This window comes from Falsiroseomonas sp. (genome assembly GCF_030695085.1).
Taxonomy (GTDB): domain Bacteria; phylum Pseudomonadota; class Alphaproteobacteria; order Acetobacterales; family Acetobacteraceae; genus Falsiroseomonas.
The window spans coordinates 1-46,460 of the sequence record NZ_JAUYTS010000011.1 but is presented as its reverse complement, the minus strand read 5'-3'; the positions used below and the strand labels follow the sequence as shown (position 1 = coordinate 46,460).

Genomic DNA, 46,460 nt, shown 5'->3' with positions numbered 1-46,460 from the left:
CTCCGACGCGGCACTCGCGCAGCGCCTGGCCACGGCGCTCGGCCCCGGCTGGCGGCTGCATGACCTGACGCGCTTCACCCCGCAGCCCAGCCCCGGCACGCTGGAGGTCTGGCTGCCGGCGGAGGAGTGATCAGGCGGCGACGAAATCCCTGAGCAGCGCAGCCACGCGCGCCGGCTGTTCCTGCTGCACCCAGTGCCCGGCGCCGGGGATCAGGTGCAGGCCGCGAAAATCGGTGCAGGATTCGGTCTGCATCTTCGCCAATGCGCCGGGGAACTGATGGATGCCCCAGTCGCTGGCGCCGGCGATGAAGGTGGCGGGGACCGTGATGCGGCAGCCGCGGAACAGGGCGAGTTCCGCCGCATTCGCACCGCCGGTGCCGCAGCGGTAGGATTGCAGGCCGCCGGCAAAGCCGGTGCGCGCATATTCGCCGGCATAGATGGCGAGTTCCGCATCGGTCAGCCAGGGCGCCTCGCCCGCCGGCATGAAGGGGGCGACGGCCTCGGGCATCGTCGCGTGCAGCGGCATCACATAGTAGTCGGGCAGCCTGGCCAATTCCTCCGCCGTCCAGCCAGTGAGTGCGAAGGGGTTGTTGCCGGGCCAGTCGGCGCTCTTGTGGTGGTAGTAGGCGCGCAGGAAGGCGTGCAGGCCCTGCGGCGGGTGGTCCATGTCGGCGGCGGCGCGGCGTTCCGCATAGTACCACTGGTAGTGCTTGCGCGGCGGGTCCAGCGCGGCCAAAGCGGCATGCACATCGGGCGCGGACGTCCGCGCGGGTGGGCCGGCGAAGGGCGAGCTCATCAGCGCGACGCGCGTGAACACATCCGGGCGGATCAGCGCGCACCAGGCGGCGACCGGTGATCCGTAATCGTGGCCGACCACGGCGCGCACGGAGGCAATGCCCAGCGCCTCCAGCAGCGCGAGCTGGTCGCGCACCATGTTGGTCAGCAGGAAGGGCGCCAGCGGCTCGTCATAACCCGCTGACCAGCCGGTGGTACGGCCATAGCCGCGCAGATCGGGCGCGATGACGTGGTAGCCCGCGGCGGCCAGCGCCGGCATCACCTTGCGCCAGGAGAAGGCGAGTTCCGGAAAGCCGTGCAGCAGCAGGATGGCCGGCTGCCCCACCTGCCCCGCTTCCAGCACATGCACGGCGAGGCCGTTGACGTTGGGGATGATGCGGGTGCGCAGGCCCTCGGGCAGCAGCATCGGGTCGAGCGGCGTCATCGGGTTCCTCACTGTCTTGTCGGTGGAGATCGGGCCGCGCACACTCGCCGGAACGTCGCGAGGGAACACGCTGCATGTGGCACGCCCACACCATCATCCACAACGGCCAGGCGATACCCTTCGCGGAGGCGCGGATCCATCCGCTGGCGGTCGGCGTCGCCTATGGCGTGGCGGTGTTCGAGGGGCTGCGCGCCTATCGCAACCCGGCGGATGGCAGCTTCAGCGTGTTCCGGCTGGATGAGCATCTGGCGCGGCTGCAACAGGGCATGAAGGTGATGCGCTTCGACGCGCCGCCAAGCACGGCGACGCTGCGCGACGCGGTGCTGGAAGTGGTGCGGCTGAACGCGCCGGATGAGGATGCCTATATCCGCCTGCAGGCGCAGATCGAGACAATCGGCACGCTGGCCACAACCGGCCCGGTGGGCTGGGTGGTGGCGGCGCTGCCGCGGGAGCGTTCGGCGAAATTCGCCAGCGGGCTGGCCGCCACCGTGTCGTCCTGGACCCGCCTTTCCGACAATGCGATGCCGCCGCGCATCAAGGCCTCCGCCAATTATCACGCGAGCCGGCTGGCGAACCTCCAGGCGCGTGCGGATGGCTATGACAGCGCGCTGTTGCTGACCCAGCGTGGCAAACTCTCGGAGGCCGCGGCCGCCTGCATCTTCCTGTTGCGCGACGGCGTGCTGGTGACACCGGGCAAGTCGAGCGACATCCTGGAAAGCGTGACACGCGACACGGTGCTGGTGCTGGCGGCCGAGGCCGGCATTCCGGTGGAGCAGCGCGATGTGGACCGGACGGAGCTGTATGTGGCGGATGAGGTGTTCCTCTGCGGCACGGGGCAGGAGCTGGTGGCGGTGACCAGCGTGGACCGGCTGCCGGTGGGTGATGGCAAGCCGGGCGCCGTCACGCAGCGCTTGCAGGCCGCCTATGAGGCGGTGGTGCGCGGCACCACCAGCGCGCATCCGGAATGGCGCACGGCCGTCAGTTGAACTCCACGATCAGGTTCAGCGCCGCATCGACGGTGGCGCGGGACCCGGGCGGCAGCACCAGGGTGCTCTCGCGTTCCTCCACCAGCGCCGGGCCGGCGAGCGTATCGCCCGGGCGCAAGGCGGTGCGGTCATGCACCGCGGCCTCGACGAAGCCGGTGCCGAACCAGGCCGGGCGCGAGCCCTTCAGGGATTGCGCGGCGCCTTCACGCGGGCGGGCCAGTTCCAGCTTCGGCGTCGGGCCGGCGACGATGACGCGCCAGCCGACCGTCTCCACCGGCAGGCCCGGTTCCGTGCGGCCATAAAGCCGGCGATACTCGGCCTCGAAGGCCTGGCGCAGCGCATCGCGATCCAGTGACGCGACCTCCGCCTCCACCTGGTAGCCCTGGCCGGCGTAGCGCATGGCAGCGATGCGGCGGATGGAAATATCCGTGACGCCGGCCTGCGCCACCATGGCGCGGCCTTCCGCCTCCATCTCCGCCAGCAGGACGCGCAGCCGGTCGAGATCCAGCGTCGCCAGCGGTGCGACCATGGCGCGCAGATGCGCGAAGGAGATCGGCGCGGCGAGGAACCCGAAGGCAGAGGCGACGCCCGCGCCAGGCGGCGAGACCAGCTTCGGCAGGCCGAGCTTCATGGCGATGGCGCAGGCATGCACCGGCCCGGCGCCGCCGATCGACACCATGGTATAGCCCTCGATCCGCCGCGCCTTTTCCAGCGCATGCACCGCGGCGGCCTGCGCCATGGATTGGTTCACCGTCTCATGCACCGCCCAGGCCGCCTCCAGCGCGGACAGGCCGAGCGGGGCGCCGATATGCGTGGCGATGGCGCGTTCGGCGGCGGCCACATCCAGCGTCATGTCGCCACCGAGGAAGCTGCCGGGCGCCAGGTAGCCGAGCAGCAGGTCGGCATCGGTCACCGTGGGCAGCGTACCGCCAAGACCGTAGCAGGCGGGGCCGGGGTCGCTGCTGGCGCTGTCGGGGCCGACGCGGATCAGGCCGAGGCGATCGACGCGGGCGATGGAGCCGCCGCCAGCGCCGATCTCGATCATCTCGATCACCGGCACCTTCAGCGGAAAGCCGCTGCCCTTGCGGAAGCGATCGACGCGGGACACTTCGAAATCGAGGCTGCGCTGCGGCTCGCCATTGTCGATCAGCGCGGCCTTGGCCGTGGTGCCGCCCATGTCGAAGCAGAGGATATCTCCGGCACCGGCGGATTCACCGATCACGCGCGCCGCCTGCACGCCGCCGGCTGGGCCGGATTGCACCAGGCGGATCGGGTGCCGCGCCGCCACATCCTCCCGCACCGTGCCGCCATCGGACAGCATCAGGAACAGCGGGCCGGTCAGGCCGGCGCCGCGCAGACCGTCGCCGAGGCGGGCGAGGTAGCGTTCGAAGACCGGCTGCACATAGGCGTTGCAGATGGTGGTGGTGCCGCGTTCGTATTCGCCGATTTCGGGGACCAGGTCCGAGGACAGGCACAGCGTCAGCTCCGGCGCTTCCTGCCGTGCGATTTCTGCCAGGCGGCGTTCATGCCCGGGGTTGAGGAAGGCGTGCAGCAGGCAGATGGCCAGCGCCTGCGCGCCGCCGTCGCGCAGCGCACGGATCGCCGTGCGCGCGGCGTCCTCATCCAACGCCGTCAGCACCGCGCCATCCGCGCGCAGCCGCTCCGGCACGCCAAGGCGGAGGCGCCGCGGTACCAGCGGGTCGGGGCGGCGCATGAACAGGTCGTAGGTGTCGTGGCGCAGTTCGGTGCCGATTTCCGGCACGTCGCGGAACCCCTCGGTGGTGAGGAAACCGGTTGGCACGCCGCGGCGCTCGATCAGCGCATTGGCGACCAGGGTGGTGCCGTGGATCACATGGCGTACCTCGGCAGGTGCCACGCCATGCTGCGCGAGCAGGGCCGCGATGCCCGCCAGAACGGCCTGTTCCGGCGCATGTGGCGTGGTCAGCACCTTGCCGTTCAGCAGGCGACCATCGCGCGTGTCGAGCAGCACGAAATCGGTGAAGGTGCCGCCGATATCGACGCCGATCTGCCAGGGCTGCATCACAGGTAGCCCTCGTCTGCGTCGTGGTCTCGCGCTGTGGCGCTGCGCTCCGCGGGCGAGCCGAAGCCGCCGCCGCCGGGGGTTTCGAAGACCAGCGTGTCGCCGGGTTGCAGGACCAGCCGGGCCTTGGCGGCGACCTGCGTGCCGTTCAGCAGATCGCGACCGCCGCGCCCCGCCTCGCCGCCCAGCAGCCCGCGCGGTGGGTGCTGCACGCGTTCGTGGCGGTAGGTGGCGGTGACGGGCTTGTCGCCGATCACCCGAAAACCCAGGCGCTGGCCCAGCCCGCCGCGCATCGCGCCATCGCCGCCGCTGCCGGGGATCAGCGATTTCTCCGTGATCAGCATCGGCGCCGCATTCTCGAACTGCTCCACCGGCTGCGTCGCAACATTGGAGGGGAAGGACAGGCAGGCGGCGCCGTCATGGCTGGCGGCGGCGCCATGGCCGCCATTCATGAAGAACATGCGGACATAGCGGCGACCATCCGCGTGTTCCCCGGTGAAATACACGTTCCACAAGGGGCTTCCGGATTCGGCGACGACGCGATCCGGGATGAGCTGGCCGAGCGCCGACAGCACCAGCATGGGCAGGTAATGCCCCGTCAGATGCCGGCCCCAGACCGGAGCCGGGCGGCGCGGGTTCACGATGCTGCCCTCGGGCGCGATCAGCGTGATCGGCCGGAAGCAGCCATCATTGTTCGGTGTGGTCGGATCGAAGGCGCATTTCACCGCGTAGTTGGAATAGGCGCGGGAGAAATTCAGCGGCGAATTCACCGGGCGCGCGATCTGTGCATCCGTGCCGGTGAAATCCAGCGTGAGCTGGTCGCCCTTCACCTCCAGCCGAAGCCGGATGGTGACAGGGTGCTCGAAGCCATCCGCGGTGACCTCATCGAACACCTCGCCATCCGGCACCGCCGCGATCGCCTCGCGCATCGCGCGTTCGGATCTCGCGAAGATTTCGGCGGAAAGTGTATCGGCATCCGCGATGCCTTCTTCGGCCAGGATGCGCAGCAGGCGCGGCGCGGCCTGGTCGTACATGGCGAATTGCGCGCGAAGGTCGCCCAGCACTTCCTCCGGCAGGCGCAGATTGGCTTCGAGGAAGGCGATGACATCCTCATTCTCCACGCCGCCGCGCAGGATGCGGGCGACGGGGATGGTGAGGCCTTCTTCCCAGGAATCGCGCGCCTCCACGCTGGGCGCGCCGCCGATATCGGTGGCATGGAAGGTGCTGCCGATCCAGGCGGTGATGCGGCCGGCGTGGAACACCGGCTTGACCATGGTGATGTCGTTCAGATGGCCGGTGCCGAGATAGCCGTCATTCGAGATCAGCACATCGCCATCCACCAGCCGCTCCGCCGGAATCTTGCGCAGCATCGCCGCCAGCGTCACCGGCATGGTGCCGACAAAGCTGGGGACGGATCGTGAGGATTGCGCGAACTGCCGGCCGGCACTGTCCATCAGCCCGACCGCCATGTCCCAATTGTCACGCACGACAGACGAAAAACTGGTGCGGACGAAGGCCTCGGCGGCCTCGTCCATCAGGCCGGCGATGCGCGCCCAGGCGGTGCCTAGGCGGAGTGCGGAAAGGCTCATCAGCCGCGCATCGCCTGCAATTGCGCGGGGTAGCCGGCGGGGTTGACCTGCACGTCGATCAGGCTCGGCCCATCCACCGCGAAGGCGGCACGGAGCGCCTCGCGGTAGCCCCCGGGCGTATCGGCATGGAAGCCGCGCACGCCGAAACCCTCCGCCACCTGGGCGAAGTTCGTCGGCGTGAAAGCAACGCCGGCAGGGGCCAGTTGGCGCTGCTGCTGCTTGATGTCGATCAGCGACAAGGCGCTGTCATTGAACACCACCGTCACCAGTCTCGCCCCGGTCTGTGCGGCGGCTGCCAATTCGCCGATGCACATCATCAGCCCGCCATCGCCGGTGAAGGCCACCGCGCCCCGCGCCGGGTCATGCAGCGCCGCGGCCAGCGCCGCCGGCAGCGCGAAGCCCATGGAGGCGAGCCCGTTCGAGATCAGCAGGTCGCGCGGCGCCTCGCATTGCCAGAAGGCGGTGGCGGAGAACATATGGGCCCCCGCATCCACCGCGACGCGCGGGCTGTGCCCGGCCGCCCGCGCTTCCTGCTGCGCCAGCCGCACGATATCCGGCGGGGAAACACCGCCCTGCCCGCGCCATTCCAGCGCCGCCAGCGCCTCGGCACGCAGCTTTGCAATCTCAGCGCGCGACCAATCAGAGGGCGTGGCGCGCAGCTTGGCCAGGCTGCTCGCAAGATCGCCATGCAGTGCCGCCTTCGGCTGCGCGTAGCGCACCGGATGCGGCCGCAATGCCACGTCGAGGATCGGCGCGGTGTAGCGCCAGGGCTGCAGGATCAACTCCACCGGGTCCAGGCCGACCTGGATGATCAGATCCGCCGCGCCGACGCAGGGCGCTTCCAGCGATCCGCCGGTGAACAGCCCGGCATAAAGCGGGTGCGCATCCGGCAGCACGCCCTTCGCCTTGTAGGTGACCAGCACGGGGCAGCCCAGCGCCTCCGCCAATGCGCGCAGCGCCGCGGTGGCCTCGGGTTCGGCCGCTTCCACCCCGGCCAGGATCACCGGCCGCCGCGCCTGCGCCAGCAGCGCGGCCGCATCGCCGAAGGATGGCGCTGGCGCTGGTTCTGCAACGCGCGGCGCGGCCGGCAGCGCCATGCGGCGCGCGGCCTGGCCGGTCAGGTCCAGGTGCACGGCGCCGCGCGGGGCGGCCAGCGCCAGGTCCAGCAGCGCGCCAATTTCGTCGGCCGCCGCATCCCCTTCCGCCCGCGCATAGCCCTTGGAGATGGCCGCCGTCGCCGCCTGCTGGTCGAAGACCTGGTGCGTCACATAGGCGAGCTGCGCGGGCGTAAACCCATCGGACAGCAGCAGCAGCGGCGCGCGTTCCAGCATGGCGCAGGCCAGGCCATTGGCGGCGTTGGACACGCCAGGGCCCTTGGTGGTCATCACCACCCCCGGCGCGCCGGTCAGCTCCGCATCCGCCAGCGCCATCATCGCGGCATTGGCTTCCTGCCTTGCCAGGATGAAGTCGATGCCGAAGCGCGGCGCCGCCGCGATCACATCCAGCGACGACCCGCCGCCGGGCACGCCCCAGATTCGCCTGGTGCCACGCTGGGCCAGCGCGGCCAGCAGCGCCTCCGCCACGGTCTGATTTGCCGCCTGGGCTTCCGGCATGACTTGGATACTCCCACCATACGGCATCACTTGCACCGGCCGGGGCGGCTTGCCAAGCCATGCGGGGATGGCCTCTGCTGGGGGCCGGATGCATCGGGGGAACAGGGTCATGGCGGATTTCAAGGGCAAGCGCGTACTGGTGGCGGGCGGGTCGCGCGGCATCGGGCGGTCCATCGCGCTGGGCTTCGCCCAGGCTGGGGCTTCCGTTTCCATCTGCGCGCGCGACGCCAAGGCGCTGGAGGCGACGCAGGCGGAGATTGCGGCGCTCGGCGTCCCCGCACATGCGATCTCCGCCGATCTCGGCGTGGCGGATCAGGTGACGGGCTGGGTGGACCAGGCGGCGCAGGCGCTGGGCGGGGTGGATGTGCTGGTGAACAATGCCAGCGGCTTCGGCGCCAAGGACACCGAGGAGGATTGGGCGCGCGGGCTGAATGTGGACGTGATGGCGACCGTGCGCGCCAGCCGGGCGGCCGCGGCGCATCTGAAGGCGGCGCGCGGGTCCATCATCAACGTCTCCTCCATCTCCGGCTTTCGGCCTTCGCTGCGCACGCCGGCCTATGCGGCGGTGAAGGCGCTGCTGGTGAACTACACCTCCAGCCAGGCGGCGGCCTTCGGGGCGGATGGGGTGCGGGTGAATGCGGTGGCGCCGGGTTCCATCGAGTTTCCGGGCGGGTCCTGGGAGCAGCGGCGGAGCAGCGACCCGGCGCTGTACAACCGCATCCTCGGCCAGATCCCCTTCGGCCGCCTCGGCTCGCCGGAGGAGGTGGCGGAGGTGGTGCTGTTCCTGGCCAGCCCGGCAGCGCGCTGGGTGACCGGGCAGACCATCATCGTGGATGGCGGGCAGATGCTGGCCTGACCCCGCCACGGGGCGGCGGAGGCTGACAGGCGGCGCGGAACATGGTGGATTGGGGAAAACGGAGACGCCCCCATGATCGACCTCAAAGCCAAGCGCCTGAACGGCCCCGTCATCCGCCTGCACCCGGACGACAATGTGGTGGTGGCGCGTATCGATATCGAACCGGGCACCTCCATCCCCGGCGAGAACATGCTGGCCCGCAACAAGGTGCCGGCCGGCTACAAGATCGCCACCACGCAGCTGCGCAAGGGTGACCCGGTGCTGAAGTACCAGGTCACCATCGGCTTCGCGGCGGAGGATATTCCCGCCGGCACCATGGTGCACGCCCACAACATTGATTTCCGCGAATTCGACCGCGACTACGCGATCGGCCGCGACTACCGCCCGGTGGAGATGTTCCCCGAGGATCAGCGCAAGACCTTCGAGGGCTATGTCCGCGCCGATGGCCGCGTCGGCACGCGCAACTTCATCGCCATCGTCTCCTCGGTGAATTGTTCCGCCACCGTGTCGCACGCCGTGGCGGATTGGTTCACGGCGGACCGCATGGCGGAGTGGCCGAATGTGGATGGCGTCGCCGCCTTCACCCATTCCACCGGCTGCGGCATGGAATTGTCCGGTGAGCCGATGCAGCTTCTGCGCCGCACCCTCGGCGGCTACATGCGCCACCCCAACGTCGCCGCCGTGGTGGTGATCGGGCTCGGGTGTGAGCGCAACCAGATCGCCGGGCTGCTGGCCGAGCAGGGGCTGACGCCGGGGCCGATGCTGCGGTCGCTGGTGATGCAGGAAGTCGGCGGCACGCGCAAAAGCATCGAGGCCGGCGTCGCCGTGGTGAAGGAGATGATGGCGGAGGCCAACAAGGCCACCCGCGAAACCGTCTCCGCCGCGCATCTGTCCGTCGGCCTGCAATGCGGTGGCTCCGACGGGTTTTCGTCGATCACGGCGAACCCTGCGCTCGGCGCCGCGATGGATCTGCTGGTGCGCCATGGCGGCACCGCCATCCTGTCCGAGACGCCGGAGATCTACGGCGTGGAACACACGCTGACGCGCCGCGCCGTCAGCCAGGAAGTCGGCGAGAAGCTGATCGAGCGTATCCGCTGGTGGAAGGATGTCTATACGCCGGGCCGCGATACGCAGATCAACGGCGTGGTCAGCCCGGGCAACCAGGCCGGCGGCCTCGCCAACATCCTGGAAAAATCGCTGGGCTCCTCCATGAAGGGCGGCACCGGGCCGCTGATGGATGTATTCCGCTACGCCGAGCCCATCACCACCAAGGGCTTCGTCTTCATGGACACGCCCGGCTTCGACCCGGTCTCCGCCACCGGCCAGGTCGCTGGCGGCGCCAACATGATCGCCTTCACCACCGGTCGCGGGTCCATGTATGGCGCGAAGCCGGTGCCTTCCGTGAAGCTCGCCACCAACACGCCGATGTTCCGCCGGCTGGAGGAGGATATGGACATCAATTGCGGCGAGATCCTGGACGGCACGGCGAGCCTGTCCGAAATGGGCGAGCGCATCCTGGATCTGCTGCTGCGCACAGCCTCCGGCGAGCCGACGAAAAGCGAGCAGCTCGGCCTCGGCAAGCATGAATTCGCGCCATGGCAGATCGGCATCACCGGCTGATCGCTTGACGGGTAAGGCGGGCGGGCCGATGCAGGTCCTTCCGCCCCGGAGTGCCCCGCGATGTCCAGCAACCTGCCGCCTTCCGGCCCCTCACGCGACGCCGTCAATGGCCCCTCGCGCGACGCCGTCGCGATGATGCAATATGACTCGGCCAAGAAATCGGCGCTGCTGGCCTATCTGCTGTGGTTCTTCCTCGGCTATTTCGGTGCGCACCGCTTCTATCTCGGCCGCATCGGCTCCGGCATCGCGATGCTGGTGATCTTCCTGGTGTCCTTCCCGCTGGCCTATGTGCTGATCGGCATGCTGGGCTTCCTGGTGATCTTCATCTGGTGGCTGGTTGATGCCCTGCTGATCCCCGGCATCGTCGCGCAGCACAATGCCGACCTGATCGCGCGACTGCAGCGCTGATCGACCAGGCCCGATTCAGCCCGGCCCAAATCAACCAGGCAAGGTCAGCAGGCGGCGCGGCGTCTCCACCAGGATCGCATCCAGCTCCGCCTGCGAGAAACCGCGTTCCCGCATGAAGGGCACGATGTTGCGGAAGATGTGGCCGTAGCCATGCCCGCCGAAACTGCGCAGCCGGGTCAGGCGGCAGATATCCTGGCTGATCACCAACTGCGCGCCATGGCCACGCTCCACCAGCCGGCGCATCATATCGATGCGCGTGCCGTCATTCGGCATGTTGATCGGGGCGAAGGACCAGTAGGCATGTTCATAGCCGAACAGGTCGAATTCCAGCACGCAGCCGGTATCAGCCAGCGCGAACAGCCGGTCATCGTCGAAGATGGTGCGATCGACATGGTCGATGATGGTGCGGGGAATGTCGCCGCCATGGGCACGCAGGAAGCCGATGATCTCCGCCGGCTGGTCCGGATGCACGCCGGGGTGGATGGTGAGCGCTGCGCCGGTTTCCTGCTGCGCCAGCGCCGCACCCGCCATCACGCGGCGCTCCAGTGGCGTCCAGGGGGCGGAACAGCCGATCTCGCCGATGAGGCCGGCGCGCACATCCGTGCCCCAGGCGCCATGGCGCAGCGCTGTCACCATCTCCGCGGCGAAATCCTCCACGCTGCGGGCGTGGTTGGCGGGGTCCTGGAAATCCTCGACATACTGGCCGCAGCCCATGACGAGCTGCACGCCGGTCCGGCGCGAGACCTCCACCAGCCCCTCCGGGTCCGGCGCCAGGCCGCCAATGGTCATTTCCACCATGCTGGCGCCGCCCTCGGCACGGAACATCTCCAGCTCCGTCACCGCCAGTTCGCGGTCCAGCATCACCGTCTTGCCGGCGTGCGGATGGCGGCCGTAGTCGATGTCGTAGCGACTGGCGAGCGTGATGGGCTGAACCAGTTCGGGCCGGCTGGCGGTGGCCTGGCGCAGGCTGGGCGGGGTGATGTCGCACAGCACATGTTCGTGCATCAGTGTCGGCCCCAGGCTTTCGGGCGGCACCGCGCCCAGTACCGTCTGCACATAGCCCGCCATCCGCCCTGCCCCCGAAACCGCTGGCCACCAACCTGCGGCGCCGCGTGATGCCGCGCAAGCTGGCGCACCGGGCCTCGGCGTTGGGTTGCGGATCTGACACCGGCAGGGGCGTGATTCCGCCCTGGCTCCGCGCGTGCCGCGCCCTGCGCTTCGCGCTGCTCGCCCTGGCCCTTCTCGCCTTGCCTGGCACCGCGATGGCGCAGGCCAGCCAGGCCTGCCAGCGCCAATGCGAATCGCAGATCCGCGGTGGCACGCCACGGGACATGCAGGTCTGCCTGATCCGCTGCAGCGCGGGCGAGGATTACCTGGCCCGCCAACGCCAGCCCGGCACGCCGGAGGCCAGCGGCCGCGGCGCGGCACCCGGCAGCGAGGCCAGCCCGCAGGAGCGCGGCACGCTCAGCCTGGTGGCCTATGTCGGGCCGCTGCCCGCCACCGGCCTCGGCCTGTCACGCCGGGTGGACCGGAATACCGCGCATCGCGCGGCGCAATGGGACTGCTACCGGCGCAGCGGCCAGCGCGCCTGCCGGCTGCTGCTGGAAACGCAGCAGCGCTGCATCGCGGTGGCGCGCAGCCTCCGCGCGCTGGCCCTCGTCATCACCGATGATCCGACCACCTACCAGGTCCTGAGCTACGGCGCCGGCGATGGTCCGGATCTGGCCACGGCGCGGCGCGGCGCGATGCGGGATTGCGCGGCGCGGCAGGAACCCGGGACCACCTGCCGGATGACCATCAGCCGCTGCGGCTGAAGCGCCTTCAGGGAATTTGCGCCGGAAAGCCGTGCAGTCCATCCGCGCCCAGCGGCAACCTGGTGGCCGAGAGCACCGCGGCCAGCGGCAGCTTCGCATAGAGATGCGGGAACAGGCCGGGCCGGCTGCCGCCCGCCGCCGGCTCCCACCGCAGCGCATCACCCAGCCGGGTGGCATCCACCTCGATCAGCCACAGATCCGCCACGCCGGCACGGTGCTTGGCCGCGCTGGCGCGCAGCTGGGCGGCGGTGGAGAAATGCAGGAAGCCATCGCGCGCATCATCGGCGCTGCCGGCATAGGCGCCCGCCGCCTCCGCCGCGCGCCAATCGGCCTCCCGGACCATGGTGTAGATGCGGTCTTCCATGCGGCGCCCCTGCCCTTGCGCGGCTGGTTTCAGCCGAGCAGCCGGTAGAATACAAGCCCGCCGGCCTCCGCCGTCGGCACCTGGCCGATCGCCCAGCGCGGCAGCGCATCCGCCGGGTGGTAGTGTGTCGCGCCCCGGGTCGCATCCGGCAGCGCGCCGGCCAGGGCGCGGGCGGCGATGCGGCGGCAGATGGCGAAGGCGGGGTCCTCCACCACGCCTGCCGCCTGCATGGCGGCGCGGCGCGGATGCTGCGGGTGCCAGCAGGCGAACTGGAAGGGCGCGCGGCAGATGGCGGCGACGTCGCCACCCAGATGCTGCGGCCCGCCGGGCGCACGGGCCAGGCGCAGGCGGTTCATCACCACCGCCGCCACACCCTCGATCCCGCGCACCGGGCGGTGCCCGGCCTCCCCCCACAGGGTCCGCTCCAGCACGCCGGCGGCGCTCGGCCGAGGCGGGTGGTTCAGCGCGGCGCTCATTGGCCAGCCTCCGTCTCGGCGCGCGGGCTGAAGCCCATCTTGCGGTTCGCCATGGAGTGGCCGGCGATGGCGGTGGCGGTGGTGGCGGCGCGGCTCACCTCATCCAGCTTTTCCTCGATCCGCAGCAATTGCAGTGACAGGCGCGAATCGAGGTCGCGGATCAGCGACAGCGGCACATAGGTGCGCGCCACCTCCAGCTTGAAATCCACCAGCTCATCACGCGAAGGCCCGGGCAGCGGGGCGGCCGGGGGGGCGGCCGGGGGCGCAGCCGGGGGGGCGGCCGCTGGCTCGGGCCGAGCCTGCAACTCACGCCGCAGCAAATACACCATCCAGAGCATCAGCGCGGCCAGCGGCGCATCCGCCAGCGCGGCCATCAGCTGGGGCGGGATCTCAGGGATCATGGGGGAAACTCCTTGAAGGGGGGCGGCTGGGGGGCCACCCTGGGGGCGCCGCGGATTCAGGAATGCGGCGCCCAACCCCGGCCGCGCGCGGCCGACAGGAAGAAGCGACCGCTCAGCGAACGATGTGGAACCAGCCTTATCTCGAGACCTGTTGCCGGTCCGCGCTGCACCGGCTGACCCTGGTGGGTTGGCCGGGCCGCCCGGATGGGCTGAAGGACGGCCCCTGCCTGAACCGCCTGGCCGGCATGGGCCTGGCCCGGCTGCGCCCAGATGGGCGGTACGAGGCGACGGAGGCGGGCCTCGATCGCCACGCGACGGAGATCGCGCCGCGGGCCAGGCCGGTCTCCGCTCGCATCGGCTCAAGGCAACCGGTCTAGCCGTTGTTCTGGCGCATGTTCCGAGTCGTCAGGCGACCTCGCCTGACTTGAAAATTTGCTAGGCCCCGCGCCAGGGCAGCGTCGCCGGCCTGAGCGCCGGCGCGCCGGGCAGCCGCACCGGTTCCGCCAGCAGGCAGCCGGCCACCGCATCCAGCGCATCATCGTGCTGGCCAGGCCGGTCCGGTCGCCAATCCGCCATCTCCCGCGCGAAGCGGGTGCGGAACACATCCTCATGCGCCAGCAGGCGCCGGCCGGCGAGCACCGGGTCCAGCGCCGCCAGGATGCGTTCCGCCTTGGCGCGGCGGCTGGTGGCTTCCAGCACGCTGCAATGGATGCCGATGCGGGTCATCTCCCGCTTCAGCAGGCCGGGCAGGAACTTGCCGATGCCGTTGGTCTCGACGCGCAGCACCGGCAGCAGCAGGTCGCGCGCAATCTCCGCCACCGCGCGGCATTGCTGGGTTGCCGCGTCATCCTCGCCATCCGGGTCGTGCAGCAGATAGGCCAGGCGGTGCAGGTAGTGCCGCCCCTCGGCATCGGCGTAGGTGCAGGCCAGCACGCTGGCATCCCCCACGCCGGGCCGCCCGAAGGCCGGGTCCCACCAGCCGCCGCCGGAGACCATCTGCCGGCCCAGCAGCGTCAGCACGCCGCGGCCCCGTGCCTCGCGGTAATCGGTATCCTCCGCGTAGCGCAGGATCAGCGCGGGATCGAGCCGCGCCGCTTCCTCCGCCACCGCCTCCAGCAGCATCTGGCGGCGAAAGGCGAGCGGGCCGACGCGCTGGCGGAGTGCCGCGATGCCCGCCGCCGTGAAGCGTTCCGGCCAGGCGCTGGCGCCGTTCTCATCCAGCAGCGGCAGCACCAGGCGGCGGTAGCCGGACAGGAAGGCGTCCGGCCCCTCCGCGTAAAGGCTTTCGGCGCAATGCGGCGTGCCGACGAACAGCACGCGGCCGCCCGGCACCAGCACGAATTCCGTCTCCGTCAGGCGCTCGCGCAATTCGGCGCGCTGCCCGGCGGAGCCGCAATTGCCCGCGACCTCCACATCGTCGCAGACAATCAGGTCGGCGCGTGCCCCGGTGATGTTGCCGCCGATGCCCGCCGCCAGCATCGAGGCATCGCGCAGCACCGCATCCCGCGCCACGGTGAAGCGGTCCGACGCCCAGGACCCTTCGCCATGATCCGGCAGCAGCGCGCCACATAGCGGATGCCGGCCGAGGACACGACGCACCGTGGCCACCATGCGCGTGGCCAGGGCATGGTCCGCGGCGACCACCAGGATGCGCGTCTCCGGCGCGCGGTAAAGCTGCCAAGCGCAATACAGCCCAACCAGCGTGGATTTGCCGCAGCCGCGAAAGGCCATCAGCAGCAGCCGCAGATCACCCTGCTCACCCCGGTCCGCCAGCCAGCGCAACATGCGGCGATGCACCGCTGGTGTGCCGAGGCCGGCGATGCGGTTCCAGATCCAGGCGAATTCCAGCAGGTCGGCAGGCCGTTCGGTCATGCATCGCCTTCCTTCGCCATCTGCGCCCGCATCGCCGCAAGCACGTGGTCCTCATCCGGCGCATCCGCGGGCTTTGTCGTATCGCCCGAGGTCATCGCGGCAAGTTCTGCCATATGCGCCAGCGCCGCACGGGCTGCGGCCTGATGCGCGGCGAAGGCCTTGGGGTCCGGCGGCACGTCGCCCCGCGGCCAGGAGGCGACGAAATCGGCGTAGTCACCGGCGACACGCTGCATCGCCGCCGCCAACGTCTCCCGCGGCAGTGGCGAGGCGGTAGGCTTGCCCCGAGCGGGACGCTTCATGCCTTCACCACGCGCACGCGCACCGTGCCGGCATTCAGATCCAGCGCCGCGCCCGTGCGGTTCCAGGCGGTGACGGTCACCACATCCTGCGCGCCGATCTGTGCCAGGAACACCGCGCCGGAGGTGGAGAGCGAGAACGCCGCCTGCGCGAAATCCCCAGGCCTGGCGCCCGGGACCGCCACGTTGATCTGCGCGCTGGCCCCGGCGGCAATGGAGGCCGGGTCCCATGGCAGTTCCGCCACAAGGTCCCGCACGCCGATCGGCAGATCCGGCAGCCCGTACAGCACCGCAGGCGCGTGCCGCGGGTCGCAGTTCAGGCGCAGCGCGCGCAGCTCGTAATCCGTGCCGATGCGCGCCACACCGATCACCGCCGTGGCCACCAGCGGCGAAAGCCGCACCGCCTGAAGCCGGGACAGTCCGGCATCCGTCATATCGGCCGCACCCTGAAACCATCGCGCTGTCGGGTTCCACACCATGGATTGGCCGGAGGCACGCACCAGCGGGCCGAGGCTGTCGGTCAGCAGGGCGTTGGCGGCATCGAAGCACATGACGAAAAGCCGTGGCGCATCGGCATCGACGCTCAGCGCGAAATCGCGGCAGGCGCGCGCATCCACCACGAACCCCACCGCACGCCCACCGGTCAGGACCACGCCGCGATTGGTCAGCGAAAAGGACTCCAGTGCAGGAAATACGAAGTCCTGCAACACCGCCGGACTGCCGGAGACGTTGGAGGACAGGCAGGCCAGCTTCTCGAAGCCCGTCTGCGTCGCGTTCCAGCGGATCGCCGCCGCACGGAGCGAAGGCACGCTCGCCAGTTCCCGCGTCGCCGCGCGATGCGGCGCGGCCTGGTGCAGCGCCTCCACCACGCCGCCAAGGCGGGTGGAGGAGGCCGCATGGTCGATCTCCACCATGTAGCCCTGGCTCGCCCAGGTCACCTCATAGACATGGTCCTGCGCCGCGCCGGTATGGCGGGCTACGAAGCCGGTGCAGCCTTCCATTCGCAGGCCACGCGCGATGATGGCGCGGCTGTTCACCTCGCACAGGAAGGGAATGCCGGTGATCGGCCGGCCGAGTGCGTTCAGTTCGAAATTCTGGCCGTTGAACAGGTGCCTGTTATGCGCGACATAGGCGCCCGGCGCGGCCGACAGGCGAATGCCGAAGCGATCCTTGTCCACATGCACGGTCGATCCCACGGCGAAGTGGCCGCCATGATAGCGGATGGAGGTGTTCCAGCCCGCCGCCGTCGCCGTATGGACATCCAGCCCGATCTTGTTGTTGACGATACGGCCGAGTTCCAGCGTGGAATCCTCGAACCCCCGGCCATCGCCCAGCGTGCGGACGCCGATGGTGAAGCCCTCGACGCGCCGCACCTCGATGATGGAGGCATCGTGGTTGCGGAGCAGGATGCCGATCTCGCCCTCATCCTCCCACGCACCGATCGTCGCGCGCAGCACCGAAAGGCCGGTGTGCCACTTGCTGGCATTGCGCGCGGTGCCGCCATCGCCAATGGTCAGCGCCGGGCCAGCCGGCCCGGCATAGACGATGGTGCCGCGCATGGTCAGCCCGGCCGCCGCACCCGGCAGAGTCAGCGGCTGGGTGGTGCGGTAGGTGCCCTCCCCGATCAGCAGCCGCTTGCCGGAGGCACCGGCCGCATTCATCGCCGCCTGCAGGGCCGGGCCATCTTCCGTCACGCCGTCGCCGGTGGCGCCGAAATCACGCGCGCTGAGCTGCTCGGCCAGCTTGTCTTCCACCGTATAGGGCACCGCGCCCGGAAACGGCGCGCTGATCAGGCCGGAATCGCGCGGCAGCACCACCAGGTTGCCGGTGCCGTCGAAGCCCAGCATGCGGTTGGCGCGCGCCGTACGCAGCGGCAGGGTGAAGCTGCCGCCCACCTCGGCCGGATCCTGGCGGATCGCGGCGGTAATCTCCTCCCGCTGCTCCTGCATGGTGGCGACGATGCGGTCCAGCTCATCGTTCAGCGTGCGGGCACGGAGCACGCCATTGTCCTGGAAGTCCGTGCTGCGCTCCACGCGGATGCGCCGGCGCAGCGTGACCGTGCTGCCGGGTGCGGGCGGCGTGGCGAGAATGACGCTGCCACCCTCGCTGTTGCCGGCGCCGGAGACGGTGAAGCCGCCGGCCACCGGCACGCCATCAAGCCGCAGCTCCATGTCGGAGGGGTGGAAGATCGGGAAGGGATAGGTGAACGCAACGCGGCTGCCGTCGCCCAGATACTGGACGCGCGGCGCGACGTCGCCGATGCGGATATGCTCGGCCATCATGGGCTCCGATGCTGTGGGGTGCGTGCGTCAATCGAGCAGGTTGCGAAGCGTGCTGCCGAAGGTGGTACCGGCGCGCAGGAAGCTGGTGAGCGACCCGTCCGTGTTCAGAAGGCTGCGTCGCCCAGCCGAAAGCCGGGCCGCGAAGATCTGGTCGCTGTCGGCCTGTGCCGCGGCGGCATCGCGTTCCATCCCCGCGGTCAGCGCGGCGGCGGAGCCTTCATCGGGCGAGATGCCGCCGGCGGCCAGCCTGGCGCGGGTGGAGGCCAGCGTGCCCGCCAGCCGCGCCTCCCGCGCCCGGGCGTCGGAGGATTGCTGCAACGTGACCTGCTCGGCGCGCACGCGTTCCTGTTCCCGCGCCGCACTGGCCTGCGCCTTCGCATTCGCGGATTGCGCCTGGCCCTGCTGCACGCTGTTGAAGATGGAAACGCCCGCGCCGATGGCGGTCGCGATGGGTGCGAGTTGCGCCATCAGTTCGAGATCCTCATATCGGTGGTGACGGAAAGCAGTGTCAGCGGCAGCGGCGTCGCGCCCTCGATCCGCCACAGCGGCGCCATCGCATCGCGCCGCCAGCCGAGTGCGCGCAACGCGATGTCCCCGGTGAAGGGCGCGGGCGGTGCGTCCAGCAGCGCCGTATCCAGCCGGCGGAACGGCACCGGCTGCACGCCGCGGCCGAGATCCACCTCCAGCGCCGGCGTCGCCAGCACCCGGAAGGTGGCGGAGACCAGGCGCAGCGGCGCGGCGGCCGCGGCCGTGGCATTGCCGAGTGCGGGTGGCAGCGGCTCGATCACATGCCGGAAGGGCAGGCCCGCCTGCACGGTGGCCGCAGGTGGGTCCAGCGTGATGGCGCCGTCCTGCACCCGTTCCGCCGCGCGCGGCGCGCCATCGGCCAGCACGCCGACCTCGCGCATCTCCAGATGCCCCAGGCCGGTCCAGCGATCCTGCGAAGCGAAGCTGCTGCCGGCGAGTGCGGCATCGAGGCCCATCGTCGTGTCGAAGCGTTCCAGCCGGAAACTGCCGAAGCGTTCCACCAGTGCGAAGACGCGCCCCTCGGTCTCGGCCACCGCACGAAACGCCCCTTCGGTCTCCAGCCGCGTCCAGGCAATGACCTGCTCGGCCCGATACAGCGTCAGCGTCGCGATCGAGCCATCCGCCATCACCACATGCAGCAGCCGCGCCGTCTGGTCATAGGCCATCGAGACCGGGTCACGCACGAGATGCCGCGCGACCAGCGCCAGGTCATTCGCCTGATAGGCATCCGCCACGTCCGTGTAGGCGAATTCATGCACGCCGCGGCCGGACCGCGCGACGAACAAGGTCGCGCCATCCACATCCACCGGCGGCACCTGGCGATCCACCGCGGTGCCGATGCGCGTCTGGCGATTCAACTGGATGGAAGACGGCGTCAGCGGATCACCGGTCACCATCCACTCGGCGCCCGAGGTGAAGACCTGCAGATGCCGCCCCGAGAACACGGCGCGAATCGCATTCACCTGGTCGGAGACCAGCGCGAAGTCGATCGCCTCGTCATCCAGGCCGGTTCCGGCGTCGAAGTCGCCAAGATCACCGGTGCGCGACAGCCAAAGGCGGTTCGGCGCATCGCGCGACCCGCCCAACACCAGGCGGTTCTGGTGGAAGCAGGCACAGACCGGCCAGCCGCGCACCGGGCTGAAGGCGGCCTCCTGCCAATCCTCGGTCGGCAGCGTATCCTCCAGCGGATCCTCCACCACGGCGGTCGCGTTCTGCGGCCCCTCGACGGAGGCGATCACCACGCGCTGCCCCTTCAGGCGAAAGCGGCGGGAAATGTGGCCCACGCCGAACACCGGCGCGGAGCTGACCAGCGCCACGGTGCCCGTGGTGGCGGATGCCGCCATCGTCACGTCGCGGGTGAAGTTGTGGAAGACCTCCCGCCCGAAGGCGAAGGGCGTGATGCTCCAGGCGATGTGGCTGCTGCGCGTCAGGCGTTGCGGCGGCATCTCCGGATGGAACAGCAGCAGCGTATCGGCGCTTTGGGTGAAGGCAAGCTGCGGCAGCATGGCGGTGGACCAGGGCGCCGGCAGGCTGGCAACCTCCGCATCACCGAGGAACACCTGCAGGCGGCCCTGGGTCAGCACCAGCAGGTAGGTCTGCTCCGTGTTGAACTCGAAGGGCACCAGTCGGGCCTCGCCCGGCAGGGTCGCGACATGCACCAAGCCGGGCCGGCGGGCGACGCCGCCCGTCGGTTGGATCACGACATTCCGCAAGCGCCGCGCGCCATTCTCGAAGGCGCGCAGATCCGCGCGGCCATACAATTCGGGCGCAAGCTCGCCAGCGGTGAAGGAGGATTTGATGCGGCGCGTGGCGATCGTCATGCGCTCAGCCCCTCACATCGATCAGCGGGAAATGCTCGATCGCGCGCGGCGTGTCCTGCTGACTGTCGATCAGCCTGGCGCTGCGCATCTCGTTCTCCGCCAGGCGGAACAGCATCTCGGCGCGGGAGGCGCTTTCGGTCAGCGGCAGGCAGAACTCCGCCGCCAGACGGGCCACCAGCGCCTGGGCGAAAAAGGGCGGGAAGGCGCTTTCGTCGGGGCGGAAGATGTAGGTCAGCGTCACGCTGATGGAATCGGCCTGCAGCTTGTCCTCATGCAGCCGGTACGGCATGCCGCCGCCGCGCGCGCCGCTACCGGCGGACAGCGCCCGCAGGAAGCCGGTGGGAAGCTGGAAGGCATGCGCCATATCGGCCGGCGGCGCGGCGGAAAGCCGCGGCAGGCTGGTCTGGCCGGTGGCGAAGGACCAGGGATGCGCGGACAGCAACGCATCGCGCGTCGGCGCATAGAGATTCGCCGCCACCTCCGCTTCCGCGGTGCCCTCATCGAGCGAGGCGACGGGCTGCGCGCCGAGGCGCAGCAGGGCGCGCGAGCAGAGCGCGACAGCGGTCAATGCCATGTGTCTGGTCCGATCCGGGATGTTAAGTGTGGCGGGTCCCTCTCCCCCGGGTGGGGGAGAGGGTTGGCCGGGCTATTCCGCCGCGCGCATCCGTACGACACCAAAGTCGTCCACCAGCGCCGCGCCCTGGCTCATCATGTTCGAGACGAAATGCGCCGCGCGGTCGCCATGCCAGGTGATGTCGGTCTCGACCTCCGCCGCCGCGGCGTGGCCGATGGCGGTGCGGTGGTAGAAGTAGCAATGCCGCAGCCCGCCCGAGAGCGTGAGGCCGGAATGCGGCATCCACATCGCACCCAGCCAGCGCTTCGCCTGGCTGCCCTTCCACGGCAGCGCATCCTCGCCGATGTATTCGGAGGAGGCGAATTCCTGGATCTCCAGCAGCTGCGACCACTGCTTCCAACCGACCACGGCGTAGCGGCCGCCATCATCCGGCACCTCGGCCGCGCCCATCATCTCGAAGGCCAGCAGCACCTTCGCCTTGGTCAGGCCATCGGCATCCGTGGTGCCGGCCGCCGTGCCGATGGCTTCGCGCGTCGAGGCATCGAGCGCCGCGATGATCAGCTCATCCGTCTTGCGGCCCAGCGCATAGGCGCCGGCATTGGCCACGACGGTGCGTTCATCCACATTGGTCTTCAGCTCGTCCAGCCGGTCGATCCAATCGCCGGCGTAGTAGTCCTGCAGCACGCATTCGACCTGCGCGTGTTCCAGGTTCATCACCGGCACGGAGCCATGGCGCGTCTTCGCCGCGGCAATGCCCTTGCCGACCTTCGGGAAGAAGGTGCTGGTGCCGGTCACGCCGGTCTTGGAGCGCACGGTGGAGCGCAGCTTGCTGCCCTGGCGCTGATAGGCCTCATGCACCTCGGCCTGGAACTGGCGGGTGAAGACGGCGTCGATCTGGGTGGAAGCGGACATGCGATTTCCCTGTCAGGAGAGGAGGTTTTGCGAAGCGGCCGCGCGCGCCGGTTCCCCGCGATGGGCCGGTGGCACGGCTGAAGCCCGCAGCCCGCCAGCGGCGGGTTGCCTGCGGGAAAGGGGGGACGCTACTCGCCGACCAGGCGCCGGAAGCCGTCCGTCACGCGCTTGACGAAATCCGGCTCCCGCGTGCGCCAGTAGCGTGGGTCGCGCATCATCTTGCGCAGCTCTGCCTCATCCGGCCCGGCCTCGGCCTGCGCGTCGCGGGACAGGGAAGGCTCCTTGCCCTCCATCATCCGGTGCAACGCCACCACGCCATCGGCGGTGAGGACAGCGCGGTAAACACCGCCTCCGGCAGATGCGCGCGGCCCCAGGCATTGATCTGCGTGGCGATGCGGCGGAAGCGGTCCTCGCCACCGAAATGCGCGCGCAGCTTCTCCACCTGCCGGCCAGCCTCGAACTCGGCGGCGGCTTCCGCGATCAGCGGCAGCAGGCGTTCGGCCGCCAGGTCATAGACCAGCTGCACCTGGCGCGGATTGAAGCCGGCCTCGTGCAGGCGCTGATTCACCGTGGAATCCGGAGTCAGCAGCTCATTTGGCGGCGTCACCTGGTATTCATCCGCGCTGTCCGGAATGCCCAGCGCACGGCGCCAGCGCATGCGGTCCTCCTCCGGCGCGTCATCGCCCGGCGGGGCGAAGCGCTGGGACAGGCGGCGCTCCAGCTCGATGTAGGATTTCAGCAGCGCATCCACGCGCAGCGCGCCCTTCGCCTCGTCCCAGAATTTCTCCGGCACCTCCGGCGGGCGGGTCGCGCTGTTGCGGGGGTTTTCCGTCGCGGCGTCGAGAAGGTTGTCGGACATGCCGAGGCTCACTCCTGGTTCTGGGGGATGGGTGCCGTCACCGGCCGGATGATTTCCGCCGGCGCGCCGAGGGTGCGGGCCAGCCAGCGGGCGGCGGCCGGCGCGTCCAGCACCGCCGCCGCCTCCGCGCCCAAGCCTGCCGCCGCTTGCAGGAACAGCAGCGTGTCGGAGGCATCGGCCCGCGCCTGCACACGGGCGAGCGGCGAGGCGTAGACCAGCCGCGCCTCCTGCCCATCGGCCCGCAGCGCCGGCACTTCGCCGCGCCGGCGCAGCACGGAAAGGCAGCGCGCCACCAGCGGCGACAGCAGTTCCGCCTGCAGGCGGCCATAGATCGCGCCGAGCAGGCGGACCGAGATGGCGCTGCGTTCCGTCACCTCCGTCGCCGTCATGCCGGCCTTGTCGGAAGCTGCGATCCGGTCGGCCAGCAGCGCGCCGCGGATGCGCGCCCGCAGATCCTGCAGGATGAGCTGCGAGACATCGAAATTGCCCGGCGCCGCCAGCGGCGTGAGGCCAGCGGAGCCCTGCGCCTTCGGGATGATGGCGCCCGGCACCAGCCGCACGGTGGCCGGGTTCAGCACGCCGTCATCCTCCGCCTGCCAGATGCCGGTGGCGGCGATGGAGGCGTTCTTCAGGATCAGCTCCACCACCTTGTTGGCGGTGCGGATATCCGGCAGCGCCTTGGCCACGGGGCCGCGGCCATAGGTCTCGCCCGGCACCTTCAGCCAGCGGAACGCGATGAAGGGGTTTTCCGAAAAGCGCCCCTCGGCAAGCAATTCCGGCGACCCCTCCCCGCCATCCAGCACCACGGCGAAGCGGTGGCCGGCGCGGGCATCGGGCCACACGGCTTCCACCACGCGCAGCAGCGGCGGCTCGGCGTGGACATCCTGCTTCGGCAGCGCGACCAGCGCCGCCGGCCAGCGGGCGCGGATTTCGGCCGCGGTCAGGCGGCTGGCGCGGAACACCGTGTCCAGCCGGCCGGAGGCGCCTTCCTCCAGCACCGCCTCCCGCAACGGCACGGCGGTGAAGCGCAGCGCGGAGGTCTCGCCGGGCGGCGCTTCCTCCACCAGCAGCACGGCGGTGCCGGTGACCACCAGTTCGAGAAACGCCTGGTGCAGTTCCAGCCCGAAATTGGAACGGTCGAGATGGCCCTGCAGCGTCTCCGCCGTATCCTCCAGCAGCCGCGCCGCTTCCTGCGCCGCCGGGCCTTCCGCCATGCGACGGGCCGGAGCCAGGCCGAACCAGCGCGACCAGGGCGGCGCCAATTCCGCCAGCAGGGACGCCGCGAGCTGTTCCGCCGCATCGGCTGCCGTCGCATCGAACAGCGGCGCGGCGTTGGCGGACGGCAGGGCGTGGTCGTAGCAATCCTGCCACCGCCCCTCCAGCGGCCGGCGCCGTGCGGCGGCGCGGGCGTGGCGGGCGAGGATCTGTTCGGGTGTCATCATGTCGCTCACTCGCCCAGCAGGCTTTTGCGCACGGCATTGCTGGGCGCGGGGGCCAGCACGCCGCGGGCGGAGGTGGCGATGGTGCCGGCCAGGCCGCGGCGGGCGCGGCCCAGCGCCCGCTGGCGGGCCTGGCGCGCGGCATCCTCGGCCGAGGCCTCGGTAGCGACGGCTTTCTCAGTGGCGGCCTGGACCGCATTGTTGGTGTCCGTCGCGGTCACGACCGGCTTCGGCGCCTGGAACAGGCCACCCATGCGCGCTTCCTTCGGATCGGGTTGGCTCCCGCGGCCCGGGCAAAAAAAGACCCGCCCGGCGAGGCCGGACGGGTCTGAGTTTGGGGGACCGGGAGAGGAGGGTGCCGTGGGACGCAAATCGCCCCGTGGCAGGGGTTTGATAGGCCGGGTTTTCCAGCCTGTCAATATTTATTCCTATTTATCCTGAATATTTTCCTTCTCCACGCCGCCGAGCGCCCGGAACAACTGGAACGGCGTCCAGGCCCTCGGCCCATCATGGCCGAGCAGCGCCTGGCACAACGCCACGCAGGTGAAGGGGGCGAGGCTCGGCAGGCGCTGCGGCCGCGGCGCGCCAGGCGTGAAGGGGCCGAGCACCCGCAGGCCGGCGCGGCGGTAGAAGCCCGGCAGGTCGAAGCTGCCCTCCACCGGCAGGCGCGCCACCAGCAAGCGCCCCGAAAGCGGCTCCAGCACCGTCCAGCCGGCCTCATCGCCCAGCGCGGCGAAGCAATGCCGGAAGCCGGGGCGCAGCGGGTGCAGCCAGGGCTGGTCGGCCACGCCGCCGAAGGCGATCCAGACCTTCTGGCCAGCCTCCTCCGCCGCCCGGCGATGCGCCAGGCGGCGGGTGGAGAGGGACTCGGCGGTCCCGGTCATGCCACGCGCGCCCGGAACGGCACCACCTCGGCCTCCTGCATCCCGCGCGGCGGGCCGCTGACGATGCCCTTGGCCCGCAATGGGAAATCAAGCCGGTCCATCGCCTCCCGCCACAGCCGCAGATCGCCGGCTTCCTGCGGGATGCGCGGGCTTGGGGATTCATGCCTTTCTCCCCAGATACGCATGATGCGGGCATGGGCGAGATCGATGCGGCGCTGGCGGTACAGCCGGTCGAGGCATTTCACCACATCATCCGGCTCACAGGGCCGCACCACCAGGCCACGGCCGGCGCCGATACGCGCGCCGTCGCGCCGGGCGGTCAGCGCGGCCATGGTCCAGAACCAGGCATCCTCGGCGGAAGCGAAGGGTTGCGCGCGGTCCATGCTGGCAAGGACGGGGGCGCGGCAGGGGGCGATGGACATGGAGCGGGGGGTCCTCTGCGGGTCTGTGCCTGAACAAAACAGGAACAAAGACCGCTTAACCTGTTCCACCCGAGGTTGCAAGGATATCGTTCCTATTGCATCGCGACTCGAAACCTAGGATGTGCCACCCAGGACGCGGCGCTATGCCCGCCGCCTTCCGATTCGAGGATTGCCTTGGCGATGCGGCATGAGGATATCTGGCGGGCGATCGATGCGCTTGCCGCCGAACACGGCCTCTCCGCCTCCGGCCTCGCGCGCCGGGCGGGGCTGGATGCCACAGCCTTCAACCCCTCCAAACGGACCGGGGTGGATGGCCGCGCGCGCTGGCCCTCCACCGAAAGCGTCGCCAAGGTGCTGTCCGCCACCGGCACGGGGTTCGAGGCCTTCGCCTCCCTCGTCACCGGCGCCCCGGCCCTGTCGCGCAGCGGCCGCGCCGCCATCGCCCGGCGCATCCCGCTGATCGGCCTGGCGCAGGCGGGTGGTGATGGCTTCTTCGACGATGGCGGCTACCCGGTGGGCGGCGGCTGGGACGAGATCTCGGTGCCCGACGTGCCGGACCCCAACGCCTACGCCCTGGAGATCAGCGGCGAGAGCATGGAGCCGGTGTTCCGCGACGGCGACGTGGTCATCGTCTCCCCCGGCGCGCCGGTCCGCCGCGGCGACCGCGTGGTGGTCCGCACCAGGCAGGGGGAGGTGATGGCCAAGGAATTGCTGCGCCAGTCTGCGCGGCGGGTGGAACTCGCCAGCCTGAACCCGGCGCATCCGAACTACAGCTTCGATCTGGCGGAGCTGGCCTGGATGCACCGTATCATCTGGGCGACGCAGTAAGTGGCCGCTTGAGACGCCGGCGGCGGAGGACCCGCGGGCGTTCCCGAACCGCCACCAAGGCTCAGCGCGAAGGCAGCAGCGGCGCCAGCGTCTCCAGATCCGTCTCCGCGCGGCAGGCCAGGTAGCGCAGGCCATCGCCCGGCTTCGGCGCGCCGATCGGCAGGGCGGTCAGCCCGATATCGCCATAGACCCGCAGCAGCCCCGGCCCGACGCGCCAGAAGGCGGCGGCCACGCCGGCCCGTTCGCACATATCGCGGAAGCGCCAGATGGCGGAAACGCGGTCCCCCTCCTCCCCGGCCGGATCGCCCAGCGCCATCCAGATGCCGTCGCGCTTGACGAAGGCGAAGCCGGCGCGGCCGGACTCGCCGAAGACCGCGCCATCGGCGATCTCCGGCGCCTCGGCCCCCAGCGCCTTCAGCCGTGCCCGCACCTCCGGCCCCCAGGGTTCCGGGTTGATGCGGGCCGGGCGCAGCAGGCGCACCGCCGCCACCAGCAGCAGCACCGCCGCGAGGCCGACCGAGAAGCGCAGGCTGTCCGGCGACAAGGGGGAGGCAACGACACCCCACCAGCTATCGCCCGCCACCTTGCCGCCATAGCTGACCAGCGCCAGCATCAGCGCGCAAAGTCCCACCACCACCAGCGGCAGCAGCGTGGAGCCGGCCAGCGGTTCCTTCATCAGCCGCGCGGTGCGGTAGAAGGCACTGCGCATCGCCGCCAGCAGGCCGGCCACCAGCAGGAAGGCGCCCCACAGCCACCAGCCATCCTCGCGCAGCCAGCAGATCAGCGCGCCGGTCAGCAGCAGGAAAATGCCGGTGCCCCAGGCCAGGGTCAGCCGCCGCAGCAGCCCATAGCCCATCACCAGCAGCAGCGACCCGATCAGCGAGGCGGCGAAGTGCGATGCCACCGCCGCCTCATACCCCGCCCAGGCCGCCACCGCCGTGTCCCGCGCCGGCAGCGCGCCGACGAAGATCAGCAGCGCGCCGCCGAGGCCGACCAGCCCGGCAATCGCCGGTACCTCCAGCGTATCCGTCACGCCCTGTTCCACGGCGAAGCGCTTCAGCGCGTGGCGGCGCTGCGCGATCTCGAAGCCGGCGAACAGGATGCCGGCCAGGAACAGCGGCACGATGTAGTAGTACAGGCGGAACAGCAGCAGCGCGCCCACCACCTGCGCGGGGGACAGCCAGGGCGCGAGCCCGATCAGGATGGCGCCGTCGAACACGCCGATGCCGCCCGGCAGGCTGGCGGCGATGCCGGCGGTATAGGCCGCGACATAGATGCCGAGGAACCGCAGGAAGGTCAGCCCCTCCGCCGGCGGCAGCAGCGCGTAGAAGATCATCGCCGTCACCGCGACATCGACACTGGCCAGCGCGGTCTGCGCCACCGCCATGCGGAAGCCGGGCAGGTCGATCTTGTGCTTGAAGATCGTCACATGGCTGCGGATGCGCGACAGCGTGACATAGGCGATCACCAGCGCCCACATCGCCAGGCCCACGATCCGCATGGCCCAGTGCGGCACATGGTCACCGAGGCCCGGCACCACCTCCGGCTCCACCAGCAGCACCAGCCCGCCAAGCGCGAAGCCGCCGAGGCCGAAGGTCAGGCTGGTGAAGGCCACCACCTTGGCGATCGCCAGCGGTGGCAGCCCCCAGGCGGCATAAAAGCGGTAGCGCACCGCGGCACCGGAGACCGCGGCAAAGCCCAGGTTATGCGCCAGCGTATAGGCGCAGAAGGACGCCAGGGAGGTGCGCGCATAGCTCACCGGATAGCCGGCATAGACGCTGCCGAGCCGGTCGTAGATGGTCAGCACCGCATAGGCGAGCACCGTCCAGCCGGCGGCAATCCACAGCGTGGCGGGCGAGATCGCGGCCAGAGAGGCGCGGATTTCCGCTACCGAGAGGTTGCGGAATTCCTTCTGCACCACCCAGATGGCGGCAATCAGCAGCAGCACGCCAAAGGCCGCCACGCCATGGCGGCGAAGCAGCCCGCCGAGCTTCTTCACGTGGCGGCGTCGCCGGCGGTGGCGAGGGTGGCGGCTGGGCGGGCCAGCGCCGTCTCGATCAGCCCGATGGTGCCGGCAATGCCGTACAGCGCGACGAAGCCGCCGAAGCGCGGCCCTTCCGGCTGGCCGAGCAGCACCTGATACAGGGCGTTGAACCAGGCGCGGGACACGCCCGGGCGGCCATCCTTGGTCATCTCGATGAAAGGCTCCCGACGGCCCGCATCATAGACCACATCCTGGATCGCGCGGGCCTGTTCATCGGGCGCCAGCAGGTCCAGTTCCGGCTGCCGGGCGCGCAGGGCGGCGACCAGCGCCTCGAAGGCCGGGCGCTCGGCCTCCGTCGCCGGACGGTGCTGCTTGTTGGGCGCGACGCGGTCCCGGTAGTAGGACACCGCATGTTCCACCAGCCGGGCCAGCAGCGGGTGGGTTTCCCCGCTCGCCTCCGGGGCATAGCGGCGCAGGAACCCCCACAGCATCTCCGGCGCATCGGCGTTGATCACGCTGGCCAGGTTCATCAGCATGGTGAAGGACACCGGCGTGCCGGGATCATTCGTCGGCCCGCCCTGGATGTGCCAGGCCGGATTATCCGGCCCCGGCGCCGCGCGCAGCCGGTCCAGGTTCTGGACGTATTCATCGACGGCGCGCGGGATCACGTCGAAATGCAGCCGCTTGGCACGGCCGGGCTGGTTGTACATGAACTGGGCGAGGCTCTCGGGCGGGGCGTAGTGCAGCCACTCGTCGATGGTCAGGCCATTGCCCTTCGACTTGCTGATCTTGCCGCCGGCCTCATCCAGGAACAGCTCATAGGTGAAGCCGATCGGCGGCGCCCCGCCGAGCACCTTGCAGATGGCGCCGGAGAGCTTGACGCTGTCGATCAGATCCTTGCCCGACATCTCGTAATCCACGCCCAGCGCGTACCAGCGCAGCGCCCAATCCGCCTTCCATTGCGCCTTGCAATGGCCGCCGGTGATGCGCGTGCCGTGGCGTTCGCCGGTCTCCGGGTCCACCCACACCAGCAGATCCTGGTCCGGCCGCACTTCCTCCATCGGCACCTGCATCACCACCCCGGTCTTCGGGTGCAGCGGCAGGAAGGGCGAATAGGTGGCGCGGCGTTCCGGGCCGAGCGTCGGCAGGATCACTGCCCGCACCTCCTCATGCCGTTCCGCCATGCGCAGCAAGGCCGCATCGAACCGCCCCGACCGGTAGTAGTCAGAGGATGAGGCGAATTCGTATTCGAAGCCAAAGCGGTCCAGGAAGGCGCGCAGCCGGGCGTTGTTGTGGTGCCCGAAGCTCTCATGCGTGCCGAAGGGGTCCGGGATGGCGGTGACCGGCCGGCCGAGGTGCTGCAGCAGCATCTCCCGGTTCGGCACATTGTCGGGCGCCTTGCGCAGCCCGTCCATGTCGTCGCTGAAGGCGATGAGCCTGGTGTCCAGCCCGGTCAGCTTCTCGAAGGCGCGGCGCACCCAGGTGGTGCGCGCGACCTCTCCGAAGGTGCCGATATGCGGCAGGCCGGAAGGGCCGTAGCCGGTCTCGAACAGCGCCTGGCCCTTGCCCGCGGCTTTGACCCGCGCCTCGACCTTGCGCGCTTCCTCGAAGGGCCAGGCCTTGGCGGCGGCGTATTCGGCGGACATGGCGGATCGGCACCTCATGCAGGTCTGTGCCGCCTTATAGGTGCCGCGTGCGGTCCAGGCGAGGCCGTCTCAACGCCGCCCAAAATTCAGACTCCCGAAGCTATTTCCGCTTAGGTTGAACATGGTCTAGCTTCCTGCCGATTGTTGACACTACGAACTGGCTTCGTCCGGCCGCCGAAGGAACCTGCCATGCCGCCCTGCGCCTGCTGCGCCCCCTTCGCCCACCGCGCCACCCCTTCCGCCGGGCGCGGCCGCCGAAGCTTCGTCGCCGCCCTGGCCGGGCTGGCGGCCGGCGCCGCCCTTGTGCGGCCGGCACGCGCGACCAGCGCCATGCCACCCACCAGCCTGACCCCGGACCAGGCGCTGGAACGGCTGATGCAGGGCAACCAGCGCTTCCTGGCCCAGATGGCGCAGCCCGGCCCCAGCAATCTGGAACGCCGCGCCATCCTCGCCACCGGCCAGGCGCCCTTCGCCGCCGTGCTCGGCTGCGCAGACAGCCGCGCCGCGCCGGAGGTGCTGTTCCAGGCCGGGCTCGGTGACATCTTCGTGGCCCGCAACGCCGGCAACCTGGCCGATACCGGCGCCATCGGCAGCCTGGAATATGCCGTGAGCAATCTGGGCGTGCCGCTGATCATGGTGCTCGGCCACGCCCATTGCGGCGCCGCCGGCGCGGCCGTGGCCCTGGCGCAGCAGCCCTTGGCCCTGCCCGCGCATCTGCGCGACATGCTGCTGCCCATGCTGCCCGCCGCCCTGGCCGCGCTGCGTGCCGGCGGCGACCCGGTGGAGGGCACGGTGCGCGCCAATGTGGCGCTGAACGTCACCCGCCTGCTGACCGAAAGCCCGGTGCTCGCCGCCGCTGCCACGGCCGAGCGCCTGAAGATCGTCGGCGCCTACTATGACCTGGACACGCAGCAGGTCATGCCCATCGCGTGATTGGCCGCGGCCGCGCTTTGCGCTATGCGATCTGCCCCTTTGGGAACAGGAGCAGCGTGTGATGCGTGTGGGTGTGATCGGCGCCACCGGAGCGGTGGGGCGGGAATTGGTGGAGGTCCTCGGGCGGCGTCGCTTCCCCGTGACGAAACTCCGCCTCTTCGCCTCGGGTCGCAGTGCCGGCACGATTATGCCCACGCCCTTCGGCGATACGGTGATCGAGGAATTCAGCCAGGAGGCCGCGCGCGACCTGGACCTCGCCTTGCTCGCCGTCTCCGGCGATTTTGCCAAGAAGCACGCCCCCGGCCTGGTCGCCGCCGGCGTCACCGTGGTGGATAATTCCTCCGCCTTCCGGCTGGAGGAGGGCGTGCCGCTGGTGGTGCCGGAGGTGAATGCGGCGGCCATCGGCGATGCCAGGCTGATCGCCAACCCGAACTGCACCACCGCCATCCTGGTGGTGGCGCTGGCCCCGCTGCACGCCGCCTTCGGCATCAAGCGCGTCATCGTCTCCACCTACCAGGCCGCCTCCGGCGCCGGGGCGGAGGGCATGGTGGAGCTGGAGCGGGAGACGCGGCGCGTGCTGGTCGATGGCGAGAAGGCCCGGAACGAGGTCTTCGCCCATCCCCTCGCCTTCAACGTCATCCCGCACATCGATAGCTTCCAGCCGAACGCCTATACGCGGGAGGAGATGAAGGTCGCCTGGGAATCCCGGAAGATCATGGGCCTGCCCGATCTTCTGATCTCCTGCACCGCCGTCCGCATCCCGACCATGCGCGTGCACGGCGAAAGCGTGACGATCGAGACCGAGCGGCCTGTCACCGCCGAGGCCGCCCGCGCCGCACTCCGCCAGGCCGCCGGCGTGAAGGTGCTGGATGACCCGGCCGCCCTGCTCTACCCGATGCCGCTGACGGCGACCGGCCAGGACGATGTCGAGGCCGGCCGCATCCGCGCCAACCCCGTCTTCGGCGATTGCGGCCTCGATTTCTTCCTCTGCGGCGACCAGTTGCTGAAGGGCGCGGCACTGAACGCCGTGCAGATCGCGGAGCGTATCCCCGCGCTGCGCGTACCGGCCTGAGCGGAAACCTGCCCTTTTGGGCGTGATTATGATGGTTTCGCTCTTTGTTCTTTCGGGTGATGCCGCCACATTGGCGGCATGACCATGCCTCGCCCCACAGCCGAGCTCCGGCAGCCGCGCCTGCTGCTGCCGGACAGCCCGGCGCTGATCGCCGGTTTCGGGCGCGGCACCCTCCTCACCCCGGATGGCGAACTGTTTTCCGGCCCCGCCATCGAGATCGGCCGCCGGCTGCGGGACATGCCGCCGCCCATGGTGGTGCATGCGCCGGCCACGGCGCGCCGCCTGGGCCTCGGCAGCTTCCCGGCCTGTGACCTGCTGGAACTTTTCGCCTTCTGCCAGCCCGCCCGCCCCGCCGCCCCCACGCCGCGCGGCCTGGCCCTGGCGCTGGACCGCGACCCGCCGGCCGATGAGGAAGGCCTCGCCGCGCTGTTGCCGGAACTCGCCACGGCGATGCTCCGCCACCTCGCCGCCGGCCGCAACGCGCCGCTGAACCGCGACGCCGCCGCGCTGGCCGCCAAGCTGGGCGCGGAGACGCATTGGCCCTGGGCCGATTCGGTGCTCGCTGCCCTCGGCCAGCAGGCCCGCCCCTCGCTCGATCCGCTGAAGGTATGGCGCCGCCTGCCGGAATGGGAGGAGGTGGCCCCGCCCCCGCCCCCGGCGCACCACCCCGTCTCCGCCACCGATGCCCGCCGCCGCCTGGCCGAGATTCTCGGCGAGGGCGCGGAGCAGCGCCCACAGCAGGCCGACTATGCCTCCGCCGCCGCCGGCGCCTTCCAGGCGCGGGAGGTGCGCGGCGCGCCGAACCTGGTGCTGGCGGAAGCGGGCACCGGCACCGGCAAGACCCTGGGCTACGTGGCGCCTGCCAGCCTCTGGGCGGAACGCAATGGCGCGCCGGTCTGGATCTCCACCTTCACCCGCAACCTGCAACGCCAGATCGACCAGGAAGCCGCGCGCCTCTACCCCGAGCCCGCCGAGCGCCGCCGCCGCATCGTCGTCCGCAAGGGGCGGGAGAACTACCTTTGCCTGCTGAACATGGAGGAGGCGGTCGGCGCCGCCTCCATGGCCGGGGTGCTGCTGCCGCTGGCGCTGGTCTCCCGCTGGGCGCTGGCGACGCGGGATGGCGATCTGCAGGGCGGCGACTTTCCCGGCTGGCTGACCGAGCTGTTCGGCCCGCACCATGTCTGGCCGCTGGCCGACCGGCGCGGTGAGTGCATCCACTCCGCCTGCGGCCACTACAAGCAATGCTTCGTCGAACACTCCATCCGCCGCGCCCGCGGCGCCACCCTGGTCATCGCCAACCATGCGCTGGTGATGGTGCAGGCGGCGCTGGGCGGCGGCGAGGATGGCAAGCCGCAGCGCCTGATCTTCGATGAGGGGCACCACCTGTTCGACGCGGCCGATGCCGCCTTTTCCGCCGACCTGACGGGCGGTGAAGCGGCCGAACTGCGCCGCTGGCTGCTGGGTGCCGAGGGCGGAAGGTCCCGCGCCCGCGGCCTGTCCCGGCGGCTGGAGGAGCTGATCGGCGACCGCCCGGACCTGCTGCTGCCGCTGGAGGAGGCCCTCCAGGCCGCGCGCGCCCTGCCCGCCCCGGGCTGGCCCACGCGGCTGGCCGATCTCGATGAACCGCGCGGTACGGCGGAGGGGTTCCTCCAATCCGTCCGCCGCCAGGTGCTGGCCCGCGCGAAGGATGAGGAAGCCGGCTACGGCGTGGAATGCGACCTGCACCCGCTGCCGGAGCCCGTGTCCGAGGCCGGCGCCGCGCTGGCCGAGAGCCTGACCCGCCTGAAGAACCCCCTCCAGGCGCTGCATGACCGCCTGGCCGCACGGCTGGAAGATGAGGCGGAGGAGCTGGAGGTCGGCGACCGCATCCGCATCGAGGCCGCCTGCCGCGGCTTGGAACGCCGCGCCCTGATGCCGCTGACCGCCTGGTGCGCCATGCTCGGCACCCTCTCCAGCCCGCCAAAGCCGCCCGGCACGCGCCCCGAATACGTCGACTGGTTCGCGCTGGATCGCCGCGAGGGCCGCGAGGTCGATTGCGGCATGCACCGCCACCACCTCGACCCGACCCAGCCCTTCGCCATGGCCGTCGCCGCGCCCGCGCATGGCGTGCTCATCACCTCCGCCACGCTCCGCGACCATGCCGGCGCCACGGAAGGCGAGGAGGACCGGGAATCCGCCTGGCGCGCGGCGGAGGCCCGCACCGGCGCGGCGCATCTGCCCAATCCCGCGATCCGCGCCGCCGTCGCATCCCCCTTCGACTACGCCACCCGCACCCGCGCCCTGGTGGTGGAGGATGTCAGCAAGGGCGATCCGGCGCAGGTCGCTTCCGCCTATCGCGCGCTGTTCACGGCATCCGGCGGCGGCGCGCTCGGCCTGTTCACCGCGGTGCGGCGGCTGCGCGACGTGCAATCACGCATCGCCCAGCCCTTGGCCGAGCGCGGCATTCCCCTCTACGCCCAGCATGTCGATGCGATGGACAATGCGACCCTGGTCGATGTCTTCCGCGCCGAGGAACATGCCTGCCTGCTCGGCACGGATGCGATGCGGGATGGCGTGGATGTGCCCGGAAGGTCGCTGCGCCTGCTGGTCTTCGACCGGGTGCCCTGGCCGCGCCCTTCGATCCTGCACCGGGAACGCCGCACCCATCTCTCGGAAGGCCAGCCGAAATCCTATGACGACGCCATCGCCCGCCACCGGCTGCGCCAGGCCTTCGGCCGGCTGATCCGGCGCGGCGATGACAAGGGCGTTTTCATCCTGCTGGACAAATCCTGCCCGTCCCGGTTGTTGGCCGGGCTGCCGCCAGGGGTGGTGGTGAAGCGGCTCGGGTTGCGCGATGCCGTGGCGGAAACCCGCGAATTCCTGGCGGAGAGCTGAGACCGATGGATCTGCGACCGACCCTCGACGCGCCGGATGACGACCCGTATCTGTGGCTGGAGGAGGTGGAGGGCGAACGCGCCCTGGCCTGGGTGGCCGAGCAGACCGCCCGCACCCGCGCCCGCTTCGCCGATGACCGCGTGACGGCGGACCGGGAGGCGCTGACGGCGGCGCTCGACCGCCCCGGTCGCCTGCCGCACGTCACCCGCCGCGGGCCATTCCTATATAATTACTGGACCGACGCGGCGAACCCGCGCGGCTTGTGGCGCCGAACCCGCATGGAGAGCTTCCGGTCGGACACGCCAGATTGGGACGTGCTGCTCGACCTCGACGCGCTGGCCACGGCGGAGGGCGCCGACTGGATCTGGAAGGGCGCCACCACTTTGTTCGGCAGCCACGACCGCGCCCTGCTGCGCCTGTCGCGCGGCGGCGGGGATGCGGTGGTGCTGCGCGAATTCGACCTGCCCACCCGCGCTTTCCCGGCCGATGGCTTTCATCTGGCGGAGGCGAAATCCAGCGCCGCCTGGCTGGACCGGGACACGCTGCTGCTGTCCTCCGCGCTGCTCGGCGCCACCACCTCCGGCTACGCCAGCACGGTGCGGCTGTGGCGGCGCGGCACCGACCCGATGCAGGCACCCGCCATTTTCGAGGTGCCGGAAACCAGCATGGGCGCCGGCGCCGGGGTGGACCGGGAAGGCGGGCGGGAGGTCGTGGTCTTCCACGAACAGCTCGGCTTCTACGACGCCCGCATCCATCTCGGCGACCGCAGCGGCCCGCAGCGCGAAATCCCGCTGCCGACGGATGCCCACTACGCCTGGCAGCGCGGCTTCCTCGCCGCCAAGCCGCGCACGCCCTGGACCGTGGCCGGCACCACCTATCCGCCCGACACCCTGCTGGGCATGTCCTTCGACTCCGCGCTTGGCGGCGCGCCGGTGCCGGAGGTGCTGTTCACGCCGGAACCGCGCCGCGCCTTGCAGGGCTTCTTCTGGTGCGACGGCACGCTGGTGCTGCACATCCTGGACAATCTCGAACCCCACTTCGCCCTGCTGACCCCCAGCGCATCCGGCTGGCAGCGGCAGGAGGTGCCCGGCCTGCCGCGCATCGGCGTGGTGGACCTCTGGGCGCTGGACACGGAGGCGGAGGAATCGGACGGCACGCTGCTGGTGATGGCGCAGGACCCGGTGACACCGCCGCAGCTCAAGCTGACCGCCACCACCCCCACCACCCCCGCGCTGCTGAAATCCTCCTCCGCCAGCTTCGATGCCACCGGGCTCACGGTGACGCGGCATGAGGCGGTGTCCTCGGATGGCGTACGCATCCCCTATGTCCAGGTCGGCCCGAAGGACGAAACCGGCCGCGCGCCGGTGCATCTTTCCGCCTATGGCGGTTTCCAGATCTCGCGCCTGCCCTATTACGCCGCGACCTCCGGCCTGCTCTGGCTGCAAAAGGGCGGCACCGCCGTGCTCGGCCAGATCCGCGGCGGCGGTGAATTCGGCACGGCCTGGCACGAAGCCGGGCGGCTCGCCAACAAGGTGAAAAGCCACGACGACTTCGCCGCCATCGCCGCGGATCTGGTGGCGCGCGGCGTGACGGTGCCGGGCCGCATCGCGGCGGAGGGCGGGTCGAATGGCGGGCTGCTGATCGCCAATATGCTGACCCGCTACCCGGAGCGTTTCGGCGCCCTGTTCTGCACCATCCCGCTGATCGACATGCGGCGCTACACGAAGCTGCTGGCCGGGGCGTCCTGGATGGCGGAATACGGCGATCCCGACAAAGCCGACGACTGGGCCTTCATCCGCCACTTCTCCGCCTATCACGCTGCAGAGCCCGGCCGCCCCTACCCGCCCATCCTGCTGGCCACCACCCGGCGCGACGACCGCGTGCATCCCGGCCATGCCCGCAAGATGGCGGCGAAGCTGCAGGCGCTGGGCTACGATGCCTCGCTTCTGGAGCCCGAGGCCGGCGGCCATGGCTATGGCAAGGACAATGCGGAGGTTGCGGCCTTCGCCTCCCTCGGTGCGGCCTTCCTGCGCCGCGCCATTGGATGGGATGTGTAGTGCTTGCCGCTTGACCCGCCGCGCTTGCGGGGCGACCAACGGGCAAAGACCGGAGACCCACCATGCCCAGCCGCGCCGCCGCCCCTGATCTGCAGGTTTCCAGCTTCACCGCGCAGGAAGCCTTGGTTTGCGCCATGGTGCTGATGTCGGTGGCCGATGGACCGATGTCGGACCCGGAACTCGCCATGATGTCGCGCATGGTGCAGGACCTGCCCGTCTTCGCCGATTTCCATTCCACGGATATCGAGACGGTGACGGACACCGTGGCCAAGCTGCTCGGCCGCACCGATGGCCTGGACCGCGCCATGGCCATGCTGTGCGACACGCTGCCGATGCGGCTGCGGGAGACCGCCTATCTGCTGGCCTGCGAAGTCTGCGCCGCCGATGGCGATGCGACGCAGGAGGAACTGCGCTTCCTGCAGGACCTCCGCATCGGCCTGGATCTGGACCGGCTGATCGCCGGCGCGATCGAGCGTGCGGCGAAGGCGCGCTTCCAGGTTATCTGATCGGCTACGAAACCAGCGCCCCGTCCCGCGCCACCACCCTGCCATGGCTGAGGACCAGGCGGCGCGGCGGGGTGGCGACCACCGCCTCCGCCACCGTCTCGGCCTCCACAAGCACCAGATCGGCCCGCGCACCGACCTTCAGGCCGTACTCGCCGAAGCCGCAGCCCTCGGCGGCCCAGTCGGTGACGGTGGACAACGCCCAGGCGATCTCGTCATCGCGCCGGAATTCGTTCTTCAGCCCGACCAGCATGGCCCGCTGCAACATGTCCGGCATGTTGTAGGGGGTCCAAGTGTCGCGGATGCCGTCATTGCCGGCGAAAATTCGCCCGCCCGCGGCCCGCATGGCGCGCACGGATGGCACGGCGCGGGAGGGTGGCGCGGTGGTGGCCACCGCGATGCCGGCCTCCGCCAGTGCCGCAAACAGCGCCGGCGCGCGCGGCACGTCGCCCAGGCAGAAGGCATGGCTCAGCACCACCTGCCCCTGCATGCCGAGCGCCAGCGTCCGCTCGATGGTCAATTCCAGCGCGAAAGCCCCAAGCTCGCCCGGCTCATGCAGATGGATATCCAGCGGCTTGCCGTGCTTCTGGGACAGGCCGAACACCGCATCCAGATGCCCCTTGGGGTCCCGATCGATGCCAGAGGGATCAAGTCCGCCGACGATATCCGCGCCATTCCGCAGCGCCTGGTCCAGCAATTCCAGGGTGCCCGGCCGCACCAGCAGGCCGGATTGCGGGAAGGCCACCACCTGGATGTCCATGGTGCCGCGCAGCTCCTCGCGCAGCGCCACCAGCGCATCGCTATGGGCGGTGCCGATCTCGGTATCCACATCGGCGAAGCTGCGGATGCGCGTGGTGCCGCGGGCGAGAAACGCCCCCGCCAGCCGCGCGGATTGGGTGGCCGGGTCGAAGCCGGACCGCCGCGTGGCGCGTTCCGTGTCGATCCGGTCGATCAGCCGTGGCCCGACCTCATTCACCCACCAGCCCATGCCCCAGCGCGATTTGTCGAGATGGGTGTGCCCCTCGACCAATCCCGGCAGCGCCAGCATCCCCTGCCCGTCCAGCACCGTGGCGCCGGGCGGTGCCGCGAGGCCCGGCCCCATGGCACTGATCGTGATGCCCTCGATCAGCAGGTCGGTGGGCGCGCCCCCCATCGGGCGGCAGTTGCGAAGCAGCGTGGTCATGCGGCGAGCACCCAATCACGAAACAGGTCGAGGTCGATATTGCCGCCGCACAGGATGGTGGCGACCCGCTTGCCCGCCATCCGGTCCTTCTCCTGCATCAAGGCGGCCAGCGGCGCGGCGCCGGCGCCCTCCGCCAGATTGTGGGTATCCTGCCAATAGGCGCGGATCGCATCGGCGATCTCGGCATCGGTCACCGTCAGGATGCGCGCGGCGCCCTTGGCAATGATGGCCAGCGCCGCCGGGTCCGGCACGCGGGTGGCCATGCCATCCGCCAGCGTCTCCGCCCGCGCCGTCGTCACCACCCGGCCGGCGGCGACGCTGCGGGCGTAGGAATCGGCGCCGGTGCTTTGCACGCCGATGATCTCGGTGGGCAGGCCCAGCAGGTCGCGCGCCATGATGCAGCCGCAGATGCCGGAACCGAGGCCGATCGGCACATACAACGCATCCAGCCTGGGTGCGGCGCGAAACAGCTCCAGCGCATAGGTGGCGACGCCGCACACCAGGTCCGGCGCGAAAGATGGCGCGAATTCCAGCCCCTGTTCCGCCGCCAGCGCCATGGCGTGTTCCCGCGCCACGTCGAAGTCATCGCCATGCTCCACCAGCCGGGCACCCTGGGCGCGCATTGCCGCATTCTTCTCGCGGCTATTGCCCTCCGGCACCACGATGGTGACCGGCACGCCCAGCCGCTGACCGGCATAGGCCAGGGACTGCCCGTGATTGCCGCGCGTGGCGGAAATGATGCCCGGCACCCCGGGCCGTTCGCGCTTCAGACGCTCCATGAACACCAGGCCGCCGCGCACCTTGAAGGCGCCGGTGGGCGTGTGATTCTCGTGCTTGACCCAGACCTCCGCCCCCGCGCGCTGCGCCAGCAGCGGCCAGGCATATTGCGGCGTTGGCGGGAAAACCCCGTGGACCAGTCTCGCGGCGGCCTCGAGCGCAGGCAGGTCGAACACGCAATGTCCTCCTTTTGGAAACATCGGCCGGCGGCCTGCGTTCCCTGTGCTGACAGCAGCATAAGGAAGCAGGACGCCATGGCCATCAAGGTGGACAGCAGCCAGTGGACAGGTGAATCCGGCGGCGTGAAGGCCCTGCCGGTGGTTTGGGGCGAATTCGCCGATGAAGCATCCCGCGATGCCGCCGTCGCGCAGCTGCGGGGCGAGGGCATGCGCCGCACGCCCACGACCACGGACCCGAACCCGCCGGTGGACCAGCCGGATGAGAACCCGGAGGAAGCGGACCTGCGCAACCGCCGCCAGCTTGGCGTCGGCATTGCCATGGCGGCAAGCGCCATGGGCGCGGCGGGCCTGGTGGTGGCCACCGGTGGCGCCCTGTTGCCGGCCGTGGCCGCCGCAGCGGCAGCCGGCACCGGCGCGGGCGTGGCCGGTGAAGCGGTCGCGAGCGCCGTCAGCGACACGCCGGAGGAGCCGACCCAGCGCCTGCCGCCGAGCGATGCGCCGGCGATCGGGCTGCGCGCACCGGATGAGGCCACCCAGCACGCCGCGGAATCGACCCTGCGTGAGCTGGGCGCCATCCGGATCGTGGTGGATGCCGACTGAACGCGGCATCGAAAAAGCCGCGAATCGTTCCCGCCGTGGATACATATCGCGGTGGGCAAAAAAGAAGGGCGGGAACCCCCGCCCTGACAGGTAGGCCCTGGGCGTGTCTCCGCCCAAGGGTAGGTTGCGGCAGGACCTGCCGCAGCTTGGCCCCTATAGCGGGCGGAGGTTGATGGCCGCGGCCTTGCCGCGTTCCATCGCCACCTCGTAGGAGACCTTCTGGCCCTCGTTCAGGCCTTGCAGCCCCGCCTTCTGCACGGCCGTGATGTGCACGAACACATCCTTGCCGCCATCCTGCGGGACGATAAAGCCGAAGCCCTTCGTCGCGTTGAACCACTTCACGGTGCCAGTCGCCATGCGAACCGGGCTCCTTCCAGACAAGCTCGCCCGGACGCCGATCGCCCGGGCGGGGCGCCATGCGGCGGCGGAACCTGTGGAGCGGCCCCGGGGTATGGTCCGGAATGCACGGTGAGGCGAGCCGTACGCGATGACCCGGCGAGCATGCTGGCCCGCGTAACAGCGTGTCAAAGGCCTCGAACTGCCGGTCACGGCGTTGTCAGAATTGTGTCTGCATGAAGAAAAAAAAGAGGCGGACCCTGCGGCCCGCCTCCCTTCTTCGGCAAAATCCTGCTCGCAATGGCAGCCGGTTGCCCGGCCGCCAGGGCGATCAGAAGTCCATGTCGCCGCCCATGCCACCCATGCCGCCGCCGCCGCCGCCGCCGGCCGGGGCCGACTTCGCCGGACGCTCGGCCACCATGGCTTCGGTGGTGATCAGCAGGGACGCGACGGAAGCCGCATCCTGCAGCGCCGTGCGCACGACCTTGGTCGGGTCGATGATGCCGGCGTCCACCAGATCCTTGTACTCGTCCTTCTGGGCGTCGTAGCCGTAGGTGTAGGTATCGGTGCGCAGCACCTCACCGGCCACCACGGCGCCGTCCTTGCCGGCGTTCTCGGCGATCTGCTTCAGCGGCGCCTGGATGGCGCGGCGAACGATCTCGATGCCGACCTGCTCGTCGCTGTTCGCACCCTTCAGGGTGTGCAGGTTCGTCGAGGCGCGCAGCAGAGCCGTGCCGCCGCCGGGAACGATGCCTTCCTGAACCGCGGCGCGGGTCGCATGCAGCGCGTCGTCAACGCGATCCTTGCGCTCCTTCACCTCGACCTCGGTCGAGCCGCCGACGCGGATGACGGCGACGCCACCGGCCAGCTTGGCCAGACGCTCCTGCAGCTTCTCACGGTCGTAGTCCGAGGTGGTCTCCTCGATCTGCGCCTTGATCTGCTCGCAACGGCCCTGGATCTCGGTCTTCTCGCCGGCGCCGTCGACGATCGTGGTGTTTTCCTTCTCGATCTTCACCAGCTTGGCGCGGCCGAGCATGGCGAGGGTCACGTTCTCGAGCTTGATGCCGAGATCCTCGGAAATCACCTGGCCACCGGTCAGGATCGCGATGTCTTCCAGCATCGCCTTGCGGCGATCACCGAAGCCCGGCGCCTTGACGGCGGCGATCTTCAGGCCACCACGCAGCTTGTTCACGACCAGGGTCGCGAGCGCCTCGCCCTCGACGTCCTCGGCCACGATCACCAGCGGGCGACCGGACTGCACGACGGCCTCGAGCAGCGGCAGCATCGGCTGGAGCTGGGAGAGCTTCTTCTCGAAGATGAGGAGGTAGGGGTTCTCCATCTCCGCGATCATCTTCTCCGCATTCGTGATGAAGTACGGGGAGACGTAGCCGCGGTCGAACTGCATGCCCTCGACGACATCGAGCTCGGTCTGGATGGACTTGGCTTCCTCGACGGTGATGACACCCTCGTTGCCAACCTTCTCCATCGCCTTGGCGATCATCTCGCCAATCTCGGACTCGCCGTTTGCGGACAGCGTGCCGACCTGCGCCACTTCGGCGGAGGTGGTGATCTTCTTGGTCTTGGCCTCGAGCTCGGCCACGATCTGCGTCACGGCCTTGTCGATGCCGCGCTTCAGGTCCATCGGGTTCATGCCGGCGGCAACCGCCTTGGCACCCTCACGGACGATCGCCTGCGCCAGGACGGTCGCGGTGGTCGTGCCGTCGCCGGCCGGGTCGTTGGTCTTCGAGGCCACTTCGCGCACCATCTGCGCGCCCATGTTCTCGAACTTGTCGGCCAGTTCGATCTCCTTGGCGACGGTGACGCCGTCCTTGGTGATGCGCGGCGCGCCGAAGGACTTGTCGATGACCACGTTGCGGCCCTTGGGGCCCAGCGTCACCTTCACGGCGTCGGCCAGAATGTCCACGCCGCGGATCATGCGTTCGCGCGCGGAGGCGCCGAACTTAACGTCTTTTGCTGCCATGGTGATAAATCCCGTTCAATCCGTTGAGGAAACCAAGCGAAGAAATGGCCGAGCGGCCGGAGACGGGGCGCGGTGTGCTGCGCCCCTTTCCGCCGTCGTCAGGCCGCCTTCGCCACGGAAGGGGTGTCGAGGATGCCCATGATGTCGGACTCCTTCATGATGAGGAGCTCCTCGCCATCGAGCTTCACTTCGGTGCCCGACCACTTGCCGAACAGGATGCGGTCGCCGGCCTTCACGTCGAGCGCGCGGAGCTCGCCCTTGTCGTTCAGCGTGCCGGACCCGACGGAGATGACCTCTCCCTCCTGCGGCTTTTCCTTGGCGGTGTCGGGGATGATGATGCCGCCCTTGCTCTTCTCTTCGGCCGTGACACGGCGAACGAGAACGCGGTCATGCAGTGGACGAAAGCCCATGAGACTTCTCCTGTCGCTTCCAGTGATTGGCAAGCTCTTCCGGAGATAATTGCGGCCAGCGAACCCTACCGGCGCCCGCTAGCACTCCCCCCAGAGGAGTGCCAGCGATGTAGGCCAGCACCCCCGCAACGTCAAGTCTCGGCAGCACTCTCCGAGTGCGAGTGCTAACACCCTGTTTGTGAAGGTTTTTCTTGCAAGGCTGGCCTCCCTCCATGGCATGCTGACCTGCTCCAGGGGTGCCGTTGCCCCCGGGACACGCGCAATGGCCCCAAGCTGGGCCGGGAAGGAGCACGATGGAACTCGCTGGCCTCGAACGCTTCGCAAACCCCGCCGCGGTGCCCGACTGGCGCCTGACCACGGCGGAAATCCTGTACCACATGCCGGACCATCCCGGCCTGCTGCAGACCTTCATCTGGCAGAAGCACGACCTGGCGCCGAGCTTCCCGGCGCTCGGAAAATTCCTGGCCTTCTGGCAGCGCGAGATCGAGGGGCCGCTGCATTCCGTCCGCGTCGCCTCCGCCGCGCTGATCAAGCCGGCGGAGCTGCGCTATGCGGGGGGGCAGTTCATCCTGCACTGAGTTCCGAAGACAACGCCGGCAGGGCCGCGGCCAGCTTTGCCTCGAACTCGCTGGCCCGGCCCTTGCCGAGCACAGTGTTGTAATGCGCCTTCCAATAGGCGCCCATCGCCTGCACATCGCCCGCCGCCGGCAGCACCCCCGGTGCGCGCCGGAAGCGCAGCCGCGCCATCACCGCCGCATAGACATGGTGGTGAACCAGCACCTCCGCCTTCGGCTGGCCGGCCGCGAGGCCTGGCACCGCCCGCACGCGAGCCGTGAGCGCCGGGCGGAAGGCCAGGAAGGTCCGCCAGATATCGTCATGCGTCGCCGGCTCCATCTGGAAATAGCCCAGCGCCGGGCCGCGCGTGCCGTCCCGGTTGGCCAATTGCCGCAGATGCCGCAGGCCGCTTTCCTGCAAGGCGGTGCCGAGCAGCAATTGCCGGACCCCCACCAAGCGATCCGGCGGATCCAGCGCCAGCGCCGCAAGCGCCGGGTCGATCACCTGAGCGGTGAACTTCCCCGGGGTCCAGACGATCTCGGCCATGGCGCGCCTCCCTGCAACGGGATGGCGGCATAACCGACTATAGGAAAATATTCAAGACTTCGTTGCGGCCCGCAACGGCGCCGCATCCATCAGCCCAGCGACGATCGCCCGCCGCACCGGCGCCAGCACCGCCCCCGCCCCGATCAGCGCCGCGCGGGCCAGGCGGGCCGGGGCGCGGTCATCCGAATACAGCCTGGCCACCGCATTGGTCGCGACGAACAGCGGCAGCGTCGCCCGCCGATGCGCGGCCGCATAGCGGAACAGCCCCGTCACAGCGCCCGGATCGCTGGCGCCGCGGATCTCGCCGGCCAGGAGATCGGCGCCCGACAGGCCGAAATTGAAGCCATGCGCCGTCACCGGATGCATCCCCACCGCCGCATCCCCCAGCAGCGCGAAGCGCCGCCCGATGAAGCGATGTGCGTAGGTGGCGACCAGCGGGTACAGATGCCGCGTACCAGCCAGCGTCATCGCGCCGAGCCGCCCGGCATAGCGCCGCGTCACCTCCGCCCCGAAGGCCTCGGGCGTCATCGCCATCGCCGCCTCCGCCTCCGCCGGCGGCAGGGTCAGCACGGCCGAGGACATCGCGCCGTTCAGCGGCAGCATCGCGATGGTCTGGCCATGGCCGAACCATTCGGTCGCAACGCCACCATGCGGCGCCTCATGCGCCACGCGGGCGACGATCATGCTGCGTCCGAAATCCAGCGTGGCCGCGCCGATCCCGGCCAGGCGCCGCGCCTGCGAAAAGCGCGAATCGGCGGCGACCACCAGCCGCGCCGTTACCGCCTCGCCCCCCTCCAGCGTCACGGTGGCACCCTGCGGCGCCAGCGCCAGGCCGGTCACCGCATGGTCGGCGACTAGCCGTGCCTCCGTCGTGGCGGCCACCTGAAACAGGGCGCGGCGGATCAATTGGTTGGGCACCAGCCGCCCGAGCGGCTCCCCCGCCCGCCCCGGCGCGAAGCGCAGCGCCAGCGGGCTGGCGCCGTTCAGCACCTTGGCCTCGCGCAAGGGCGCCGTCTCGGCCATGGGAATGTGGTCCCAGGCACCTAATTCGCGCAGGATGGCCTGGGATCGATGGGTCAGCGCGATCTCCCGCCCATCGAAGGCCGGATCGGCGATCGATGCCTCCGGCGCGCGTTCCAGAAGGGTGACCCGCAGCCCGCTGCCGGCGAGCGCACAGGCCAGGGCAAGCCCCGCGGGGCCGGCTCCGATGATGGCGACATCCGTATCCATGGCCACTCCTTCTCCCGGACCATGTCGGGCGTCCATGATCCGGCGCAAGCCGCGCGTCAGTTTTCGCCGTCCAGCGCCCTGGCGGCGCGATGGCGGCGCAGCAGCACCAGGCCGATGCCGGCCGAGACGAAGAACAGCCCGACGCCGAGCGCCAATTGCCAGGCGCCCTCCACCCGGATGCCCTTGCCGAGCAGCGCGAAGACCACCGTCTGCGGCAGGTAGCCGAGCGCCGAGGCCGCCAGGAACGGCCCCGCCGCCAGCCCGGCCATGCCCCCCAGCAGGTTGAGTGCGAGATTATTCCCCACAGGCAGCAGCCGCAGCGCCAGCGTCGCCTCGAAGGGATTGGCGCGCAGCGCGTCCCGCAGCGGCCGCAGCCGGTGGCCGAAGCGCCCTGCCATGCGGCGTTCCGCCCAATCCCGCCCGAGCAGCCGCGCCCAGGCATAAGATGCCGCGCAACCCAGCAACTGCGCCGCCAGCGCCAGCCCGGTGCCGAGCAGCGCGCCAAACCCATAGCCGCCGAGGAAAGCGATGCTCTGCCGCGGCACGCCGGCGGCGGTCAGCGCGGCGCCGACCAGCACGAAGACCAGCTCGCCCCAATGCCCCTCGCCGCGCAGCTCACGGTCCACCCAGCCCATGCCGGGCACGCCGCCCATCTGCCGCAGCAGCGCGCCGGCAGCCAGCAGCCCGGCGGCCAGCAGCAGCAGCTTGGCCAGCGACTTCCAGCGTTCGGCCATGTCTCAGCCCTCCGGCGGGGCCCAGGGGGGCCGGCTGACCCGTTCGGCCACCGGCCGTTTCCAGCGCCGTTGCAGCCAGATCACGCCGAGCATGTCCGAGATGCTGACCACCAGCCGGTCCAGCGTGCCGTAATTGGACTGCCCGCGCAGCCGCGGCCGGTGGTTCACCGCCTCGCTCACCACCCGCCCGCCAGCGCGCAGCACCAAGGCGGGCAGATAGCGGTGCATGTGGTCGAAGCGCGGCAGTTCCAGGAACAAAGCGCGCGGGAACACCTTCAGCCCGCAGCCGGTATCCGGCGTCGCATCGCCCAGCAGCCGGGCGCGGACCGCATTGGCCATGCGGCTGGTCACCCGCTTCACGCCGCTATCCTTGCGCTGGGTGCGGTGCCCGGCCACCAGCAGGTCGCCGCCGCCACCCTCGGCCCGGGCGCGCGCCCACAAAGCGGGGATATCCGCCGGGTCGTTCTGGCCATCGCCATCCAGCGTGGCGATCCAGGGCGCCCGCGCGGCCAGCACGCCGCTGACCACCCCGGCCGATTGGCCGCAGGAGGATGCATGGCGCAGCACCACGACCGGGTAGCGGGACGCAGCCTCCAGCAGCCGGTCGCGCGTGTCGTCGGTGGAGCCGTCATCGACGCAGATGATTTCGTAGGCGTGGCCGGCCAGCGCCTGCGCGATCTCCGCGACCAGCGGCAGCACATTCGGCCCCTCATTCCGCATCGGGATGACGACGGAGATTGCCGGGGTGGGGGGTGCC

Annotated in this window: 46 protein-coding genes; 14 read left to right on the top strand and 32 right to left on the bottom strand. The window is 70.2% G+C overall.

Annotated features, from left to right (window positions below; all coding sequences use genetic code 11):
• Positions 1–130: 130 nt before the first annotated feature.
• Complete coding sequence (locus tag Q8S40_RS01190) at positions 131–1,219, bottom strand: alpha/beta fold hydrolase (protein WP_305668964.1); 1,089 nt, start codon at positions 1,217–1,219, stop codon at positions 131–133.
• Positions 1,220–1,293: 74 nt separating this feature from the next.
• On the opposite strand from Q8S40_RS01190, the gene ilvE reads away from it, so the two are divergent.
• Complete coding sequence (ilvE, locus tag Q8S40_RS01185; protein ID WP_305668963.1) at positions 1,294–2,205, top strand: branched-chain-amino-acid transaminase; 912 nt, start codon at positions 1,294–1,296, stop codon at positions 2,203–2,205.
• On the opposite strand, the gene Q8S40_RS01180 is transcribed toward ilvE, so the two are convergent.
• The 3 genes from Q8S40_RS01180 to Q8S40_RS01170 are packed head-to-tail and all read right to left on the bottom strand — an operon-like array spanning position 2,198 to position 7,448.
• A complete protein-coding gene (locus Q8S40_RS01180; RefSeq protein ID WP_305668962.1) occupies positions 2,198–4,246 on the bottom strand; it encodes a hydantoinase/oxoprolinase family protein in 2,049 nt (682 codons plus the stop codon). The genes ilvE and Q8S40_RS01180 overlap by 8 nt on opposite strands.
• A complete protein-coding gene (locus Q8S40_RS01175; RefSeq protein WP_305668961.1) occupies positions 4,246–5,835 on the bottom strand; it encodes a hydantoinase B/oxoprolinase family protein in 1,590 nt (529 codons plus the stop codon). Before Q8S40_RS01175 ends, Q8S40_RS01180 begins: the two co-directional genes overlap by 1 nt.
• The gene (locus Q8S40_RS01170) at positions 5,835–7,448 is read right to left on the bottom strand and encodes a thiamine pyrophosphate-binding protein (RefSeq protein WP_305668960.1); all 1,614 of its coding nucleotides are present in this window, start codon (positions 7,446–7,448) and stop codon (positions 5,835–5,837) included. Before Q8S40_RS01170 ends, Q8S40_RS01175 begins: the two co-directional genes overlap by 1 nt.
• Positions 7,449–7,557: 109 nt before the next feature.
• On the opposite strand from Q8S40_RS01170, the gene Q8S40_RS01165 reads away from it, so the two are divergent.
• The 3 genes from Q8S40_RS01165 (at position 7,558) to Q8S40_RS01155 (ending at position 10,332) form a co-directional block, all read left to right on the top strand.
• Positions 7,558–8,304 carry an SDR family NAD(P)-dependent oxidoreductase gene (locus Q8S40_RS01165; RefSeq protein ID WP_305668959.1) on the top strand — a complete coding sequence of 249 codons (747 nt, stop codon included), beginning with the start codon at positions 7,558–7,560 and terminating at the stop codon, positions 8,302–8,304.
• Between the two features lie 72 nt (positions 8,305–8,376).
• Positions 8,377–9,924, top strand: a complete 1,548-nt coding sequence (locus tag Q8S40_RS01160; RefSeq protein ID WP_305668958.1) for a UxaA family hydrolase — start codon at positions 8,377–8,379, stop codon at positions 9,922–9,924.
• Between the two features lie 60 nt (positions 9,925–9,984).
• Positions 9,985–10,332 (top strand): TM2 domain-containing protein, encoded by a 348-nt coding sequence (locus Q8S40_RS01155; protein ID WP_304807047.1) that lies wholly within the window; start codon positions 9,985–9,987, stop codon positions 10,330–10,332.
• A gap of 30 nt (positions 10,333–10,362) precedes the next feature.
• Here Q8S40_RS01155 and Q8S40_RS01150 read toward each other — a convergent pair whose 3' ends face one another.
• The gene (locus Q8S40_RS01150) at positions 10,363–11,400 is read right to left on the bottom strand and encodes a phosphotriesterase (protein ID WP_305668957.1); all 1,038 of its coding nucleotides are present in this window, start codon (positions 11,398–11,400) and stop codon (positions 10,363–10,365) included.
• Between the two features lie 110 nt (positions 11,401–11,510).
• On the opposite strand from Q8S40_RS01150, the gene Q8S40_RS01145 reads away from it, so the two are divergent.
• Positions 11,511–12,146: a DUF4189 domain-containing protein gene (locus tag Q8S40_RS01145; protein WP_305668956.1), complete on the top strand. Its 636-nt coding sequence runs from the start codon at positions 11,511–11,513 to the stop codon at positions 12,144–12,146.
• A gap of 7 nt (positions 12,147–12,153) precedes the next feature.
• On the opposite strand, the gene Q8S40_RS01140 is transcribed toward Q8S40_RS01145, so the two are convergent.
• From Q8S40_RS01140 to Q8S40_RS01130, 3 genes are read right to left on the bottom strand one after another with little or no spacing between them, the layout of a single operon-like run.
• The gene (locus tag Q8S40_RS01140) at positions 12,154–12,510 is read right to left on the bottom strand and encodes a DUF952 domain-containing protein (RefSeq protein WP_305668955.1); all 357 of its coding nucleotides are present in this window, start codon (positions 12,508–12,510) and stop codon (positions 12,154–12,156) included.
• Between the two features lie 29 nt (positions 12,511–12,539).
• Positions 12,540–12,986 carry a cell wall hydrolase gene (locus Q8S40_RS01135; RefSeq protein WP_304807055.1) on the bottom strand — a complete coding sequence of 149 codons (447 nt, stop codon included), beginning with the start codon at positions 12,984–12,986 and terminating at the stop codon, positions 12,540–12,542.
• Positions 12,983–13,387 carry a hypothetical protein gene (locus tag Q8S40_RS01130; protein WP_305668954.1) on the bottom strand — a complete coding sequence of 135 codons (405 nt, stop codon included), beginning with the start codon at positions 13,385–13,387 and terminating at the stop codon, positions 12,983–12,985. Before Q8S40_RS01130 ends, Q8S40_RS01135 begins: the two co-directional genes overlap by 4 nt.
• A gap of 122 nt (positions 13,388–13,509) precedes the next feature.
• Here Q8S40_RS01130 and Q8S40_RS01125 point away from each other — a divergent pair, with 122 nt between their 5' ends.
• Positions 13,510–13,764, top strand: a complete 255-nt coding sequence (locus Q8S40_RS01125) for a hypothetical protein (RefSeq protein WP_305668953.1) — start codon at positions 13,510–13,512, stop codon at positions 13,762–13,764.
• A 58-nt stretch (positions 13,765–13,822) separates the two neighbouring features.
• Here the strand turns inward: Q8S40_RS01125 and terL are convergent, their stop codons facing one another.
• From terL to Q8S40_RS01065, 13 genes are all read right to left on the bottom strand, one after another.
• Positions 13,823–15,259 carry a phage terminase large subunit gene (gene terL, locus Q8S40_RS01120; protein WP_305668952.1) on the bottom strand — a complete coding sequence of 479 codons (1,437 nt, stop codon included), beginning with the start codon at positions 15,257–15,259 and terminating at the stop codon, positions 13,823–13,825.
• Positions 15,256–15,558 carry a hypothetical protein gene (locus tag Q8S40_RS01115; protein WP_305668951.1) on the bottom strand — a complete coding sequence of 101 codons (303 nt, stop codon included), beginning with the start codon at positions 15,556–15,558 and terminating at the stop codon, positions 15,256–15,258. The genes terL and Q8S40_RS01115 overlap by 4 nt, the downstream gene beginning before the upstream one ends.
• On the bottom strand, positions 15,555–17,834 hold the full coding sequence (locus tag Q8S40_RS01110; protein ID WP_305668950.1) for a glycosyl hydrolase family 28-related protein: 2,280 nt from the start codon (positions 17,832–17,834) through the stop codon (positions 15,555–15,557). Before Q8S40_RS01110 ends, Q8S40_RS01115 begins: the two co-directional genes overlap by 4 nt.
• Positions 17,835–17,864: 30 nt before the next feature.
• Positions 17,865–18,305, bottom strand: a complete 441-nt coding sequence (locus Q8S40_RS01105) for a hypothetical protein (protein WP_305668949.1) — start codon at positions 18,303–18,305, stop codon at positions 17,865–17,867.
• Positions 18,305–20,185: a hypothetical protein gene (locus Q8S40_RS01100; protein ID WP_305668948.1), complete on the bottom strand. Its 1,881-nt coding sequence runs from the start codon at positions 20,183–20,185 to the stop codon at positions 18,305–18,307. Before Q8S40_RS01100 ends, Q8S40_RS01105 begins: the two co-directional genes overlap by 1 nt.
• Positions 20,186–20,189: 4 nt before the next feature.
• Positions 20,190–20,759: a hypothetical protein gene (locus Q8S40_RS01095; RefSeq protein WP_305668947.1), complete on the bottom strand. Its 570-nt coding sequence runs from the start codon at positions 20,757–20,759 to the stop codon at positions 20,190–20,192.
• A 72-nt stretch (positions 20,760–20,831) separates the two neighbouring features.
• Positions 20,832–21,671 (bottom strand): phage capsid protein, encoded by an 840-nt coding sequence (locus tag Q8S40_RS01090; protein ID WP_305668946.1) that lies wholly within the window; start codon positions 21,669–21,671, stop codon positions 20,832–20,834.
• 128 nt (positions 21,672–21,799) lie between these two features.
• Entirely contained in the window at positions 21,800–21,967 is a 168-nt protein-coding gene (locus tag Q8S40_RS25130; RefSeq protein ID WP_371136785.1) for a hypothetical protein, read from the bottom strand.
• Entirely contained in the window at positions 21,964–22,530 is a 567-nt protein-coding gene (locus Q8S40_RS01085) for a capsid assembly protein (protein WP_371136784.1), read from the bottom strand. The genes Q8S40_RS25130 and Q8S40_RS01085 overlap by 4 nt, the downstream gene beginning before the upstream one ends.
• An 8-nt stretch (positions 22,531–22,538) precedes the next feature.
• Positions 22,539–23,972, bottom strand: a complete 1,434-nt coding sequence (locus tag Q8S40_RS01080) for a portal protein (protein ID WP_371136783.1) — start codon at positions 23,970–23,972, stop codon at positions 22,539–22,541.
• A gap of 5 nt (positions 23,973–23,977) precedes the next feature.
• Positions 23,978–24,223 (bottom strand): hypothetical protein, encoded by a 246-nt coding sequence (locus tag Q8S40_RS01075; RefSeq protein ID WP_305668945.1) that lies wholly within the window; start codon positions 24,221–24,223, stop codon positions 23,978–23,980.
• 174 nt (positions 24,224–24,397) lie between these two features.
• The gene (locus Q8S40_RS01070; RefSeq protein WP_305668944.1) at positions 24,398–24,853 is read right to left on the bottom strand and encodes a hypothetical protein; all 456 of its coding nucleotides are present in this window, start codon (positions 24,851–24,853) and stop codon (positions 24,398–24,400) included.
• Positions 24,850–25,275 carry a hypothetical protein gene (locus Q8S40_RS01065; protein WP_305668943.1) on the bottom strand — a complete coding sequence of 142 codons (426 nt, stop codon included), beginning with the start codon at positions 25,273–25,275 and terminating at the stop codon, positions 24,850–24,852. The genes Q8S40_RS01070 and Q8S40_RS01065 overlap by 4 nt, the downstream gene beginning before the upstream one ends.
• Before the next feature lie 180 nt (positions 25,276–25,455).
• Here Q8S40_RS01065 and Q8S40_RS01060 point away from each other — a divergent pair, with 180 nt between their 5' ends.
• Positions 25,456–26,103, top strand: a complete 648-nt coding sequence (locus Q8S40_RS01060; RefSeq protein ID WP_304808751.1) for a helix-turn-helix transcriptional regulator — start codon at positions 25,456–25,458, stop codon at positions 26,101–26,103.
• A gap of 61 nt (positions 26,104–26,164) precedes the next feature.
• Here the strand turns inward: Q8S40_RS01060 and Q8S40_RS01055 are convergent, their stop codons facing one another.
• Together Q8S40_RS01055 and Q8S40_RS01050 are read right to left on the bottom strand one after the other, a co-directional pair.
• On the bottom strand, positions 26,165–28,102 hold the full coding sequence (locus Q8S40_RS01055) for a lysylphosphatidylglycerol synthase domain-containing protein (RefSeq protein ID WP_304808753.1): 1,938 nt from the start codon (positions 28,100–28,102) through the stop codon (positions 26,165–26,167).
• The gene (locus Q8S40_RS01050) at positions 28,099–29,733 is read right to left on the bottom strand and encodes a lysine--tRNA ligase (protein ID WP_305668942.1); all 1,635 of its coding nucleotides are present in this window, start codon (positions 29,731–29,733) and stop codon (positions 28,099–28,101) included. The genes Q8S40_RS01055 and Q8S40_RS01050 overlap by 4 nt, the downstream gene beginning before the upstream one ends.
• 189 nt (positions 29,734–29,922) lie before the next feature.
• Between Q8S40_RS01050 and Q8S40_RS01045 the strand changes: the two genes are divergently transcribed.
• From Q8S40_RS01045 to Q8S40_RS01025, 5 genes are all read left to right on the top strand, one after another.
• A complete protein-coding gene (locus Q8S40_RS01045) occupies positions 29,923–30,666 on the top strand; it encodes a carbonic anhydrase (protein ID WP_305668941.1) in 744 nt (247 codons plus the stop codon).
• A 61-nt stretch (positions 30,667–30,727) separates the two neighbouring features.
• Entirely contained in the window at positions 30,728–31,738 is a 1,011-nt protein-coding gene (locus Q8S40_RS01040; RefSeq protein WP_305668940.1) for an aspartate-semialdehyde dehydrogenase, read from the top strand.
• A 78-nt stretch (positions 31,739–31,816) separates the two neighbouring features.
• Positions 31,817–34,612, top strand: a complete 2,796-nt coding sequence (locus Q8S40_RS01035; protein WP_371136782.1) for an ATP-dependent DNA helicase — start codon at positions 31,817–31,819, stop codon at positions 34,610–34,612.
• A gap of 5 nt (positions 34,613–34,617) precedes the next feature.
• Positions 34,618–36,669 (top strand): prolyl oligopeptidase family protein, encoded by a 2,052-nt coding sequence (locus Q8S40_RS01030; protein ID WP_305668939.1) that lies wholly within the window; start codon positions 34,618–34,620, stop codon positions 36,667–36,669.
• Positions 36,670–36,731: 62 nt separating this feature from the next.
• Positions 36,732–37,175, top strand: coding sequence for a tellurite resistance TerB family protein (locus tag Q8S40_RS01025; RefSeq protein ID WP_304808765.1), 444 nt, complete (start codon positions 36,732–36,734; stop codon positions 37,173–37,175).
• Between the two features lie 4 nt (positions 37,176–37,179).
• On the opposite strand, the gene Q8S40_RS01020 is transcribed toward Q8S40_RS01025, so the two are convergent.
• Entirely contained in the window at positions 37,180–38,355 is a 1,176-nt protein-coding gene (locus tag Q8S40_RS01020) for an amidohydrolase family protein (RefSeq protein ID WP_305668938.1), read from the bottom strand.
• Positions 38,352–39,308 carry a threonine dehydratase gene (locus tag Q8S40_RS01015; protein ID WP_304808769.1) on the bottom strand — a complete coding sequence of 319 codons (957 nt, stop codon included), beginning with the start codon at positions 39,306–39,308 and terminating at the stop codon, positions 38,352–38,354. The genes Q8S40_RS01020 and Q8S40_RS01015 overlap by 4 nt, the downstream gene beginning before the upstream one ends.
• 78 nt (positions 39,309–39,386) lie before the next feature.
• Here Q8S40_RS01015 and Q8S40_RS01010 point away from each other — a divergent pair, with 78 nt between their 5' ends.
• Positions 39,387–39,911 carry a hypothetical protein gene (locus Q8S40_RS01010; RefSeq protein WP_304808770.1) on the top strand — a complete coding sequence of 175 codons (525 nt, stop codon included), beginning with the start codon at positions 39,387–39,389 and terminating at the stop codon, positions 39,909–39,911.
• 153 nt (positions 39,912–40,064) lie between these two features.
• Here Q8S40_RS01010 and Q8S40_RS01005 read toward each other — a convergent pair whose 3' ends face one another.
• From Q8S40_RS01005 to groES, 3 genes are all read right to left on the bottom strand, one after another.
• Entirely contained in the window at positions 40,065–40,268 is a 204-nt protein-coding gene (locus Q8S40_RS01005) for a cold-shock protein (RefSeq protein ID WP_168050971.1), read from the bottom strand.
• Between the two features lie 310 nt (positions 40,269–40,578).
• Positions 40,579–42,228 carry a chaperonin GroEL gene (groL, locus tag Q8S40_RS01000; protein ID WP_305668937.1) on the bottom strand — a complete coding sequence of 550 codons (1,650 nt, stop codon included), beginning with the start codon at positions 42,226–42,228 and terminating at the stop codon, positions 40,579–40,581.
• Between the two features lie 98 nt (positions 42,229–42,326).
• A complete protein-coding gene (gene groES, locus Q8S40_RS00995; protein WP_304814245.1) occupies positions 42,327–42,638 on the bottom strand; it encodes a co-chaperone GroES in 312 nt (103 codons plus the stop codon).
• A gap of 293 nt (positions 42,639–42,931) precedes the next feature.
• On the opposite strand from groES, the gene Q8S40_RS00990 reads away from it, so the two are divergent.
• The gene (locus tag Q8S40_RS00990) at positions 42,932–43,216 is read left to right on the top strand and encodes an usg protein (protein WP_305668936.1); all 285 of its coding nucleotides are present in this window, start codon (positions 42,932–42,934) and stop codon (positions 43,214–43,216) included.
• Here Q8S40_RS00990 and Q8S40_RS00985 read toward each other — a convergent pair.
• The 4 genes from Q8S40_RS00985 to Q8S40_RS00970 form a co-directional block, all read right to left on the bottom strand.
• Positions 43,203–43,739: a hypothetical protein gene (locus tag Q8S40_RS00985; RefSeq protein WP_305668935.1), complete on the bottom strand. Its 537-nt coding sequence runs from the start codon at positions 43,737–43,739 to the stop codon at positions 43,203–43,205. The genes Q8S40_RS00990 and Q8S40_RS00985 overlap by 14 nt on opposite strands.
• A gap of 51 nt (positions 43,740–43,790) precedes the next feature.
• Complete coding sequence (gene ubiM / locus Q8S40_RS00980) at positions 43,791–44,969, bottom strand: 5-demethoxyubiquinol-8 5-hydroxylase UbiM (protein ID WP_305668934.1); 1,179 nt, start codon at positions 44,967–44,969, stop codon at positions 43,791–43,793.
• A 56-nt stretch (positions 44,970–45,025) separates the two neighbouring features.
• On the bottom strand, positions 45,026–45,703 hold the full coding sequence (locus tag Q8S40_RS00975; protein ID WP_305668933.1) for a TVP38/TMEM64 family protein: 678 nt from the start codon (positions 45,701–45,703) through the stop codon (positions 45,026–45,028).
• 3 nt (positions 45,704–45,706) lie between these two features.
• Positions 45,707–46,460: glycosyltransferase family 2 protein (locus Q8S40_RS00970; RefSeq protein ID WP_305668932.1), on the bottom strand; the 754-nt coding region annotated here is incomplete at its 5' end.

What these genes read in the sequence shown, in the direction of transcription:
- Q8S40_RS01190 (WP_305668964.1), bottom strand. Translation starts at nt 1,219, where the DNA reads ATGACGCCGCTCGACCCGATGCTGCTGCCCGAGGGCCTGCGCACCCGC.
- ilvE (WP_305668963.1), top strand. Translation starts at nt 1,294, where the DNA reads ATGTGGCACGCCCACACCATCATCCACAACGGCCAGGCGATACCCTTC.
- Q8S40_RS01180 (WP_305668962.1), bottom strand. Translation starts at nt 4,246, where the DNA reads ATGCAGCCCTGGCAGATCGGCGTCGATATCGGCGGCACCTTCACCGAT.
- Q8S40_RS01175 (WP_305668961.1), bottom strand. Translation starts at nt 5,835, where the DNA reads ATGAGCCTTTCCGCACTCCGCCTAGGCACCGCCTGGGCGCGCATCGCC.
- Q8S40_RS01170 (WP_305668960.1), bottom strand. Translation starts at nt 7,448, where the DNA reads ATGCCGGAAGCCCAGGCGGCAAATCAGACCGTGGCGGAGGCGCTGCTG.
- Q8S40_RS01165 (WP_305668959.1), top strand. Translation starts at nt 7,558, where the DNA reads ATGGCGGATTTCAAGGGCAAGCGCGTACTGGTGGCGGGCGGGTCGCGC.
- Q8S40_RS01160 (WP_305668958.1), top strand. Translation starts at nt 8,377, where the DNA reads ATGATCGACCTCAAAGCCAAGCGCCTGAACGGCCCCGTCATCCGCCTG.
- Q8S40_RS01155 (WP_304807047.1), top strand. Translation starts at nt 9,985, where the DNA reads ATGTCCAGCAACCTGCCGCCTTCCGGCCCCTCACGCGACGCCGTCAAT.
- Q8S40_RS01150 (WP_305668957.1), bottom strand. Translation starts at nt 11,400, where the DNA reads ATGGCGGGCTATGTGCAGACGGTACTGGGCGCGGTGCCGCCCGAAAGC.
- Q8S40_RS01140 (WP_305668955.1), bottom strand. Translation starts at nt 12,510, where the DNA reads ATGGAAGACCGCATCTACACCATGGTCCGGGAGGCCGATTGGCGCGCG.
- Q8S40_RS01135 (WP_304807055.1), bottom strand. Translation starts at nt 12,986, where the DNA reads ATGAGCGCCGCGCTGAACCACCCGCCTCGGCCGAGCGCCGCCGGCGTG.
- Q8S40_RS01130 (WP_305668954.1), bottom strand. Translation starts at nt 13,387, where the DNA reads ATGATCCCTGAGATCCCGCCCCAGCTGATGGCCGCGCTGGCGGATGCG.
- Q8S40_RS01125 (WP_305668953.1), top strand. Translation starts at nt 13,510, where the DNA reads ATGTGGAACCAGCCTTATCTCGAGACCTGTTGCCGGTCCGCGCTGCAC.
- terL (WP_305668952.1), bottom strand. Translation starts at nt 15,259, where the DNA reads ATGACCGAACGGCCTGCCGACCTGCTGGAATTCGCCTGGATCTGGAAC.
- Q8S40_RS01115 (WP_305668951.1), bottom strand. Translation starts at nt 15,558, where the DNA reads ATGAAGCGTCCCGCTCGGGGCAAGCCTACCGCCTCGCCACTGCCGCGG.
- Q8S40_RS01110 (WP_305668950.1), bottom strand. Translation starts at nt 17,834, where the DNA reads ATGGCCGAGCATATCCGCATCGGCGACGTCGCGCCGCGCGTCCAGTAT.
- Q8S40_RS01105 (WP_305668949.1), bottom strand. Translation starts at nt 18,305, where the DNA reads ATGGCGCAACTCGCACCCATCGCGACCGCCATCGGCGCGGGCGTTTCC.
- Q8S40_RS01100 (WP_305668948.1), bottom strand. Translation starts at nt 20,185, where the DNA reads ATGACGATCGCCACGCGCCGCATCAAATCCTCCTTCACCGCTGGCGAG.
- Q8S40_RS01095 (WP_305668947.1), bottom strand. Translation starts at nt 20,759, where the DNA reads ATGGCATTGACCGCTGTCGCGCTCTGCTCGCGCGCCCTGCTGCGCCTC.
- Q8S40_RS01090 (WP_305668946.1), bottom strand. Translation starts at nt 21,671, where the DNA reads ATGTCCGCTTCCACCCAGATCGACGCCGTCTTCACCCGCCAGTTCCAG.
- Q8S40_RS25130 (WP_371136785.1), bottom strand. Translation starts at nt 21,967, where the DNA reads ATGATGGAGGGCAAGGAGCCTTCCCTGTCCCGCGACGCGCAGGCCGAG.
- Q8S40_RS01085 (WP_371136784.1), bottom strand. Translation starts at nt 22,530, where the DNA reads ATGTCCGACAACCTTCTCGACGCCGCGACGGAAAACCCCCGCAACAGC.
- Q8S40_RS01080 (WP_371136783.1), bottom strand. Translation starts at nt 23,972, where the DNA reads ATGATGACACCCGAACAGATCCTCGCCCGCCACGCCCGCGCCGCCGCA.
- Q8S40_RS01075 (WP_305668945.1), bottom strand. Translation starts at nt 24,223, where the DNA reads ATGGGTGGCCTGTTCCAGGCGCCGAAGCCGGTCGTGACCGCGACGGAC.
- Q8S40_RS01070 (WP_305668944.1), bottom strand. Translation starts at nt 24,853, where the DNA reads ATGACCGGGACCGCCGAGTCCCTCTCCACCCGCCGCCTGGCGCATCGC.
- Q8S40_RS01065 (WP_305668943.1), bottom strand. Translation starts at nt 25,275, where the DNA reads ATGTCCATCGCCCCCTGCCGCGCCCCCGTCCTTGCCAGCATGGACCGC.
- Q8S40_RS01060 (WP_304808751.1), top strand. Translation starts at nt 25,456, where the DNA reads ATGCGGCATGAGGATATCTGGCGGGCGATCGATGCGCTTGCCGCCGAA.
- Q8S40_RS01050 (WP_305668942.1), bottom strand. Translation starts at nt 29,733, where the DNA reads ATGTCCGCCGAATACGCCGCCGCCAAGGCCTGGCCCTTCGAGGAAGCG.
- Q8S40_RS01045 (WP_305668941.1), top strand. Translation starts at nt 29,923, where the DNA reads ATGCCGCCCTGCGCCTGCTGCGCCCCCTTCGCCCACCGCGCCACCCCT.
- Q8S40_RS01040 (WP_305668940.1), top strand. Translation starts at nt 30,728, where the DNA reads ATGCGTGTGGGTGTGATCGGCGCCACCGGAGCGGTGGGGCGGGAATTG.
- Q8S40_RS01035 (WP_371136782.1), top strand. Translation starts at nt 31,817, where the DNA reads ATGACCATGCCTCGCCCCACAGCCGAGCTCCGGCAGCCGCGCCTGCTG.
- Q8S40_RS01030 (WP_305668939.1), top strand. Translation starts at nt 34,618, where the DNA reads ATGGATCTGCGACCGACCCTCGACGCGCCGGATGACGACCCGTATCTG.
- Q8S40_RS01025 (WP_304808765.1), top strand. Translation starts at nt 36,732, where the DNA reads ATGCCCAGCCGCGCCGCCGCCCCTGATCTGCAGGTTTCCAGCTTCACC.
- Q8S40_RS01020 (WP_305668938.1), bottom strand. Translation starts at nt 38,355, where the DNA reads ATGACCACGCTGCTTCGCAACTGCCGCCCGATGGGGGGCGCGCCCACC.
- Q8S40_RS01010 (WP_304808770.1), top strand. Translation starts at nt 39,387, where the DNA reads ATGGCCATCAAGGTGGACAGCAGCCAGTGGACAGGTGAATCCGGCGGC.
- Q8S40_RS01005 (WP_168050971.1), bottom strand. Translation starts at nt 40,268, where the DNA reads ATGGCGACTGGCACCGTGAAGTGGTTCAACGCGACGAAGGGCTTCGGC.
- groL (WP_305668937.1), bottom strand. Translation starts at nt 42,228, where the DNA reads ATGGCAGCAAAAGACGTTAAGTTCGGCGCCTCCGCGCGCGAACGCATG.
- groES (WP_304814245.1), bottom strand. Translation starts at nt 42,638, where the DNA reads ATGGGCTTTCGTCCACTGCATGACCGCGTTCTCGTTCGCCGTGTCACG.
- Q8S40_RS00990 (WP_305668936.1), top strand. Translation starts at nt 42,932, where the DNA reads ATGGAACTCGCTGGCCTCGAACGCTTCGCAAACCCCGCCGCGGTGCCC.
- Q8S40_RS00985 (WP_305668935.1), bottom strand. Translation starts at nt 43,739, where the DNA reads ATGGCCGAGATCGTCTGGACCCCGGGGAAGTTCACCGCTCAGGTGATC.
- ubiM (WP_305668934.1), bottom strand. Translation starts at nt 44,969, where the DNA reads ATGGATACGGATGTCGCCATCATCGGAGCCGGCCCCGCGGGGCTTGCC.
- Q8S40_RS00975 (WP_305668933.1), bottom strand. Translation starts at nt 45,703, where the DNA reads ATGGCCGAACGCTGGAAGTCGCTGGCCAAGCTGCTGCTGCTGGCCGCC.